The following is a 42,948-nucleotide window of genomic DNA, read 5'->3' as shown; positions in this document are numbered from 1 at the left end:
AATCTCCGGCCTTTCCGCGTCGCGAGGCGGCGTAGACGCCCACCGGCAGCGCCACCCCGACCGAAATCGCCATGGAGAGCAGCGCCAGAGGCAGGGTCACCATGACGCGCGGCCCCAGCAATTCGCTGATCGGCACGGAATAGGTGTAGCTGACGCCGAAATCTCCGGAGGGAAAGCCGCCGATCCAGTCCAGATAGCGCGTCCAGAGCGGAGCGTCGAGGCCGAGCTTCGTCCTCAGGGCGGCGAGGGTCTCCGGCTGGGCGTTCACCCCGAGCATCACCGCCGCCGGATCTCCCGGCAGCACCTGCATCAGCAGGAAGACGATCAGCGAGGCGGCCAGCGTCGTCAGGAGCAGCGAGACGAGACGCCCCAGCACATAGCTCGTCATGCGGGACTCCTTCTGCGCGGCCTTGCAGGCTGCGCGGCCTTGCAGGAAAGCCGGAGCGCCGCGCCTCGGGAGGCGGGCGCTCCGGCCGGGATTCAGAGGGGGCGCGCGGCGGCGCTCACTCGGCCCAACGGACCCTGGTCAGATCGTTGACCGGCAGCGGGAGATTGCTCCAGACGCCCTGGAGCTTCCCGTTGCGCACGCTGATCTTGGGCAGGGCGTAGAGATAGACGTTGGGCTCGTCCGCGGCGAGCTTGCGCTGAAGCTCTCCGAGAAGCTCCAGACGGGCGGCCTCGTCCACGGTTCCGGCGTAATCCCGGTAGAGCGCCTTGTATTCCGGGTCATCATAGTTGTAGTAGTAGAAATCGCGGGCGTAGACGTCGAGGTCCCGGGCTTCGGTGTGGGCGATGATGGTCGCGTCGTAATCGGCGCGCGCGAAGACCTGATCCAGCCATTGCGCGAACTCCACCGGGACGAGATCGACCTGAATCCCCACCTCGGCGAGATAGGCGGCGATCACCTCTCCGCCCCGACGCGCGTAGGCGGGCGGCGGCAGGACGAGCGTGAAGCGCGTTCCGGGCTTCACCCCGGCCTCGGCGAGCAGCGCGCGGGCCTTGTCGGGATCATAGGGGTAGGTTTCGCTGAGGTCCACGTAGCCCGGTTCGGCGGGAGTCTGGTGCGAGCCGATGGGCAATCCGTAGCCCGAGTTCACCGCCTCGACGAAGCTCGGCCGGTCGATGGCGTGGGCCAGAGCCCGACGCACCCGGAGGTCGTCGAAGGGCGCGCGGGCGTTGTTCAGCGACATCATGACCTTGCCGGTCGTCGAGCCGATGTCGACCTGAAGGTCCGGATCCGCCCGCAGCCTTTCGAGAAGCTCGGCGGCCTCGAATTGCCCGAAGTAGTCCACTTCGCCGGAGAGGACCGCCGCCGCCGCCGCCGAAGGATCGCTGATGAACTTGAAGGTCACGGAGGCGAGCGGCGCGGGCTCGCCCCAGTAATCGGGATTGCGCTCCAGCTCGACGCGGTCGCCCTGCACCCAGCGCTTGAAGCGGAAGGGCCCCGTGCCCACCGGATTGGTCTTGTTGGTCTCGGCGGAGGCGGGCGAGATCATCACCGCGTCGCCCCAGCCCATGCCGAAGAGGAAATTCGGCGCCGCCCGCTTGAGCTTCACCACCGCCGTCAGCGGATCGGGGCATTCGGTGCTTTCGATGGGCTCGAAGAGGCCCTTCTGGGCGTTGACCGAATCCGGCGCCACGGCGCGTTCGTAGGAGAACTTCACCACCGAGCAGTCGAAGGGGGCGCCGTCATGGAACTTCACGCCTTCGCGCAGCTTGAACGTGTAAGCCAGATCCTCCGGCGACCACGCCCAGCTCTCCGCGAGGCCGGGCTGCACCGAACCATCCTCGGCGACGCGCACCAGACCCTCGTAGAGGTTGGCGTAGGTCACGCGGCGGATGGCCGAAGCCGCGTTGGCGGTGGGGTCCAGCCCCGGAGGCTCCAGCACTTCGCCTGCAGTGAGGCTGTCCCTGGCGAAGGCGCCTCCCGCCGAGGCGAGCAGAATCGCGCCCGCAAGAGAGGATGCGAAGATCCGCTGCATGTTCAATGTCCTCCTGATGGGAAACCTGCGTCCGTTCATGAGCGCGGGAGCGCCGGACGCAGAAGGCGGGCGCGAGGACAGACCTGACGGGCCCTCCCGCGCGCCGGAACGGCGAGAGCAGCGCGTCCGATCCTGCGCGGTTCCATGAGCATCCGTCGCCGCCCTCCTCAAGAGCCCAGAGGCGCGCGGTCGGGTCTTCGGGGAGGGAGAGCCCGCCGGGCTCCCTTCCTTCGTTCGACCTTCGCCGCGTCGCGCCGGTGAGGATATAGCTTCGGAGCCCGCCGCGCCAAGGAGTCTCTTGTCCTCCGGCCCCGGAAGGTCAGAGGCTCAGGACCGCGCCCGCCGCCGCGAGTCCGAGGACGACCGCCCAGGAGGGCGCCTTCCAGACCATGAGCAGCAGGAAGCCGCCGAGCGCGAGGGCGAAATCCTGCGGCGAGAGCACCGCGCTCGTCCAGACGGGATCGTGCAGCGCCGCGCCCAGCACGCCGACCACCGCGGCGTTGGCGCCGGTCAGGGCGCGCCGGGCGGCGGGTTGGGCGCGCAGCTTCTCCCAGAAGGGCGAAGCCCCGTAGACCAGCAGCAGGCCCGGCGCGAAGACCGCGATCAGCGCGATGGAGGCGCCGAGGGCGCCGTCCGGCGGCGGCCGGGTCAGGGCGCCCAGCCAGGCCGCGAAGGCGAAGAGCGGCCCCGGAACCGCCTGCGCCAGACCATAGCCCGCGAGGAAGGCTTCCTCGTCCACCCATCCCCGCGCCACGGTCTCGGCCTCCAGCAGCGGCAGCACGACATGTCCGCCGCCGAAGACCAGAGCTCCGGCGCGATAGAAGCCGTCGAACAGCGCGATCCCCTGGCTGCGGTCGGCCGCGCCCGTCAGCCCGGGCAGGATCAGCAGGATCGCGAAAAGGGCCAGAGCCGCAAGCCCCTGGCGTCGGGAGGCCGGAAAGCGCAGGCCTCCGCCGGAAGGGGCCTCTCCGGCGCCCAGGAAGAGGAATCCGGCCAGGGCGCCGCAGAGAATCGCGCCGACCTGAGCGAAAGGGCCCCCAAGGAAACTGACGATCCCGACCGCCGCCAGAGCGATCCCGGCGCGCGGGCGATCCGGCGTCAGACTCCGGGCCATGCCCCAGACGGCCTGCGCCACCACGGCCACGGCCACCAGCTTCAGGCCATGCAGCGCCCCCGCCGCCAGAGGCCCCGAGAGGACGGCGGCGCCCGTCGCGCAGGCGAGGAGGACCAGGGCGGAGGGCAGGGTGAAGCCCAGCCAGGCCGCCAGCCCTCCGGAGAGTCCCCCGCTCCGCGAGACGCCGAGCGAAAATCCCACCTGGCTGGAGGTCGGGCCGGGCAGGAACTGGCAGAGCGCGACGAGATCGGCGTAGGCCTGTTCGTCGATCCAGCGGCGTCGCCTGACGAATTCCTCGTGGAAATAGGCGAGATGCGCGACAGGCCCGCCGAAGGAGGTCAGGCCCAGCCTCAGGAAGACGAGGAAGACCTCCGCCGCAGAGCCGGATTTCACAGGCGCCTGGATCATCGCATCCCCTCCGGGCCGCCGGGGGCGGCGATTCGCAGATGAACGGCGAGATCTATCCCGGACTCCGCGTCGTTTCGACGTCAGCCGCCAAAGAGGAGGCCCCCGCTCACAGGCTGGCGGCGGAGACCATGTGGTTGTCCCAGGCGACGTCATGACGGGCCAGAGGCTCCATGGCCTCGGCGGAGAGCCGCCAGAGCGCGCCCGATCCATCCGAGGCGACGAAGCCGCCCTCCAGAGCCGCCAGACCGCAGACGTCGGCCCGGCGATGGGTCGCCAGAGGCGCGCCGCTCCGGTCGAAGATCATGACCGCGCCGCCGCGCGGCGAGGAGATGGCGATCCTCTCGCCCACCGCCGCCACCGAGCCCGCATAGCCCTTCATCGCGAAGAGATCCCCCGGCGCGGCCTCGCAGAGGAGCGGCGCCTCGCCCGGACGCCAGACTCCGAGCAGCGGGACCGCCTCGGCGGGGTCTCCCTGCCATTGCATCGCGAAGGCGACGCCCGTGCCGCCATCGATCAGCGCCAGATGGCGGATGGAGTTCTGACGAAGCTCCTCCTCAAGCTCCATGATTTCGAGGATCTCGCCCTCGGCGGAGAGCAGGGCGAGGTTCGGCTTCATGGTTTCGAGATTCAGCATGGTCCGGTCCGTGGAATCGGTCTGGATGCCGCCATTGGCGACGACGATCCGTCCATCCGCGAGGCGCTTCAGGTCGTGAGGCCCGATCCCGCCGGAGTCCCATTCGCCGATCCGCCGCCAGGTTCCGGCGTCCCAAAGACCGATCCGCCCCGCCGAGCCCTCCGCCACCACTTCGGAGGTCATCAGAAGGCGGCCGTCGGCGGAGAAGGCGCCATGGCCGTTGAACTGCCGCCCCTCGGGCGGAGTCAGACGGCTGAGGACTTCGCCCGTGAAGCAGTCGAGGACCAGCGCGAAGACTCCCGGACGCCGCGCGAAGGCCACGGCCTCGGGGCGCGTCGGATGCGCCGCCGCCGCATGGCCGCGCGCCGGAAGCGGAATCTCGAAGCGGCTGACGCCTCCGGCGCTGAGGCCGTGCAGCACGTAAGCGCCGTCGGGCTTCATCCCGGCGGTCAGCCAAGCCGGCGCCCCGACATCCGCCCATCCGAGCCTCGGCGCCGCGCCCAGACTCGCCAGGCCGACCAGAAATCCGCGCCTCGTGGTCATCGTCAGTCTCCGTCCTGCGAGTTGAACCCGGCGGTCACGCCCAGAGTGGGCGGCATCTCGTCCAGAGCCGTCCGGCGGATCTGGCGGATCAGCCTTTGCAGCTCCTCGATCTTCGGGCGCTCCTCCGCCGAGGCGACTCCGGCGAAGGTCGGATCCTCCAGAGCCTCGGCGGCTTCGATGGCCCGGTCGAAGGCGGAGGCGGTGCGGGCGGCGGTCCCGTCGAGGGTCACCGCCATCTCGCGCAGGGCCTTCAGCGCGAGGGTCAGATTGCGCAGGGAGCGTTCCGAAGCCCGCGCTTCGGCGCGTTCGGGGCGAGGGCGATCCTTCGTCCCGAGGGGGCGGCCCAGCCTCTGGTCGGCCTGGAACTCGATCCCCGCCACGAGCTGCGTGAAGAGCGCCTGAACCGCCTCGCCTGGCGCCAGATAGCGCGTGTTGCCCGGTTCTCCCGCCGTGAGCAGGTTTTGCGCGAAGCCCTCCGGACCCTCCCAGCCCGCGACGAGCTCCTGCGCCAGGCGCGCGAGATCCTGCGTCGTGGCGCGGATCAGCGGGCAGGCGTCGGCCTCCGGCGGGCTGGAGGGATAGAGCAGCCGCTCCAGCCCCGCGAGGCCGCGCGCCGCCACGGATTGTCCGGCGAAGGCTTCGGGCTCCAGAGCGGCGGGATCTCCGGTCAGCAGGGCGCGCTGAGCCCTGCCGCCGAGCCCCTTCGGATCGGGCCAGAAGAGGATCGCGAGGGCGCGTCCCTTCTCCTCCGAGGGGCCGAGATGCAGATGGGACGCCTGCATCCAGGCGTCCCAGGCGGCGTTGAAGGGCGGACGCAGGGCCTCCGGATCGCAGGTCGTCCCGGCCTCCGCCGCGAGGGCCTCGGCGGCGGTCGCGAAGCCCTCGTAGGCGGGCAGGATCCGGCGGTCGACGGCCGCCCCGACATCCGCGAAGGCCGGAGCGGGAAGCCCCGCCAGCAAGAGAAAGGCGAGGATGTGGCGCATGGCTAAAGGCTTTCCAGAAAAGCGATGAGGGCTTCGCGGTCGGGCGTGGGCAGAGCGACGACGGCGTCGCGTTGAGTCTGAGCCTCGCCGCCATGCCAGAGGATCGCCTCCAGCAGGTTGCGGGCGCGGCCGTCATGCAGAAAATAACTATGGCCGGAAACCTGTTGCGTCAGCCCGATCCCCCAGAGCGGCGCGGTGCGCCATTCGCGCCCCGAGGCGCGGCCTTCCGGGCGGTCGTCGGCGAGGCCCTCGCCCATGTCGTGGAGCAGCAGATCCGTATGGGGCCAGATGAGCTGGAAGCTCTGCTCCGGCTGATCCTTCAGGCGATGGGTGACGAATTTCGGGTTATGGCAGCCCGTGCAGTTCAGGCCGTAGAAGATCTCCTTCCCGCGCAGAACCTGCGGATCCTCCACCTTGCGACGCTGGGGAACCGCCAGATTGCGGGCGTAGAAGGTCACGAGATCGAGGCTCGGGCCGTCCACCTCCAGCCCCTCGCGGACCTCCGGCTCCTGACCGTGAGGCGCGGCGCGGCAAGCGGACTGGGCCTCCGTGCATTCGCCCCAAGGATCGGGAAACAGCGGCGTCGAGAGTCCCATGTCGCCCGAGAAGGCGGAGGCCGATTGCTCGCGCACGGTGGCGATCCCCGCCTTGTGCCCGAAGCGCCCGAGCATGGGCTTGCCGAACTCCCCCCCGAACTCCAGGGAGGGAACGATGGAGGCGCGTCCGGAGATCCCGTCGCCGTCTGCGTCCTCGGGATCGGCCAGCGCGAGGATGTCCGCCGCCGGAATCGCCTCCAGAAGCCCGAGTCCGATCATCTGCGGCGCCACGCGCGGCGACAGCTGAAGCTCCGCATGAGGCGGGCCGTAGCCCGGATCGCCCAGAGCGTAGGTCGGCTTGCGCAGCGAGACCACGGTCCCGTCCGCGAGGGTCACGGGGATTTCCTCATAAGAAATCTCCATTCGCCCTTCCGCCGCGAGGCCGGAGGCGGCGAAATCCTGCAACTGATGGCCGTAGGTCGGGTCCGGCGAGGTCGCCAGCCATTCCTGAATCTCCATGGGCGTCGGTCCGCCGGGGATCGAGAGCCGCAGGAACATCGAGACCGCCGAATCCTCGGGGCTCTCCGGGGGATGGCCGCGCCCGTCCTTGAGGTGGCAATCCTGACAGCCCCGCGCGTTGTAGAGCGGCCCGAGCCCGTCCGAGGCCCTGGTGGAGGAGGGGGCCGCCACCCAGGTCTTGCGGAACAGCGCGTTGCCGAGCTTGAAATCCATCTCGCGGGCGAAGGGCATGTTCGCCGAGGAGAGCGAAAAGGCGTCGGCGTTCTCGCGGGCGCGCACGGTCGCGGCGCCGCCCTGCATGGCCTCGAAGGCTTCGGCCCTGGAGAAATCCTGCGTCGGGGCCTGAATGGTCTCGATCCGCGTCCGCTCCGCAGGCGTGCGGGGGACGACGGGAAGATGCGGATCCTCCAGACCTTGCGCGGCGGCCCAGCCCCCTGCGAGGCTTGAGGCGAGAAGGAGGGCGGCCGCCTTCCTTCTCCGTGATGTCGTCATGGCGGCTTCGCCTCCTCGGTCCCTTCGCCTCCGGGTTCCGGGACGCCTTTCAGCGCCCCGGAGCCTTCTCCGCTTACTGGAAGACGGCGTTGGGATTGTCGAGGCTGTCGGAGCCCTCGAATTCGACCTTCGTCAGGCCGAGGACGTTCATGGCGCGCTCGATGGAGGCGGTCTGCGTCACGAGGGCGTCGACGGCGCCCATGATCAGAGCCTCGCCCTCGGCGTTGCCCGGCGCGAGCATCTGGTCATAGGCCATTTCGCCGGAATCGGCCCTGGCCTTGAGCGCCGCGAGCTTCTCCACGCTGGCGTCGAGCTCGGCCTTGAGCTGGGCGTCCACGGCGGGATCGGCGGCCGCGACCAGCTCCGAGAGCGAGGGGCCGGAAAGAACCGAGCCGTCCACGCGGGCGTAGCTGCCGAGATAGACGTTCCGGATGCCGAGGCCGTCGTAGTAATGGCTGTTGTGGGTGTTGTCGGAGAAGCAGTCATGCTCCTCCTCGGGATCATGGAGCATCAGGCCGAGCTTCATGCGCTCGCCCGCCTGCTCGCCATAGGAGAGCGAGCCCATGCCGGTCAGCATGGCGGTCAGACCCGCCTGAGGATCTTCGGTCACGGCCTTGCGGGCCTCGCCGTCCTCGGCCCATTGCGCGACGATATATTCCAGATCCGAGATGAGCAGATCCGTCGCGGCGGTCAGATAGGCGGCGCGACGGTCGCAATTCCCGTTGGTGCAGGCTTCGCCCTGGGCGTAGTCGGTCCAGGGGCGGTCTCCGGAGCCGGCCTCGACGCCGTTCAGGTCCTGACCCCAGAGCAGGAATTCGACGGCGTGATAGCCCGAAGCCACGTTGGCCTCGATTCCGTCGGCCTCATGCAGGGTTTCGCCGATGAGCGCGGGCGTGATCTCGGCCGCGTCGATCTCGGTCCCGGCGATGGAGAATTCCGGATGGGCGATCACGTTCAGCGTATAGAGCGGGTTCTCCTCGCTCTCTCCGTAAGAGGCGTCGACGTAGTCGATCAGGCCCTCGTCGAGGGGCCAGGCGTTCACCTTGCCCTCCCAGTCGTCGACGATGGGGTTGCCGAAGCGCCAGGCCTCCGACTGCTGATAGGGGACGCGCGCGGCCAGCCAGGCGGCGCGGGCGGCGGCGAGCGTCTCGGCGGAAGGCGATGCGGTCAGAGCCCCCACCGCCTCGCGCAGGCTCCGCGCCGTGGAGAGGCTGTCGGAATAGACGGCTTCCGCGAGGTCGGCGTAGGTCTTGACGACGGCCGCGGGCTCGGCCGCCAGAGCGGGCGCGGTCAGGGAGGAGCAGGCGAAGAGCGCGCCGAGCAGGCGAATGGATTTCACGATGGGTCTCCGGGTTCTGTCGGGTCAGGCCGCCGTCATGGCGTGAGGGCTGTCCTGGGCGTCCGATCCGCAGGCCGGAGGACGTTCGGAGGGGCTGTCGCGTCAGAGGCTCGATGATCGACAATAGCCCTCGGGAATTCAGGGGGCAATCTCCGGTTCGCGCGCGCCTCGTCTTCGCCCGTCCGCAACAGGGGCTCCTGCTCTCCGGTCTGCTCCCGAAGGCGCGCGGATGGAGTCCCGCATGTCGGCGGCCGCCGGGGATCCAGGACGTCTCCGGACAAGCCCATCCCCTCAAGCGGCCCGCCTCTTACGGCGCGGAGCCTTCCTCCCCTTCGTGATGTTGAACTCCGCAGCGGTGTCGCGAGGCGCCGCCGATGCCCGGATTGAAGCTGTTGGTCGGATCCAGCGCCGCGTAATGCGCGGCCAGAGCGGGTTTCGCCTTGTAGATATGCCCGACGTTATGCTCCGCCGGATATTCCGCCCCGCGCGCGTCGAGGAGCTTCAGCATGGCCGCCTTCAACGCCTTGGGATCCGCTCCCTTCTTCACCACGTAATCCTGATGCAGCACGTGGCACAGGAAATGCCCGTAATAAAGCCGATGGCTGAACTGCCCTGCGATCTCGGGGGGCAATTGCTCGAACCACTCGGCGTCGTTGCGGCGCAGGGCGATGTCCAGCGCCAGAATCTCCTCGACCTCCCGCGCATGCACCGCCCCGTAGCGCACGGCCGCCCCCGCCGCCGCGAAACGATGCAGCATGGCCTTCTTCGCCTCGGCGGCGTCGCAGAGGAACCAGCCCTCGCCGACCGTCGCCCGCAGCAGAGCTTCGGTCCGGGTCGCGCTGGGCCCCGTCACCTTCAGGATCAGATGATGCTCGTAGGCCTCGCGAAAGGCGAGCATGCGTTTCGGCAGAGCCTCGGGAACCAGCCGGGACAAGCCCTGCATCACGCGGTCCGCCAGATTGCGCGGCAGGAAACGCAGCTTGTTCAGCCGTGCGTCGACCGCCCCCTTCAGCGCGAAGAACATCGGCAGACGATCCGTGCCCAGCCAATGGATCATCAGCAGCACGTCCTTGCCATAGCGGCGCGCGACGTCGAAGCAATCGCGATGCATGTATTCGCCGCTGACGGGAAGTTCAGGCAGCTCGGTGAGCAGGCCCCGCCTCAGGCGCGCCAGAGCGGCGGCGTCGTTGGAGCCGACGTAATAGACCCTGGTCGCGGCGTCGGTCGGGAAGCTGTCCAGCCGCACGGCGAAGACCGCGACCTTGCCCGCCGAACCCGAAGCCTCGTAAAGCCCGCGCGGATCGGCGTTGAAACGCGCGGGCGTCTCGGCGTCGACCTCGCGCACCCGGGCGGCGTATCCGTCGTCCGAGGCGCGGCCCGCGTCATGGCGCAGGGCGGCTGCGGGGATCTCGCCGCGATCCAGCCGGCCGAGGATCTCCTCCGGCGTCTCGCCCAGATAGATCCCCAGATGATTGACCAGACGCAAGGCCCCGTCGGCGCCCCTTTGCGCGTAGAGCGCAAGTTCGGTGTAGACCGGTCCGTGCCGAACCAGAGATCCGCCCGAATTGTTGCAGACTCCGCCCACGATCGAGGCGCCGATGCAGGAGGAGCCGATCACCGAATGGGCTTGCCGTCCGACGCCCGCGAGCAGCTTCTCCAGCCGGAACAGGGTTCCGCCGGGCAGACTCAGCACCTGTCGTCCGCCGTCGAGCAGGTGGATGGCGTCCAGCCGCAGGGTGGAGATGATCGCGACCGGGCGGTCATATTCGCCCTTCGGCGTGGATCCTTCGGTCAATCCGGTGTTGGCGGCCTGCATGATGACGATCAGGTCCGCAGCCACGAGGACTTGCAGCACGCGCCACATCTCGATCAGGCTGCCGGGGATCGCCACGAGCGCGGCCTCGCCCTCGCCCGAGCGGAAACCCTTGCGGAAACGCTCGGTCGCGCGCGCGCCGGTCAGGCAATGGCGCGGCCCGACGATCGCCGTCACTTCACGGATCAGAGGCGCAAGCTCCATGGTTCCTCCCCCCTCATCCGCCGCCATGGACCGACGAGACAATTTCACTCTTCTGGTTCTGCGGAGAATAGGCGTCTGCGGCGCCGAGAGGTAGCACCCCGATAATACAGGACGCGATTTTCCCCCTCCCGCTGTCCGGGTCTGCGTGCGGAGCGCGCCGGGTCTGGCGCGGGCCTCGTCACCCGAAGGTGCGCCGGATGCCGAGGGCCTTGAGCTTGCGGTAAAGCGTGGGGCGCGACACGCCCAGCACGGCGGCGACCCGCGTCAGGTTGCCTTCCTCGCTGACCAGCGCCCGGCGGATCGCCCGCGCCTCGACGTCGTTCAGGCTTTCCGGCTCCGAGGGGGCCTTGTGTCCGGCGCTTGCGGCCAGAGCGGCGGGGCCGCCCTCGGTTCCGCGCGTCAGGATGGCGGGGAGATCGGATTCGACGATGGCCGTCCCCTGCGCCATCAGATAGATGCGCTCGAAGACGTTGCGCATCTCGCGCACGTTGCCCGGCCAGGAATAGGCCAGCAGCCGGTCGAGGATCGAATCCGGCAGATCCAGCGGATCCCGGCTCAGGCGTTCGGCGGCCATCCTGTTGAAATGATCCGCCAGAAGGGGGATGTCGCCGCGCCGCTCGCGCAGCGGCGGGACTTCGATGGTGACGGTCCCGATGCGGAAATACAGATCGCGGCGGAAGCGGCCGAGCTCGACCTCCTGCCCGAGATCGCGGTTGGTCATGGCCACCAGCTGCACGTCCACCTGACGCCTGCGCGAACAGCCGATGCGATAGACCGCGCGCTGCTCCAGCACCCGCAGGAGATAAGGCTGAAGATCGAGCGGCATCTCGCCGATTTCGTCGAGGCAGAGAAGGCCGCCGTCGGCCTGCTCCAGCTTGCCCGCCTTGCCTTCGCGCGTGGCGCCGGTGAAGGCTCCGGCGACATGGCCGAAGAGCTCGGAGCCGAAGAGCTCCGAGGAGATCGCGCCGCAGTTCAGCGTGATGAAGGGCCCCTGGCCGCGGCGCTTGCCGCCGGAATGCACGAGGCGGGCGAACAGCTCCTTGCCGACGCCGGTTTCGCCCTGGATCAGCACCGAGGCCCCCGCGCCCGCCGCGCGACGGGCCAGCTCGATGGCCTCGACGAAGGCCTGGTCATGGCCGATCATCGTCAGGGCGTCGGCGCCGACTCCGGCCCGCGCGGGGATGACCAGAGGAGCGGATTTCGGAGGCTGCGGCCGCGCCGTCCGGCGCGAGGAGACGATCAGCGCGGCGCCGCCGAATTCGCCGCCGAGCAGCAGCCGCTGGATCCGGCTGGGCTGCAGATGCGGGGGCATGGCCTTCGCGATCTCGTGGTCGCTCATGGAGTCCGAGAGGGCGATCAGTTGCCGCCCCTGCGCCAGATCGCCGAATTTCGCGCCGCCGCGCTGATACATCGCCCGCCCCATCTGGTCGAGGATGACCACCGCGTCGTCCTGTTCGGGGATGATCCCGGAATCGAAGAAGGCTTCGAGCAGGCGGGCCCGGCGCGCCTGATAGCGCTCGGCGAGGCTGGTCTCGATCTTCTGCGCCACCGCGGCGATCATCGCGACGTTATGGGGGCGGAAGATGCTCGGCGAGCCCGACAGATCGACCAGACCCGCCGTCGCGCCGTCCACCGGATCGCGGATCGGAGCGGCCGCGCAGGTCCAGGTCTTGATGCCCTGACAGAAATGCTCCGAGGCGTGGACGATGGTCGGACGCCCCGTCCGCAAGGCGGTGCCGATGGCGTTGGTGCCGATCACGGCTTCGTCCCAGTTGCCGCCGTTCACCAGATGTATGCTGCGCGCGGCTTCGCGCGTGCGGGTGTCGCCGACCTGTTCGAGCACCAGGCCTTCGGCGTCGGTCAGCATGACCAGAGCCTCGGCTTCGGCCAGAAGCGGGCCGATCTTGGCGAAGGGGCCTTCGGCGGCGCTTCTCAGTTCGGCGTTGCGCTTGCGCGCTTCTTCAAGGCGGTCGTGGCTTTCGTCCAGCGGAGCCAGCTTCGCGTTGGCGTCGATCCCCAGAGCGAGGCTGCGGGACCAGGATTCGAGGATCTCGCGCCGGACGCCCGAGATCTGGCTGCGCTCCAGATCCCGGTAGGTGAGGAAATCCTCCCATGCGCGCATGGTCGCGCGCTGGTCGAGCCAGTCGTCGAACATGCCCGTCCGGGTGTGAAAACCCGTCGCCAGATCAATCATTCAGCCCTCCCATTGGCTGAGGCGCATGACGTCGCCCTTGCGGTCGGGCTCTCATTCGAGCGTAGCGAGAGCTTCTACGGGAGAGGGAGAGGCCGGAGCCTGCTCCTGCGTGGTCTCCGTCTGACCGGGCCCGATCTTCGGGGCCCGGTCCCGGAGCCCGATCTCAGAGATAGCCCAGGCGTCGGGCGATCTCCTCGGCCAGGAGGCTTTCGGGACAGGCCTCGTCGATGATCTGCCCGTCCAGCTCCTCGATGGGGGCCAGGACGTCGGGGGGCAGCCCCGAGAGGAAGCCGTTGAGCGTGGTGGCGAGGGCGAAGTAGCGCAGGCCGTCGCGCCAGCGGATCTCGCCCAGCAGATGCGCTTGCCGCCCGGTGTCGCCGTCATAGGCGATCACGCGGTTGTTGACGCTGACCTTCACCCGCAGATCGGCGCCTTCGTCGGGCTTCCCCGGGCCATAGGCGCCGAAATGGCGGATGATCTTGCCCTCGGGCTCGGGCTGGGCCGGGCCGGCGGCGCGCGCCGCCTTGTTGGCGCTGTAGCCGCCCTGGGTCAACTGATCCGCGAGTCGGGTGATGGTCGCGCGATTCTTGCCGATCAGATGGCGCGCACGCTCATCCTCGCGACGGGGCCCGTCGCGCTTGGAAATGATCTCGATCATGGCACCTCCCTTGCCAGTGATCTATGTGGCGGACCCCGATGGACCAAGCTTATGGCGCAGATCTTCATCGCTGCAGTTCAACAGCCCACAAGGACGCATGACCGAAACTCGACGATCATGAGCGCCGCATAAGGTGACACCAACCGATCCCCTTTTCAAGCCACTTCGCGAGATCCGGCCTCCGGGGGAGCGGGAGGCCTCCGGGGGGACGGGGCGCAAGGCCTTGTCCGGGGCTCGAAAAATCTCCGCGCTCCCAGGCGCGGACAGGGCCTGGACCGCGCGCGGAGCCGCCTCCCGCGCAGGTTCCCGCGCAGGAGCCGCGGCCTGTCCGGGGGGTGGGGAGGGCTCGCTCCGCCGGGGCTGCGGCGGCTCTCCGAAGGGTCTCCGGCGCGGGGCGGAAGTCCGCCGCGTCCGCCTTCGTCCCGGGCCTCGCCGCTGCGTTCCGGGGGCGGGAGGCCGTCGGAGCCGCCGCTTTCGCCCTCTGCGGCGAGGGGGCGATTCGCGGTCGGGGAAGGTCTCGCCTCCGCGGGCAAATCACGCGGCGGCGCAGCATGTAAATCATCCGCGAAGATGCAATAGAACGATGATACGAAACATTACGTTTGTAACGAAAAAGGCCCGTTTTCATCTTTCGAATCTTCGATCCGGGCGTCCATAATCTGTTTTGCGCCGATTCTTTTCTGTTATGATCGAAGAAGACGCCTCGCCAGAAGGCGCGATCACGGCAAGGGAGGCCGAATTGCTTTCATCACCCGATCTCCAGCGGCGCAGAGTCTGACATGCGGACTCCGCCGCCTCTCCTGACCGGCGGCCCTGTCGTCAGGAGGCGACCCTCCGGCCGCAGGCTCCCGTCGAGCCCGCCGGAAGGGTCGCGGGCCGCGCTCCGCCCGCGCGGAGCCTCAATGCTTGCGGTCCGACTGCGCCGGGCCGGGCAGGAAGGACCAGACCGCCCCGAGATCCTCGCGCATCAGCCGGTGCGCGGCGGCCAGAAGCCGGTCGCGCTCCGCGTCGGACAGGCCGTCCAGCGCGGCCTGCAGCCCGTCTCCGCCCTCCTCCGCCGCGAGCGCGACGGGGTGAGCCTCGCCCAGTTGATCGGCGGCGGCGCGGGCGAGAGCGGCCTTCAGCCGGACGCGGGGGTCTTCGATCACAGCGCATCCTCATGCAGGGGGCTTCATTCAGAGCCGGACAGGAGGACAGGATGACGGCGCCGCTCCGCACGAAGCAAGAGATTCTCGAAGACCAGTTCCGGCTGACCGCCCGGCTCTCCGGCATGACCGGGGAATATCACCGGCGGCTGCAGAAACTTTCCGCCGCGGGCTTCGCCCGCCAGCTCGCCGAACACCAGGGCGACGCCGCCGCCTTCGAACAGGCCGGGCGCGACGAGGCCGAGGCTCAGGCCGAAGCCGACCGGATCGACGAGACGATCCGGTCTCTGGAACAGGAACTCAACGCGCTGGCCCGGGAGCTTGCGGCGCAACGCTGAAGGATCGCATCATGGCTCAGACGCTTTCTCCGCCTCCCCCGGCTCCGGCCCCGACCGCGAACACGGCTCTGTTCGACCTGCTGGCGCGCAGCTGGACGCTGGAGGCGCCGGTCTCCTCGATCGTGATGGACCGCGCAGGCAAGACCGCCGCCTTCGTCCTCGCGGACGGGCGCGTGGCTCTGGCGCCGCTGGACGAGGAGGAATCGTCGATCTCCCGCCTGCACATCGAGGGAGACACCGGACGCAGCGCCATCAGGCCGCGCAAGAATCCGCCCGCGCGCCCGACGCTGACTCCGCCCCTCTGCGAGGGCGCGCCTTTCCTCGTTCCTTCGGCGGGGCTCGGCTTCATCGCGGGCACGCCCGCCGGCGAGATCCTCCGCGTGACGCCGCGTGGACAGACGATCCCTCTGGCGAAGGGCGGAGAGCCCCTGACCGCCCTCGCCTCCGACGGGCGAGGCCGCCTGGGGCTGGCGCATGAGGGCTCCGTCCGGCTGGTCGAGGAGGAGGGGCTCGCGAAGCTGCGCAGCCTGCTGACTCCCGGAGCGGCCAGGGCGCTGGCCTTCGCGCCCGGTCCGGCGGGCGACGGATCGCGCCTCGCCATCCAGCTTGAAGGGCGGCTTCTGCTCTGGTCGCCGGACGGCGAAGTCGAGGATCTGCCGCTGGGCGGGGTCGGGCCTCTGGCCTTTTCGCCCGGAGGGGCCTGGCTCGCGGGCGCCGACGAGGCCGAAGGATTCTGGCTGCGGCGCATGGCCGACGGCGCCAGCGGAAGGCTTGGTCCTTTCCGCGCCCGGCCCGCCGCCCTGACCTTCACCGCGCGGGATCGCGAGGTCTTCGCCTCGGGCGCCTTCCGGGCGGCCGGATGGTCTCTGGAGACGCCGCCGCTTGAGGATCCGGGCCTCGGCGCGCTGCGCAGCGGCCGCGCGTCTCTGGTTCTGGTCGAGCGGGTCGCGGCTCATCCGAAGCTTCATCTCCTCGCCTGCGGCGCGGCGGATGGAACCGTGACGCTGACGCGGCCCGGTCAGGCCGACGAACTGACGCTGCGGCTCGGCGAGGGCGAGGCGGTCGGCGCCCTGGCCTGGTCGCCCTGCGGCCTGCATCTGGCCATCGGCGCCGGAGCCGGCTTCGCCGCTCTGGCGACCCTGCCGCCCCAGATGTTCAAATGACGATCAAGGAGGACAAGCCCATGAAACAGCCCGAAACGGCCGCCCCGCCCGCAGAGACCGGCGAAGACGCCAGCAAGGATCAGTTCTTCGCCCGCGTGGCCGAGCTCTCGGAAGAGATGATCCTGGCGCATGGCAAGGACTTCGCCATGGGGACGCTGGTTCTCGCCGCCCGCTGGATCGCCGCCGACCGCATCAAGGGCGCTCCGGGCCGCCACTGAGCGGAGGACCGGCGAGGAGGTCGGCGCCTGCGGGGTCTTCGCGTCCCCTCAGGCTCCAGCGCAGCTGATCCAGCAGGATGTCGCGCGACAGGACCGCATAGCGCAGGAGCCTCGCCTCCCGGGCGGCGGGGCCTGCGGCGGCCGCGATCCGCGTCAGATCCTCCGTCAGGCGCAGCTCCAGAAGATGCGCCCAGGCGCAGAGTTCGTGCAGCCGGTAGGTCACGAATTCGAGGCAGTCCCGGGCCATCGGATCTTCGGTCCAGCCGCCTCGCCCGGCTCCCCGGCTCCGGCCCAGGGGAGAGCTGTGGATCGCGCTGCCCAGAAGGGTCAGCACCTCGCGCCGCCAGCGACCGTAATGGGTGCCGTCGGTGTGGTCGAGGCCGATGGCGTAGAGCTTTTCGGCCACGAAGCGGAAGGCCCGTCCGCCCGCGATGTGGCGGCGCCAGAAGTCGTTGGCCTCGTCGCTCGTGCGGCAGGCGACGAAATCCGCCGCCAGCCGGGGCCGAAGCAACAGCGCCAGAGTCATGTCCACGTCTTCCGAAACCGAACGGGCCAGTTGCAGGGCGGGGGTGGTGTAGCCTTCCAGAACCAGCAGGCGCAGGGCGCCCAGAGTCTCCTGCATCCGCCCGCTCAGGGCCGCGATGGCGCTCAGCTGGGTTTGAGTCAGGGCCAGCCCCTCGACTCCCTGTCCGGCCTGACAGATCCGGTTCAGCCCGATCAGCCAGATCAGCGCCTGATCGAAGAGGCAAAGTCCGTCATGGCTCCGCATGGCCTGCGCGGAGGCGCCGTCGGACTGCGTCGCGAGTCCCGGCAGGCCGCCGACGCATTCGCCCCAGATCCGGTCGAGATCCAGCCCGCGCGACGACCATAACTGCCGGATCCGCGCCGCCAGCGGCGGCGAGATCCGGACGTAAAACCGCTCGGGACCGGAAAAGGGATTGGACGCCATGGTCAAGCCGGGGGCTCCGTCGCAAGAGGGACCCGGCGAGCTTAACCTCGGGAGGAAGCGCAATCCGAAAAATCTGCGGGATGTCCGGAGGAATCGCGCATGTCCCGCAAGACGCAGCAGGCCCGCAGGCCTCCGCGCGGGAGGGCCTCAGGCCGCGTCTTCGCGCGCCCTGTCGGGCGCCGCCTGCAGATCGGCGAAGCGCAGACAGCAGACCCGCAGGAAAGAGGCGAAATTCTCCAGGTCATGGCCTTCGTCCATGGCCTCGTCGGAGAGCCGCCGCAGCAGTTGCGGCAGGTTCAGGGCCTCGCCGGCGGCGATCTCCTCCAGCTTCATCCAGAAGAGGCTCTCCAGCCTCAGGCTGGTGACCATCCCGTCCATGCGGATGGAGCGGGTGCGGCTTGCCCAGAGCTCCGGGTCCGCCCCGGCGAAGAGCTTGCACATCGGGGGCCCTCTCTGGCGGGAGAAATCCGCGCGGGGCGGAAAAAAGGGAGGGAGCCGCGAGGTCGTCGCGGCTCCCCCCGAGTTCTCGTCAGAGTTCGCCCGCCTTCAGCTTCGCGGCCAGATGATCCGCCTGCCGGATCGCCAGAGCGACGATGGTCAGCGTCGGATTCGCCGCTCCGCCCGTGGTCATGACCGAACCATCCGAGATGAAGAGGTTCGACACGTCATGAGCGCGGCCCCATTTGTCGCAGACGCCGTCTTCGGGACGTTCGCTCATCCGGCAGGTGCCGAGATTATGGGTCGAGGGATAGGGCGGCGTGCGATGCGAAGCCACGGCGCCGACGGCGTCGTACAGCTTCTGCGCATGGTCGTAGGCGTAATCGCGCATCGCGACGTCGTTGGCGTGGTCGTCGAAATGGACGTTCGCCGCCGCGAGGCCCCACTGATCGCGCGCCGTATCCGAGAGCGTGATGCGGTTGGTCGCCTGAGGCATGTCCTCGCCCACGATCCACATGCCTGCGGTGTTGGCGTAGGCCTCCATGATCTCGGTGAAGTCCGGACCCCAGGCGCCGGGCTCGACGAAGGAGGCCAGGAAGGACGGCCCGAGCGAAAGCGTCTCCATGTAATAGCCGCCGACGAAGCCGCGCGCGGGATCGTTCCCCGCCTCGTCGGCGATGATCCCGGCCATGGTCTCGCCGCGGAACATGCGCACGGGCTTGTCGAAGCGGGCGTAGACCGATCCGGTCATGTGGCGCATGTAGTTGCGGCCGACCTGATCCGAACTGTTGGCGAGGCCCTTCGGGAAGCGGTTGCTGTCAGAGAGCAGCAGCAGGCGCGCGCTCTCGATGGAGTTGCCCGCGACGCAGACCACCCGGGCCGCCTGACGATGCAGATTGCCTTCCTTGTCGACGTAGAGCACGGCGTCGGCCTTGCCGTCGGCGCCATGGGTGATGCGCACCACATGGCTGTCGGGGCGCAGGTCGAGGAGGCCGGTCTCCAGCGCGCGCGGGATCTCGCGCACGAGGGTCGACCACTTCGACTTGTTCTTGTCGCCCTGGAAGTTGAAGCCGTCCTGGATCGAGGCCGGACGCCCGTCATAGGGCTCGGCGTTGGTGGCGTAGGGGCCGGTGGCGTAGAGCTTGTAGCCCACCCGCTCGGCGCCGTTGGCGAAGACCTTGTAGTTGTTGTTCGCGGGCAGCGCGGGGCGGCCATGGCGATGGGTCGAGCCCATGGCGATCTCGGCGCGGTCGTAATAGGGTTCGAGATCGGCCAGCGTGATCGGCCAGTCCAGCAGCGAGGCGCCGGGAACGTCGCCGTAGGTGGTCTTCGTCTTGAACTCGTAGTCCTTGAAGCGGGGCGTCGCGCCGGACCAGTGGGTCGTCGAGCCGCCCACCGCCTTCACGATCCAGGCGGGCAGGCCGGGGAAGTCCTTCGCCACGCGCCAGGAGCCGCTGGTGGTCCGGGCGTCGAGCCAGGCCATCTGCTTGAAGGCCTCCCACTCGTTGTTGTGGTAGTCCTCGCTCTTGAGGAAGGGTCCGGCCTCCAGCACCACGCAGGGAATCCCGGCGGCGGTCAGCTCATAGGCGAGCGTGCCTCCGCCCGCGCCCGAGCCGATGATGACGACAGCGGCTTCGTCGTTTGCGATCTTCTTCATTTGCCCGCCTCATATTCCTCGATCCGCACTTCCGGCAGCCAGTCGAGATCGTTGAATCCCCGGTTGATGTAGCCGCCCTTGTCGAAGCTCGGGCCTTCGTAGCCGAGCAGGGCCCAGACCTCGGGGTCGTCGTAGAGCGCCACGAGCGCGGTGGCGCGGGTGAAGGCGAAGAAGGGCGTGTTCTCGATGCTCTTCAGATGCGCCAGAGCCGCCGCTTCGTCGTTGAGCCCGCCGAAGCCCGACTGGGCCAGCTCATGCAGCGCCGCAGCGAAGCCGAGCTTCTGCGCAGGCGTGCCGCTCGCCGCAGCCAGCACGGCGTCGGCGCTGCGCTGATAGACGGCGTCGGGGAAAGTCTTGTGCGGGAAAGCCGTCCTGACCACCTTGGCCAGCAGGCGGCGGCTGGCTTCGTCCTTGCCGGGGTCCAGCGCAAAGGCGTCGCGTTTCGTCGTCATGTTTTTTATCCTCCCATGAATTCCGGCCAAAGGCGGGCCAGGCGCCGTTCAGACGAAGCGCCCCCCTTTCTGGATCACCTCGATCTGGTAGCCGTCCGGGTCCTGCACGAAGAAGAACCGGGTCAGCTTGCGGCCCTGATGCTGGAAGTCGACCAGCTTGCGCGGGGCGAGGCCTTCCTTTTCGAAGCGGGCGTGTTCGGCGTCGACGTCGTCGACGACGAAGGCCGCATGGCCGTAGCCCTTGCCCAGGTCATAGGCTTCGGTCTGATCCTTGTTCACCGTCAGCTCCAGCTCGAAGCTGTTTTCGGCGTTGGACAGATAGATCAGCGTGAAGCCGTCGAAATCGAGCCGCTCCGCCACGGACAGCCCGAAGGCCCGGGCGTAGAAATCCACGGACCGGGCCTCGTCGAGCACCCGGATCATGCTGTGCACCAGTTTCGCCATTCGGCCTCCCTTTCCTCTTGCGCATGGATCTTCAGCCCCGATCCATGACCCTCCTCCAGATCCCTGCGACGAAGCGCCGGACGCCCGTCGCCGAGCCTCGCCGTCTGCGGGCGTCTTCCCCTCCGGCCGGGGAGAAGCGGAAGCGATCAGTGCGAAAGCTTCCGCCTCTCCGCCGGGCCCGGGGGAGGACGCTTACTGACGGCCCAGCTTCTCCGCGCCGCCGCCCAGAGCCGGGCCTGCGGTCGGATCGACGTATTCCTCCTGATGCCCGATCAGCGTCTCGGTGGTCAGGATCAGGGTCGCCACCGAAGCGGCGTTGGCCAGAGCCGAGCAGGTGACGAGCACGGGGTCGACGATTCCGGCCTCGATCATGTCGCGGAAGGTTCCGTTCGAGGCGTCGAAGCCCTGACCGTCGCCCGCCTTGACCACCGCCGCGATGACCGCGTTGGGGTCGCGCCCGGCGTTGATCGCGATCCGCGCCAGAGGCCGGGTCAGGATCGAACGCACGAGATCGACGCCGGCCTGCACGTCGCCGCTGATCGACTCGGAGAGGGCTTCGAGCGCGGGAGAGGCGTGGGCCAGAGCCGAACCGCCGCCCGCGACCACGCCCCCCTCGACGGCCGCGCGGATGGCGTGAAGCGCATCCTCGATCAGCTGGATCTTGCGCTTCTGCTCCACCGGGGTGAGGCCGCCCGCATGGATGACCGCCGTGCCGCCGGAAAGCTTGGCGAGACGCTCGCGCAGCTTGTCCTGCTCGATGTTCGGCGGGGCGATGTCGTATTGGCGCTGCACCTGCAGCCGACGCGCCAGGATGGCGCCGGGATCGCCTTCGCCCTTGATGACCGTGGTCTGGCTGGCCGAGGCCCGCACCTGGCGCGCGCCGCCGAGCTGCTCGCGGGTGACGTTCTCGAGCTTCTTGCCGAGATCGCGCGCGAGAACCTCGCCGCCGGTCAGGATGGCGAGATCGTCCATCTGGGCCTTGCGCCAATGGCCGTACTCGGGCGGATGCACGATCAGATAGCGGCCGGGCTTGGCCGCCTCCAGCAGCGTGACCACCACTTCGGGCGCGATCTCCTCGGCGACGACCAGCAGCGGACGCCCTTCGGCGTCGGCGATCCTGCGGGCGGCGTCCAGCTCCGAGGGCTTGAGGATCTTCTGGTCGGTCAGCAGGATCAGGGGGCGTTCGAGCGCCGCCTCCATCTCGTCCTGATTGGTGACCATGTGATGCGAGATGTAGCCGCGTTCGAAGGACATGCCTTCGATCACTTCGAGGGTGGTCTCCACCGTCACCGAGAAATCGGCGGTGATGATGCCGTTCTCGCCGATGCGGGAATAGGCCTCGGCGACGATGGCGCCCAGCTTGGGGTCGGTGGCGGCGATGTTGGCCACCGCCGAGAGCAGACGGGGATTGTCCTTGACCGGAACCGCCTGCCGACGCAAGGCCTCGACCACCGACCCCACGGCCAGATCGATGCCGCGGCAAAGGTCGATGGCGCGGGCGCCGCGCTCGGACTGGGAGACTCCCTGCTGGATCAGCGCGTTCGCAAGGACGATGGCGGTGGTGGTGCCGTCTCCGGCGACGTCGTTGGTCTGCATCGAGACCTCGCGCACCACCTGGGCGCCCATGTTCTCGAAGCGGTCGGGCAACTCGATCTCGGTGGCGATGGAGACGCCGTCGCGGGTGATCAGCGGCGTGCCGACCGGGCGGTCGATCATCGCGTTCAGGCCCTTCGGGCCCAGAGTGGGCTCGACCGCGGCGGCCAGCTTCGCGACGCCGCGCGCCAGGGCCCGTTGAGCCTCCCTGCTGTGAAGCAGCATGTTCGGCATGAAATCCTCCCTTTATGACCGGGCGCGTTGAACCGCGCCGGCTTCCCTTCATGGTGGCGAGATGGCTGGGTCAGCCTCGGCTGACGGGGCTCTCCTGGCTCGGACGGGGCGAAACGCGCCCCAGGATGAAATCGATCAGTTCGGGCTCTCCCCCCGACCGGTCCACCTCCTTGTAGCGGGTGGAGGCGAGGCCGCGGCACAGGGCGCCGTTGAACTCCATGTTGATGCGCAACGTGCGCAGCCGCATCAGATGTTCGCCCAGACCCCCGGCCGTCAGGGGTTCTCCGGACCAGGTGGTGAAGACCGGATCCTCCGGAGCGCAGGCCAGCCCCTCCGCGCGCAGCAGCTCGCGATAGCGCGGCTTCTGGGCGGCGGCCTCGGGCTGTCCGCCGAGGTCCAGGGCGTCGAAGCCCCTGAAGGTCAGCCCGGCGATGCGGGCCGGACTCCAGCCCATCGCGATCAGGCCGCGGATCACCGATTCCTGACGGCGCAGGAAGGCCTTCTCGCGAAAGATCTGGCGGATCTCGGAGAGATCGGCGCCTTCCGTCAGCTCGGCGAAGACCGCCTCGAAGGACCGGCCGCCGTTGACGGCGTCGTTGACCCGGTCGGCGAAGCAGTGATCCTTGAGCTCCACCCGGACCCGGCTGACCCAGCTCGGTTCGGAGGCGGCGCAATGGATGCCGTCGGCCATCAGGAAGGCGAAATTCGGCGAACACCAGTAGGAGGGCAGACGGAAGTCGACCTCGACCTCTCCGGCCTGCGAGACCTCCAGCCTTTCGACGAAGCCCATCTCCGTGATGGGTTCGTCCAGCTCGGGATCGGTGACGGCGGCCAGCCGCCTCCAGACTTCCCTCGCCCTGATGTCGTAGACGTGCGGCGCGTTCATGGGCTCACTCCGCCGCGATGCGAATGGGGGAACCGGCGAGCTCGGCCTTCTTCTTCTCCACGTCGATGCCGTAGAGACGGGCCGCGTTCAGGCCGAGGATCTTCTCCTTGATCTCGTCGGTCAGCCGCACGCCGCGTTCGGCGGCGACGTCCTCGGGGATCTGATAGGCCCAGAAGTCCTCGACCAGCCATTTCGGCGTCCAGATCGCGTAATCCGATCCGAAGAGGATCTTCTCGGGCCCGAGCCAGAACAGCAGCTCGGCGATGACCTCGCCGAAATAGCGCGGCCGGGGGTGGATGAAGGGCAGGGCCAGCGACAGGCCGGCGTAGACGTTGGTCTCCTGGGTGGCGATCCAGCAGAAGTCGTCCAGCCTGGGCAGGCCGCAATGCTCGACGATCCAGTTGAGGCCCTGGAAGTCGGTCGCCGCGTGATCGACGTCATGGACGTCGAAGGCGTCCTTCGAGAGCGGCAGGATGGTCGGGCCCTTGTGGACGTGGATGTTGACGATCCCCAGCTTCTCGCAGAGCTCGAAGCATTTGTAGGCGGCGGGATCGTTCAGCTTCCAGCCCTTGGAGGCCCCGTTCCATTCCGCCGTGTAGAGCTTCACGCCCGTGACGCCGAAGACCTCCTTCATGTAGTGGATGTACTCCAGCGCCCTTTCCCCGTCGCGCGGGTCGAAGGAGCCGTTGACGATGAAGCGTCCCGGATTGACCGCCGCCAGCTGGCTGGAGCGCTCGATGGAGCTGAAGCCTTCCTTGTAGAAGTCGCGCAGATAGGTCGACTGGATGATCGCCATGTCGTCGGGGCCTTCGACGAAGAGGTCGTTGTAGACCTGCTCCACCGGCTGCTTCTCGAACTTCGCCTTCTCCCAGAGCTCTTTCCTGGGCGAAAGATGGGCGTGATAGGCGTAGAGGCAGTCGATGAACTGCTTGCCGTGGATGTTGCGCTGGTTTTCCGGGCTTCCGTTCCAGAAATGCGTGTGGCAGTCCAGAACGAAGACTTCCCTGCCGTCAGGCGCACGGTACATGGCTCTTCCCCCTGATGTCGGCGTCTTGCGGTCTGCGGGCCGCGCGGGGCGGCCCGCATCCCTCTTCCGGGGCGGTTCAGATGTAGTCCATGACCTCATCCATGTCCCCGAAGAGGATCACGGTGTTGTCGTCGATGCGGACCATGCGGCCGTAGTGGGTGGAGGTGTTGACCTCGAAGATCTCGGCGGTCATCTCGCGGCCGAGATATTCGCTGATGTCGTCCATCTTGAAGATCAGCTTGCCTTCGCCGTCGATGCGGATGAGGGCGGGGTTGTAGGTGACCGTCACCTTCGGGTCCTGGTCCATGTATTCGGCGATGGCGCGGGCCTCGACCGAGTCGTTCATGGTGACGCCGCATTGATGCGAGATCGTCTGTTCGAAGGTGATGTCCTTCATGGACTTGAAGATGTTGCTCTTGGTGCTGTCTCGCGAGGTGCTGGACATGGGTTCTCTTTCCTCTCTCAGCGGCTCAGACCGACTTCGCCAAGGATCCGCGCGAGCCGCTCCTGAGAGACGGCCTGAGCGTCCGCGAAGGACACAGGCTTGGAATGCGGCTGCGACCAGATCGGCTGCAGCGCCTGAGCGGCCTTCGCCGCCAGATCGCCATGCTTCATCACCCAGGACTGGAAGAGCGCGCGGTTGTGGACGGCGTGCTTCTCGTCGTTGGCCAGGATGTGGATCAGGTCGATGGTGTTGGCGAGGTTGCGCTCGTAATCGGCCTCGGCGGCCGAGATCACCGGCGGGGTGATGAAGTCGCTGTTCGCCGCCGCCGCCTGCATCAGGAAGCCGGAGCGGAAGAGCTCGCCCACCATCGGCTCGAAGATCATGTTGATGGCGAAATACTGCTCCAGATAATCTTCGGCGCCCATGATCGCCTCGATGGCGTGGCGGGTGGGCTGCCAGATGGGATCCTCCATCCAGGCCCGCTTGCCGAGCTCGTCGTCCCAGCCCTCGATGTCCATGCCGATCTCGGCCAGATAGAGGGTGATGTCCTGAGCCAGACGCATCTTGTAGGAGGAGTTGGTCAGGGTGGCGTTGTTGATCATCTGGGTGTAGCCGTAGCGCTGGGCCTGCATCAGCGAGGTGCCCAGACCGAATTCGGCGTGTTTCCAGGCGCCCAGATGCGTCTGCAGCACGCGCTGCCACACCTTGTCGAAGACGAGATGCGCGCCGGCCTTGCGGGCGTTGGCGATCACCGCCTGGACCATGATCTCGATCTTGGACTGACGCTGGTAATGCGTGCGCTCCCACTCCTGATCGGGGGCGCGGAAGGCGTGCCAGTTCGAGGAGAGCGCTCTGGTGTTGTCCTTTTCGTAGGCGCCCTGGCCGTCGCCGAAGCTGATGATCCAGTTCTGGATCAGATAGCGCTCGGGATCGGGCTGCACGTCGACGGTGACGTCTTCGTAATGGGTGGCTCGCTTCCCGCGCGGCTCGAAGTAGTTGTAGCGGCGGCTGGCGGAGCCGACGAAAACCGCGGCGCCTGCGGCGCCCGAGCCCACGGAGCTTGAAGTGGCTGCCATAGATTTCTCCCTGGATGACGTTGTTCCTGGACGAGCGGTCGGGCCGGTCTCAGTGGCCCGACGAACCGGACGTCATGGTGAACTTGTCGTAGAAGACGCGCTCGCTGTCGTAATCGAGCATGAACAGCGCCGGAGCGAGGGCGTCGATCATCGGCGGAGGGCCGCAGGCGTAGACGTCGCCCTGGCCGTCGAGTCCCAGCTCCCGGAGCTTGCGCGACACCGCCTCGTGGACGAAGCCCCGCTCGCCCTTCCAGTCGCCGTCCTCGGGGACATGCGAGAGCACCGGCACGAAATGCACGTCCGGATGGGCGGCCATGATCTGCTCCAGCCTGTCGAGGTGGAAGAGGTCGGCCTCGGTGCGCGCGCCGTAGAAGAACCAGACCGGACGATCCTCGCCGCTCTGCAGATGGTCGTGCAGGATGGACCACACCGGCGACATCCCCGAACCCGCGCCGACCAGCACCACCGGCCCGTCCCGGCCTTCGCGCCGGAAGCACATGCCGTAAGGCCCGGTGACCGTCACTTGCGCTCCGGCCCGGATTCCTCCGTTGTCGAGTTCGTTGGAGAACTTTCCTTCGGGGTATTTTTTGATGATGAAGGAGAGTTTTTGGGTTTCGCTCGGCGGATTTGCCATGGAGAACGAACGCGTGATCGTCTCCCCTTCTTCGGTTGTGACGGTGATGTCGACATACTGACCCGCCCAGAATTTGATCGGCGCGTCGATCTCGATCTGAACGCCGCGGATGTCATGCGTCAGTTTCTGGAAATCGGTGATCCGGCCCTGGAAGGTCTTGAGCGGAATGGCCTTCGACAGGACCTCTTCGTCGAAGTTCATCAGTTCGACGGTCACGTCGTCCAGCGCCTTGGAGCGGCACATCAGGATGATGCCGCCTTCCTTGTCGGCGTCGTTGAGCGCGAAGGTGGAGTAGTTCTTGAGATCGACCTCGCCCTCGAGCAGCTGGCACCGGCAGGAGGAGCAGATCCCCTTCTTGCAGCCATGCGGCAGAGCTATGCCGTTGCGGAAAGCCGCGTCGAGGATGTACTCGCCTTCCTCGGCTTCGAACTCAAGCCCGACCGGCTCCAGCTTTATAGTGAAAACGTCTCCCATCCTGTCCGGCCTCCTCACCGTCAGTCACGTATTTTTTCACGTATTTTTTCGGTTGGGTTCGGGGGTGGCGGAGGCCGGGGCCGGCCTCCGCTCCTCCTCTGCGTCAGGTGCAGGGATTGATGGTGAAGCCCCGCTGGTACTCGGCGACATGGGCCGCGCGAGCTTCGGGGGTCATCTCGCGCAGGAGAGTCAGCGGCGAGAGGAGGGTGTGGCCGCGCACGTCGTCGAGCGTCCACATGTCCTTGTCGTCGAAGCGCAGGTGAGGCTGCGGAACCAGGGTCTTGCCGTCGTCGCGGACGAAGTTCAGGTCCTTGACCGCATCGGCGAGATCCCAGCCGTGATAGAGGGTCTCCCACTCGCGCTTGCCCGAGAACTTGCCCATGGCCGGGGTCGGACGGCCCTGATACTCGTTCGCGAAGGCCTCGACGGCGGTCCAGCGGTCCAGCTCATGAGCGAAGGTGTGGATCTGGCCGTCGATCTCGTCGGTCACCATGTCCTCGCGGATGAGGCAGGGAACCAGGCAGGACCAGCAGCGATGCGGATAGACGTAGCCGGTCTCCTCGTTGAAGGTGATGATCTTCTGACCGGGCTTCGAGAGCTTGGCGTACCACTTCCAGAAATCGCCGAACTTGGCGTACCAGCCGGGATACTTGTGCTCGAACCACTCGAAGTCCTTTTCGGTCTGGGCTTCGATGCGCCAGAAGTTCACCGGCCAGCCCACGGCGAAGAACTGCGCCGTCGCGTGGACGTAGTGCTTCTTGGTGATGCGGTTCCAGGCTTCGTGGACGTCGTCGTGGTGCACCTTGATGCCGTATTTCTCGAGGGGCAGCATGTAGGTGCGGTAGTAGTCCTCGAAGATCCAGCGGTGCCACATCTCCGCGTAGGATTCCTTGGCCTTGTCGCGGTTGGTGGTGCCGTATTCGATGAAGGTGCCGATGGCGGCGTCCACGATGGCGTGGTTCTGCCAGAAGGCGTAGCGCAGGTCGCGCTCGAGGAGGAGATGGTTCTCCGGCTCCTTCAGCGCGGCCATGAGCATCGAGTGGCCGTTGCCGATGTGGCGGCTCTCGTCCGACTGCACCGAGAGGAACACGGTGGGCAGCGCGTAGTCGCCGTTGCGGGCGGCTTCCGAGGGCATGGCCACGAAGAGCGTGTTGGTGAAGGCGGTCTCGGCCACGACGGTCAGATACATGCAGGCGGAGGTCATCACGTCGCCGGTGATGAAGCCCTCGCCGAACTGACGCCCGATGGTGGTGGCGTAGCACTTGCCGAAGGCTTCCTCGGTGATGTCGAAGCCGGCGGGGTCGATGTAGTTCTCCATGTACCACTTCTTCAGGTTCATCTGAATCGTGGAGTGACGGAATTCATCGACCATCTGCATGGTGAAGCCGGTGCGCAGGTCCTCGCCGGGCGCCAGACGGGCGACCATCGCCATGGAGCGCGCCGCCGAGATCTCGGGGAAGGGGATGATCGCCAGGAACAGCTTCATCCACTCGACCCAGCGGGGCTCGACGTTGCGGAACATGTCTCCGCGCAGGGCGGCGTCCAGCGCGCCGTAGACGCGGTTGTCCTTTTCCTCCTGCATGGGGAAGTAGGACCGCAGGACCTGCTTCATCGGGTCGCGCGGGGCCTTGGTGATCTTGTAGTCGGTGGGGAAGGTGGCGGCTTCCTGGACGTAGCTGGGGTTCCAGCCGAGGTCGGAAATCCGCTTTGTGGCCTCGCCCACGGCGATCCCGCGCTGGGCGGTGATCTTGTTGAGCGTCAGTTGGTTCATGCCATGATACTCCTGAGTCGACCGCTCCGGATCGAGGATCCGGCCGCGGCGGATGGTTGGCCCATCCGGATTGGCCCGGCGCAAGCGCCAGCTGTCAGGTCACGGCAAAGGTCACGGGCTGCGCGGCCGGAGGCTGGAAACAGCTGACGATCCACGTCGGCTGGCCCCCGGGTCCGCACGATAGTCCTCCCATTCCTTCGTTCTTGCGGGGCGCCGTTCTCCGGTCGCCGCCTTATTATGCGAGGGGACAATGCAGGTTGCGGGCCACATGGCCTGACGGAGAACGAAAATCCGCGATTTTTCCGTCAGGATCTTGTCAAGATATTGAAATGAAAAGTAAATAATTTTCATATTTCCGGCGTTCAGGCCCGACGCCGCGCGGCTTCCGGAGCCGCTGTCCGTCACATAACTTTACACCTGTAACATGGGGCGTCGATTTGTCGCGCAGAACTGTAAAGCAGAGCGTCGATTCGCCGCAAAGGGCCCGAGGCGCCGCGTCCGGCGCGTCTTGCGGCCGCGCGGGATCCTCCGGACGCTCCGGATCCTCCTGCGGCCGCCCGGTCGCGACGCGCCGCCGGAAAATGCTCAAGGCATGAAAAAAAGGGGCGGAACCTGCGTCCCGCCCCCTCTTCCTGTTCGTTCGGCTCCGGCTCAGAGGTTGTTCTTCGCCAGTTCGCCCGCGATGAAGTCAGCCTGACGGATCGCCAGAGCGACGATGGTCAGGGTCGGGTTTTCGGCGGCGCCGCTGGTGAACTGGCTGCCGTCCGAGACGAAGAGGTTCGGCACGTCATGGCTCTGGCCATGCCGGTTGACCACGCCGTCGCGCGCCTTCTCCGACATCCGGTTGGTGCCGAGGTTGTGCGTCGAGGGATAGGGCGGCGTCGGGAAGGTCCGGGTGGCTCCCGCCGCGCGATAGATCGCCTCGCCCCGCGCATAGGCGTGGTTGCGCATGGCGACGTCGTTGGGGTGATCGTCGAAATGGACGTTCGGCGCGGGCAGGCCGAACTGGTCCTTCTCGGTGGCGGAGAGCGCGACGCGGTTCGTCTCCTGCGGCATGTCCTCGCCGACGATCCACATGCCGGCCATGTTCTCGTAGCCGTCCATCGCCGAGGTGAAGCTGCGGCCCCAGCCGCCCGGATCGAGGAAGGCCGCCATGAAGGGAAGCCCCAGAGACAGCGTCTCCAGCTCGTAGCCCCCGACGAAGCCGCGCGAGGGATCGAGCCGGGCCTCGTCCTGGACGATTCCGGCCATGGTGGTGCCGCGCCACATCTTCACCGGCTTCTCGAAGACGCCGTAGACCGAGCCCGTGACATGGCGCAGGTAGTTGCGTCCGACCTGGCCGGAGGAGTTCGCCAGACCGTCGGGGAACATCGACGAGGCCGAGTTCAGCAGGATCCGGGGGCTCTCGATGGAGTTGCCCGCGACGCAGACCACGCGCGCCTTCTGGAGATGCTGCACGCCGTCCTTGTCGGCGTAGAGCACGCCCGTGACGCGGCCCTTGTCGTCATGCTCGATCTTCAGGGCGTGGCAGCGGTCGCGGACCTCCAGATTGCCGGTGGCCTCGCCTGCGGGAATGTCGGTGTAGGCCGACGACCATTTCGCGCCCCATTTGCAGCCCTGAAAGCAGAAGCCCGTCTGCTGACAGGCGATCTGCTCCTCGGAATCCACCGAACGGATCGCCATGCGGCCGGTGTGGACCTCCTTGTAGCCGAGCGCCAGGGCGCCCTTCTCCAGGATCTTGTAGTTGTTGTTCCCCGGCAGACCGGGCCTTCCGCCGGTGCGGGTCACGCCGAGCTTGGCCTCGGCCTTTTCATACCAGGGCTCCATTTCGGCGGCGTCGATGGGCCAGTCGAGCAGATTGGCGCCCGTGACATGGCCGTAGGAGCTGCGGGCCTTCCACTCATGCGGCTGAAAGCGCAGCGAGGCCCCCGCCCAGTGGATCGAGGTGCCGCCCACCGCCTTGACGATCCAGGCCGGAAGGCCCGCGAAATCCTTCGCCACGCGCCAGTCGCCCGAGGTCGTGCGCGCGTCGAGCCAGGCGAGCTGGGCGAAGCTGTCCCATTCGTCGTTGAGGTAGTCGTCGGGCAGATAGCGCCCTCCGGCCTCCAGCGAGACCACCTTGACGCCCTTTTGCGCCAGTTCGTTCGCCAGGACGCCGCCGCCCGAGCCGGTGCCGATGATCAGAACGACGGAATCGTCGTCGAGTTCGTATTTCGCAACCATGGTCCGCCCTCCCTCAGAGCCAGTTGATGTCGTCGAAGCCGCGATGCAGATAGCCGCCCTTGCTGAAGGACTCGCCCTCATAGCCGAAGATCGGCCAGACGGCCTTCTGGTTGTAGAGGCCGGTCACGAGGCCGCCGCGGATCTTCTGGAAGAAGGCGGAGTTCTCCATGGCGCGCAGCAGCGCGACGCGGTCGTCCTCCCAGCCGATGGAGAGGTAATCGGCGTGGCCCGCGCCCTGAGCGGCGGCGTTCAGCGCGGAGATCCCGGCCTCGATTTCGGGCGCGGCCTCGGGCGCGTCGTAGCCCTTGACGGCGATGACGTAGAATTCATCGGGGATGCGGTCGTGGGGGTAGATGTCGCGGGCCATGCGGACCAGGGTCGCCATGGTCTCCGGCTTGAGGGCGGCCGCCTCATAGGCCCAGGCGGCGTCGGAAGCGGCGATGAAGCCGCCGCCGATGATCATGCCTGCGGTCGCGGCCAGACCTCGGGACATCAGCTGGCGTCGGCTGAGGCCGCGCCTCTCGGTCGATGGGGTCATGCTGTCCTCCTTGCTGAGTTTCTTGCTGGGAGTCTTCCCCGCGGCGCCTCCGCTTCTCGAGAGCGGGAGGAGCCGTCGGATTCCGGAGCCTTCTCCGACCTGATCGGTCGGTTCGGAGGCTCCAGCATCTCTTGATCGCCGCGCAGTCCGGAAATCCCGGGTTGCGCCTCGAAGAGGGCGGGCTTGCGCCTGCTTGCGGATTTGGGTAACGGAAGCGCGCGATAAATTCTAATTACATTTTCCAAAGATCGAGATATGAAAAACTTATGACCAAGCTTTCCATGAAACATCTGCGCTATTTCGAGGCGCTCGCGCGGATCGGCCACTTCGGTCGAGCCGCCGAAGACCGCATGGTGTCGCAGCCGGCGCTCTCGTTGCAGATCAAGGAGCTTGAAACGTTGATCGGCGCGCCGCTCGTGGAGCGGGGGTCGCGCGGGATCCGGCTGACGCGGCTCGGCGAGGAGTTCGCCCGCCGCGCGCGCGAGATCCTGCAGGCCGCCCGCGATCTGGAGGAGATCGGCCGCGCGGCCCGGGGCCGCCTGATCAGCCCTCTGCGGATCGGAGTCATTCCGACCATCGCGCCCTATCTCCTGCCGGAGACGGTTCAGGAGCTGTCGCGTCGCCATCCCGATCTCGAGATCAGGCCGCGCGAGGCCGTGACGCACAAGCTCATCGCCGATCTTCTGAAGGCGCAGCTGGATCTGGTCGTGGCGGCGCTGCCGATCTCCGAACCTCTGCTGGCCGAAACCGAGCTCTTCACCGAGGAGTTCGTGCTCGTGCGCCCTCTGAAGGACGCCGGCGAGCCTCCGCCCGATCCTCAGACGCTGCGCGAAATGCGGCTGCTCCTGCTGGAGGAGGGCCATTGCTTCCGCGATCAGGCGTTGTCCTTCTGCGGGCTTTCCTCCTCGCCGCCCCGGGATCTGATGGAGGGCAGTTCGCTGTCGACTCTGGTGCGGATGGTCGGGGCGGGGATCGGCGTGACGCTGATTCCGGAGATCGCCGCTTCGGTCGAGACCCGCGCCGCCGCGGTCTCCCTGACGCGCCTGCCGCCGCCGAGGCCCTTGCGGCGGATCGGGATGCTCTGGCGCAAGAGCGATCCGCTCGTGGAGCATTTCGCGCAGGTGGCGGAAGTCGTGCGCCAGATCGGGGCCCGCTCGGCCGCCAGAGCCTTCCCCGGCAGCGGTGCGATCCAGGAGTGAGGCAGGGCGTCAGGATCGGGCTTCGGCCAGGATCCCGGCGGCTTCTTCGGCCTTCTCGGCGAGATATTCCTCAAGCTGGGCGATCAGATCGGCGTCGGCGCCTTCGGGAACGTAAGCCTGGAGATAACGCCAGGCGACGACGGCCGTCGCGTAATCGCGGATGCGGCGCGCTTCGCCTTCCGGAAAGAGCTTGTCCAGGATCGGCTCCAGCGTCTCGCGTCGCCAGGCGGCGCGGCTGGCTTCGGCCTCTGCGCGATCCTCTTCGTCCTCCTCGGCTTCGGCCTGTCCGCCGCGCCGCGCGTCCTCGCGGGCGAAGGCCTCCTGAGCTTCAAGCCAGAAGAGGGGCCCTCCGGCGCGGGGCTCCAGATCGAAGGCTTCGCCCTCGCCGGCCACCGCCATGAAGCGCCAGAGCATGTAGGACATCATGCTGGCGTGGGTTTCGGGCCCCTGCGGCGGAAAGATGGTTTTCAGGACCTGCTGGGATGCGAAAGGCGTCATGGCGGGACTCCGGAGAGGGGGGAGGGGGCGTCTTCAAGGACTCGACTATGGCCGGGAACAGCCGCGCGGGAAACAGGGGCGCCGCCTGGCGAGACGGTTTTGCGGCCTGACCAGACCGGATCCCTGGTTTCTGCGCCGCCAGATGGCATGGACTTCGTCAGGCGTTCCGCCGTCGAAGGTCGGGCATGGGCGCCGCCGGTTGGAGCGGTCGATCCGGGAACCGGCCTCGGCTGCGCCGCAGGGGTCAATGAGGCCATTATTCATCCAGAGGCCGCGCCCGTCCACGGAAATGCGGGCGCCGACCCGCCTTGATGGGTCGGTCCGGGCGACCTGGACGCCCTTTTCGATATGCAAGTCCTACTGGCCTGCCCCTATAGGGGCCAGTTTCAATCTTAATGCATGATCGGCTTTTGGGCCATCGCCTGAGCAGATGGCGGCGCTGATCCGCACGCTGGCGCAGCCCAGACGATAGCCTCTGGTCCAGGCGGTCCATATCCGAGTGATGAGTGCGGCCGTTCGGTGTTGGAGGAGCGCCGCCACGCATTGATGATGACCTTGGTCTCGGCGAGGCTGTGGAAGATCTCGCCGTCGAACAGCTCGTCGCGGAGCTTCGAGTTGAAGCTCTCGCAATAGCCGTTCTCCCAAGGGCTGCCCGGCTCGATGAATGCGGTCTTTGCGCCAACGGCCAGGGTCCCCTCTCCGCGGGACCTTGGCGATGAACTCCGGGCCATTGTCGGAACGAACATGGCCAGGCGCACCGCGCAGGATGAAAAGGTCCGACAGAGGCGTCGCTGAAGTCCTGAAGATGTCGCCGCAACTGATCATGGGCGTCGGAGTGGAAGCGGTTGAGGTCGCCTCCTTGATGGTGCGGTTCATCGGCTCGGCTCGGCTCGGCCTGGGCCTTGGTCCAAGGATGATTGATCCTGGTGAAGCGTCGCTCGACGCCATTCTCGCGGCGGCGCATTTCAAACATGTGGGTCATGATCAATAGGGCAACAGCCGATCGGAGCGCTCTTGAACTTTCTCTTCGCCTGTTTGCGCCTTCCATCTCAGGCGGACGGGAGGCGCCGTGCCGCTGCAGACAGCGATGCAGGGAAGACCGCGTTCAGGCGAGGGATCGTCGCCTGAAGCGCAGAGAGGCGGTCATCGAGCGCCAGCAGCCTGTGTTTGCGGACAGCGACGACGAGCGCCTCTTCTTCCAGCGACAACACCGTGGAATGCGGCTCTTTCGGCCCAGTCGGCAGATCTGCCGCTGAGCTCCGCTTCCTCCACTTCGCCACCGTCTTCTGGTTGATCCCGGTGCGGCTGGCCGGAGACCTCAGGCTCTCTTGACTCTGCTGGATCGCTCGACGGACCGCCGCTGTCGTCGTGGCGCTCCCATCGGGAACCTGACTGGAGTGCTCCCCGTTTGAGCTGACAGCTGGCTATGTGTTTTTCTCTCTGATGAACTCCCTCGGGGAGCGCATCTTGAGGGCGGAATGGGGATGGACCTCGTTGTAATCCTCGATCCATCCGGGAATTTGGCCGAGCGCCGTTTTTGCGTCTGGCATAGGGTTCACGCGCAGATAATCCCGCTTGAAGGTCTTCACGAAGGCCTCGGTCCTGCCGTTGGACTGCGGGCTCATGACCGGCGTGAAGCAGGGGACGAGGTTGAGGGCCGCTGCGAAGGCTTGGGTCTCCCTGGCGACATAGGGGCGCCGTTGTCAGAGAGATGCTTGACAGGCTTTGGCGCTTTGACGGCTCCGAAGCGGGTCTCGACGGCCTCCAGCATGAGATCGCGGATATCGGACCCGCTGACCTCCGATCCGCTGAGAACGGTGAAGGCAATGATCTCGCGGTTGAAGGCGTCGATGATGAAGACCATGCGATGACCTCGCCATTCCAGCAGGCGAACTCCAGAGCGTCCGAGCACCAGCGCAAGTTCGAGGCCTCGACCATGATCTTGCCGTCATGGTCGCGCCCTTTGACGGCGGCCGACCCAGAGCTTCAGCCGCACGCTTCATCGGGAAGCGCCCTGAGCCGACGACAGCGACCGCAAGATCGGTTGTTTTGACCCGCTTCCGGCCAGAGCTTCCCGAAGGATCTCCACCTCCATCGTCTTGCGGCCTGGAAGCCACTCAAGATCGCGGGCCCGATCCTCAAGACGCCGAAGGTCCGAAGCGCCCACGACAGGTTCATCAGAAGCCACAGCCGCGATCCCCCCTCGCTCGACAACCGACGCCAGCGATTTAGAAGGTTCGCCGCCACCCCGTTGCGCCGCGCGACGGAGGAAACCGTCGCACCGGGCTCGAAACTCTCCTCGATGATCCGAAGCTTCGCCTCCGTCGGCCAGGACCGCCGACGGGCCGTTCCCGTGATCACTTCAACCCGTCCATATTCGTCAGAACCTGTCCGGTAAAATCATGATTTTTCAAACGTCTTAGCGTGATCTTGCTCATGGTGAGGATGACGAAGGCCTCTGCCATTCTCGCGAGATTTTCGAGGTCGTTAGCGAGGCGGCGGTTGCGCCGGATCCAAGAGAGGGTGCGTTCGACGATCCAGCGCTTGGGGAGCAGGGCGAACCCCTTTGGGCCTGGGTCGGGTCGGACGATCTCCAGTTTCCAGTCGCCGATCCTGGCGATGGCTGCTTCAGCCTTCGGCCCCTGATATCCCTGATCGGCGAAGACGGTCTTGATGAAGGGAAATCGTCGTCTCGTCCAGCGGTTCAGCACGAGCGCCGCTCCGTCGCGATCCTGCACTGAGGCGGGATGGACGACGATCCACAGCATCAGACCAAGCGTATCGACCAGGATGTGGCGCTCGATTCCTTGGGTCTTCTTGCCGGCGTCATAGCCGACCGGATCGCGCCGAGGCCCCACTTTTCCGCCGATTTCACGCTTTGACTGTCAAGGATCGTGGCGCTGGGGCTGGCTTCCCGGCCCGCAGCCTCATGCAAAGCCAGATAGAGCGCCTCATGGATCCGCGCCAGGGTTCCGTCATAACCCCACAGGTCCAGACACCCCCAGACCGTGCTGCGCGGCGGAAAATCCTTGGGAAGATGGCGCCATTGGCAACCCGTCTCCAGAACGTAGAGCAGACCCTCGAGCACTCGTCTCAGGTCCACGCTCCGACGACGACCGCCCCGACGCGCTGCAGGAAGAAGCGGACAGATCAGAGCCCACTCCCCATCCGTCAAGTCGCTCGGATAGCGCAGGTCTCGGCGAGCGTGACGCTGGCGATCTGCAGGCTTTCACATCCCATCCTCCGTGAGCAAACACGGAAAATCTAAAAATCATAAACCATTATAAATCATAAAGGACTTCGAAGACAGTCTCTCAGAAATAAGTCTGTCCTCAAGGATATCCTTGAGGCTTTCATGCTCAGGCCACGTGTCCGGTCAAAACGGGGGCGATCTACTGAGCTTGCCTTCGGCGATCTGGATCTGTTGATTCCCTTGCAGTTCATCCCGAGGCAGCTGCAATATGTCTCCGTCGTCAGAGAAGAGAAGGTGGTTCAGGGTCGCCGCCAGATTCTGCGTACGTTCATCCCCGTCATTTCAGAAATGGGTTAGATCCCGGACCAGCCGATTACGGTTGTGCATAACTGAGAATGTGACTCTGGCGGGTCTGCGACGCCGCCGCAAATCTTTTAGACTCCATGTGCTCAGCAGCATGATGAACAAGCAGATCGCTGGAAAACTCGGGCTCAGCGAGATCGCTGTCAAAATCCATAGCCGCGTCATAATGAGGAAGATGGGCGCACATATGGTCGCCGAGCTCATGCGTCGGGCTGAGGGCTCAGGTCTTTTCGCAACGGCAAGCTGACGGATTCGAAGCAGCGAAGCCAGCATGAAGGGATCTCCAGCGAAAAGGTTCAAGCGAAGTGAAATTGACCCCCCCCCATGGCGATCTGGCCATGCAGGTCGAGGCACTTGGCCTCGGCGCCCCCGGTTTCGTGTTCTCTCATCCAACAACAGCGACTGACCGGGCGCAACGCTTTCTGGCCTCGGCGGATCCTGAAGAGCTTGCGGTCAATCCTTGGGTGACGACCGAATTTTCTGCGGCGCTGTCCATCAAGATGATGGCTGGGTCAGATCGGTCTGGAGGAGCCCAACGCCGCGCTGGCGGGGTTTCGGCGTCTGATCCTGAAGGCTTTTGAAAGTGCTACCGGTGGAGACGGCCGGCTTCGCCGCCGCCGCCCGGTTCTCTGACCAATATGCTCTGGGTTTGAGGGCGGGAGAGGCGCTGCATCTGGCGATCGCTGCGGAGACTGGCGCCACGCTCGTCAGTCTGGACAAGCGCCTTGTCGAGTTTGCTTGAGCGCTCTCGAATTGGCTCGCCAAGCCGGGCGAGGGTCTCACGTTTCAGGCTTCGGCAGATTGGGAATGCTGGGTGGTTCCTGCATGTCGATGCTTAAGAGCCTGGTCCATAATTCTATGAGCAGCTGCAATACCTTGCGAGACGTCTTGTCGTGAAGCGAATGTGGGCGACGTCGATCCAGGCCTCATCGGATGCTGTGGAGGCTTCCCAAGATTTTGCGAGGCGCCTGCATCTGCCGAGCCATGCGAAGATCCTTTCGACCACCCATCGCTTTGGGACGACCTCGAAGCCCTCGGCGACGTCGGAGCGCCTGACGATCTGCAAAACCCAGTCGCCGATCTTCTGGATAGCTTCCTCAGCTTTGGGCCAGCATAGCCGCTGTCGGCGAAGACATGGCGCAGCCATGGACAGAGATGGCGGACGGATCTGAGGAGGAAAGACACGCCGTCCCGATCCTGAAGATCGGCGGAGTGGACCCTGCGGCCAAAGACCAGACCCAGCATATCGACCAGGATATGGCGCTTGCGGCCCTTGACCTTCTTGCCCGCGTCGTAGCCGCAACTCCCTCCGGCTTCTGTGGTTTTCATGCTCTGGCTGTCGATGATTCCCGCCGTCGGCTGGGCTTGTCGCCCTTCCAGCCCCCGCGTCGCCATCGCCAGATGAAACCGCAGCACCATAAGCACGCCCCTATCGCGCCAGTCGTCAAAATACCGTTTCACCGTCGTGCGCGGCGGGAAATCCTTCGGGAGCATCCGCCACGGACAGCCGCTGCTCGCCACATGGAGGATCGCGTTCATCACCTCCCGAAGGTCCGCCTCACGGGGGCGGCCGATCCGCCAAGGTCTGGGGAGACAGGGCGCGACCAAGGCCCATTCCTGGTCGGTCAGATCGCTTGCATAACGCGCAGCGTCCCACCGATAATCCCGGCGGGCGGCTTCAGTCCAGGTCATCAGAGGCTCCGTTCAGTCACGCAACCGAACAGAACCACAACCTCCTGAAACCGCTCAATCCTTTATAGCCTTTATAGGCCAGGCTCTCAGCCTGATAAAGTATTTCAGATCGGGATCCTGGACGAGAAATCACCCACTGCGCAAAAATTGACGCCCACCATAAACGTGAGCACGCACTGGATCAGGCGGCTGTCAGCCTTCCCTACGTTCGCGGAACTCCTCGGCGCGGATGCCGTGACGCGCCAGCTTGTCGTAAAAGGTCTTGCGCGGCAGATTCAGCCGCTCCATGGCGCGGGCGGCGTGGCCTCCCGTGGCCCGCAGAGCCTCCCGCAGGAGGCTCGCCTCATAGCGCGCCACCATCCCCGCGAGATCCGTCGGACCCTCCTCGGCCGTCTCGACGGGCTCGTCCTCCAGCGGCGCCCCCAGAGCCTGAACCTCGGCGAATTGCCGCAACTCCCGGGCGTTGCCCGGCCAGCCGTGAGCCGTCAGCCGCGCCTGAGCCTGAGGCGTGATCCTCGGGACGGGAAGATTCAGCCGCTTGCAGGCCGCCAGAAGGAAATAACGGAAAAGGATCGGCGTATCCTCGCGCCGCTCCGCCAGAGCGGGAACCTGCAAGGTCACCCCCGCGAGCCGGTGATGCAGATCGGCGCGGAAGCGCCCCTCGGCGGCCAGAAGCTCCAGATTCTCCCGCGTCGAGGCCAGGACGCGCATCTCCAGAGGACGGGGCGTCGCCGCGCCCACGGGCCAGAACTCCCGCGCCTCGATCACATGCAGAAGACGCGCCTGCAAGCCGGGCGGCAGCCTGTCCGCCTGATCGAGGAACAGAGTCCCGCGATGGGCCTTCTCGATGCGCCCCCCGAGCCGCGCATGGCGAGGCGCCCCCGCATGGCCCGGCTCGGCGCCGAAGAATTCGAGGTCGAAGCGGGATTCGTCCAGCGCGTCGCAGGCGACGTGCAGGAAGCCCCGCCCTCGCCCCTCGGCGTGGATCGCGCGCGCGACCGCCTCCTTGCCCGCTCCGGCGGGGCCGGTGATCAGGGCGTCCACGCCCGCCTCGCCGATGCGCGCCACGGCCTCGCGCAGACGCGCCGTCGCCGGGCTCGCCCCGAGCAGCTGATGCGGCGCGACGGAATCCGCCCTCATGGCCCGCAGCCGACGGTTCTCCATCACCAGAGACCGCGCCTGAGCCGCGCGCCTCAGGGCGGCCGCGAGCTGATCCAGCCCCACCGGCTTGGTGAGGAAATCCCAGGCCCCCGCGCGGATCGCCTCCACCGCCATGGCGATGTCGCCGTGGCCGGTCATGAGGATCACCGGCAGATCCTCGTCGATGGCCTGCACGCGCCGGAAGAGCTCCAGCCCGTCGAGCCCCGGCATCCGCACGTCGGTCAGGATCACGCCGGGATAATCGGCGGTCAGGCCCTTGAGGGCCTCGGCGCCGTCGGAGAAGCCTTCGGCCCGGAAGCCCGCGATGCGCAGGGCCTGCATCTGGGCCGCGAGAAGGTCGGCGTCGTCGTCCGCCAGCCGGACGAGAGGGCGTTCGGTCCTGTCGGTCATGCGCGCGGAAGCCTCAGGCGGAAGGTCGCCCCCGCGCCGGAGCGCGGCGGATCGGCGGTCAGGTCTCCGCCGAGATCGCGCGCGATGTCCCGCGAGATCACCAGCCCGAGCCCGAGCCCGTCGCTCTTGCTGGTGGCGAAGGGCGTGAAGATCTGCGCGGCCATGGCGGGGCTCAGGCCCGGCCCGTCGTCCGAGACCGCGATCTCGACCTCCTCGGGCGCGGCCGCCACCGTGATCCGGATCCCGGGATCGGGAAGGCCCGAGACGGCGTCCTGAGCGTTCTGGAGCAGATTCACCAGAATCTGCTCCAGCCGCACGGCCTCGGCCCGCACGCGCAGATCCGGCGCGAGCCCCTCGACGCCGATCCGACCCCCCTCGGCCCTCCGGCGCGAGGCCGTCAGCAGGAGGGAGGCCTCCACCGCCTCCTTGACCGAAACCGGCCCGACGCCGCCCGTGGCCTTGCGGGCGAAGCCGCGCAGATGGGCGATGATCTCGGCGATGCGGTCGGACATGCGCGCCACGCCCCTGAGGTTCTCGCGGGCCTCCTCGGGGTCGGCGGGCAGAAGCGCCATGCCGTTGTCCGCGAGGAGCCGGATGGTCGCAAGGGGCTGGTTCACCTCATGGGCGATGCCCGCCGTGACCTGACCCAGAGTCGCGAGCTTGTTGGCCTGCTCCAGATCGGCCTGCATCCGCTCCAGACGCTCCTCCGCGCGGCGGCGCTCGCGCATTTCGGCGGTGAGGTCGCGGGTGCGCTCCTCCACCGCCCGCTCCAGAGCCTCGCGACGACGCCGCGCCCGGCCCACCCGCAGCAGCAGAGCCCCCAGCGCCAGCAGAAGCCCCGAAGCGCCCGCCGCCGTCAGCAGCCCCGCCCGCCAGGCCGGAGCCTCCGGAGCGGCGAGCGTCAGCGACCAGCCCTCCGCGCCCTGCACGGGTCGTCGCGCGAGGATGAAGCCGCGCAGATCCGGCGGCGCGCCGAAACGCGTCGAGGGATCGGAGGAGAGCGCCACCAGACCCGCCCCATCCGTGACGTAGGTTCTGTCGGAGCCCCGGGCCCAGGCCTCCTCCAGCGCGTCGAACTCCATCTTCACGACCACCACGCCGAGGATCCGCGCTCCCTCGCGCAGGTCATGCGAGAGATAGAGGCCGGGGCGTCGGCTGACCGAGCCCAGAGCGAACTCCAGCGCGAGGCCCTTCTCCATCGCCTCGGAGAAATAGGCGCGGAAGCTGTAATCCTGACCGACGAAGCTGACCTCCTCCTCCCAGTTCGAGGCGGCCACCGCCACGCCTTCCCGGTCGAGGAGATAGATCACCGTGCTGCCGGTCTCGGCGCGCAGCCTTTCGAGCTTGCGCGAGGCGGCTTCCTCGGCCTGCGGCGAGGGCCGCGCCAGAGCCTCCCGCGCCAGGCCGTCGTCGGCGAGGACGGCGGCCACGGCGCGCTGGGTGGCCATGACGCTCTCCAGAGCCTGGGCCCGAGACAGCGCCGCGATCTGCGCCTGTTCGGCGATGCGCGCCTCGGCGCCCTGACGCCCGAGGTGGAAGGCGAGCGCCAGAGCCCCGACCGTCGCGACGATCAGGAGGCGCAGGAGCGCGCGGCGCGAAGGCGGCGGCCCGGAAGGAGTCATGGAAGGGCGGCCATGGAGCGATCCCCGATGTTTCGTTTTTCACACTAGCATCCGGGAAATATGTGGAAAAGCACACATGAATCCGCGGCGATTCCAGGCGACGCGCAAGAAAATCAAGGAATTGAGGCCTGAAACCTCTTTTCTGCGTCTGGGGCGGCCCTCCTGCTTTCATGACGGAACGACGTCACCCATGGCGACGGAGAATCGCCATCCGAAATCTGGAGGAGACCTCAGTGCGGATCGATCCTGCTCAGGCGGCGCCTCACGCCGCGCGTCCGTTTTACCGGCATCTTTATGTTCAGGTCATCGTGGCCATCGTCCTCGGCGCGCTGATCGGCCATTTCTGGCCCAGCGTCGGCGAGTCCCTGAAACCCCTCGGCGACGGCTTCATCAAGCTGGTCAAGATGATCATCGCTCCGGTGATCTTCATCACCATCGTGACCGGGCTCGCGGGGATGGGCGACCTCAAGGGGGTCGGCTCGGTGGCGGGCAAGGCCTTCGGCTATTTCCTGTTCTTCTCGACGCTGGCGCTGATCGTGGGGCTGATCGTGGCCAACGTGGTGCGCCCCGGCGCCGGAATGCACATCGACCCCGCCTCGCTCGACGCCTCGGCGGTGCAGGGCTACGCCTCCCAGGCCCATCAGTCCACCCTGACGGGCTTCATGCTCGACATCATCCCCAACACCATGGTTTCGGCCTTCGCTCAGGGGAACATCCTTCAGGTGCTCTTCGTGGCGATCCTCTTCGGCGTGGGCGTGATCCTCGTCGGCGAGAAGGCGCGTCCGGTCGTCACGCTGCTGGAGGCCGCCGGAAGCGTGGTCTTCCGCGTGGTGGACGTCCTCATGCGCGCGGCGCCCATCGGGGCCTTCGGTGCCTTCGCCTTCACCATCGGCAAATACGGCGTGGGGGCCATCGTGAACCTCGCGGCGCTGGTGGGCACCTTCTATCTGACCTCGGCGCTCTTCGTGGTCGTGATCCTCGGGGCGATGAGCGCGCTCAACGGCTTCTCGATCTTCCGGCTGATCTCCTACCTCAAGACCGAGATCCTGCTGGTTCTGGGCACCTCCTCTTCCGAATCGGCGCTGCCCGCGCTGATGGAGAAGATGGAGCGCGCCGGATGCGCCCGCCCGGTGGTCGGCATGGTGGTGCCGACGGGCTATTCCTTCAACCTCGACGGCACGAACATCTACATGACCCTGGCGGCGCTCTTCATCGCGCAGGCCACCGACATCGACCTCTCGCTGGGCGATCAGATCATGCTGCTTCTGGTGGCCATGCTCTCCTCGAAGGGCGCGGCGGGCGTGACGGGCGCCGGATTCATCACCCTGGCGGCGACGCTCTCCGTCGTGCCGACGGTGCCGGTGGCGGGCATCGCGCTGATCCTCGGGGTGGACCGCTTCATGTCGGAATGCCGCTCGGTGACGAACTTCATCGGCAACGCCGTCGCGACGGTGGTGGTCAGCCGCTGGGAGGGCGCGCTCGACCGCGCAAAGCTCGACGCCGCCCTGAACGGCGCTCCTGCGCCCGCCGAGATCCCGCCGCCGCGCGATCTGCACGCCCCTGCGGGTCTGCGCCTGGGCGAGGCCAGCGCGGACTGACCTTCTCTCCCTGTCTTCTGGCGGTGCGGCTTCGGGCCCCTCAGTTCAATAAAGACTCCGGCCGAGCGTCAGGGAGCGCGGCAATCTTCATATTTTCCGTCAGTGAAG

At 67.1% G+C, this 42,948-nt stretch carries 38 protein-coding genes and 3 pseudogenes; 8 read left to right on the top strand and 33 right to left on the bottom strand.

What is annotated here, in order from left to right; translation table 11 throughout:
* From PHN62_RS15620 to PHN62_RS15570, 11 genes are all read right to left on the bottom strand, one after another.
* The coding region (locus tag PHN62_RS15620; RefSeq protein WP_300152266.1) for an ABC transporter permease at positions 1-388 on the bottom strand (388 nt) is incomplete at its 3' end.
* A gap of 115 nt (positions 389-503) precedes the next feature.
* Positions 504-1,982, bottom strand: a complete 1,479-nt coding sequence (locus PHN62_RS15615; RefSeq protein WP_300152264.1) for an ABC transporter substrate-binding protein — start codon at positions 1,980-1,982, stop codon at positions 504-506.
* Between the two features lie 319 nt (positions 1,983-2,301).
* Positions 2,302-3,504: a chromate efflux transporter gene (chrA, locus tag PHN62_RS15610; protein WP_300152262.1), complete on the bottom strand. Its 1,203-nt coding sequence runs from the start codon at positions 3,502-3,504 to the stop codon at positions 2,302-2,304.
* A 106-nt stretch (positions 3,505-3,610) separates the two neighbouring features.
* Complete coding sequence (locus PHN62_RS15605; protein WP_300152260.1) at positions 3,611-4,681, bottom strand: DUF1513 domain-containing protein; 1,071 nt, start codon at positions 4,679-4,681, stop codon at positions 3,611-3,613.
* Between the two features lie 2 nt (positions 4,682-4,683).
* The gene (locus PHN62_RS15600) at positions 4,684-5,664 is read right to left on the bottom strand and encodes an imelysin family protein (protein WP_300152259.1); all 981 of its coding nucleotides are present in this window, start codon (positions 5,662-5,664) and stop codon (positions 4,684-4,686) included.
* A gap of 2 nt (positions 5,665-5,666) precedes the next feature.
* Positions 5,667-7,211, bottom strand: a complete 1,545-nt coding sequence (locus PHN62_RS15595) for a di-heme oxidoredictase family protein (RefSeq protein ID WP_300152256.1) — start codon at positions 7,209-7,211, stop codon at positions 5,667-5,669.
* A gap of 73 nt (positions 7,212-7,284) precedes the next feature.
* The gene (locus PHN62_RS15590) at positions 7,285-8,550 is read right to left on the bottom strand and encodes an imelysin family protein (RefSeq protein ID WP_300152254.1); all 1,266 of its coding nucleotides are present in this window, start codon (positions 8,548-8,550) and stop codon (positions 7,285-7,287) included.
* A 307-nt stretch (positions 8,551-8,857) separates the two neighbouring features.
* Positions 8,858-10,567, bottom strand: a complete 1,710-nt coding sequence (dld, locus tag PHN62_RS15585) for a D-lactate dehydrogenase (RefSeq protein WP_300152252.1) — start codon at positions 10,565-10,567, stop codon at positions 8,858-8,860.
* Positions 10,568-10,745: 178 nt separating this feature from the next.
* On the bottom strand, positions 10,746-12,761 hold the full coding sequence (locus tag PHN62_RS15580) for a sigma-54-dependent Fis family transcriptional regulator (protein WP_300152250.1): 2,016 nt from the start codon (positions 12,759-12,761) through the stop codon (positions 10,746-10,748).
* A 163-nt stretch (positions 12,762-12,924) separates the two neighbouring features.
* Positions 12,925-13,419, bottom strand: coding sequence for a hypothetical protein (locus PHN62_RS15575; protein WP_300152248.1), 495 nt, complete (start codon positions 13,417-13,419; stop codon positions 12,925-12,927).
* Between the two features lie 899 nt (positions 13,420-14,318).
* Entirely contained in the window at positions 14,319-14,567 is a 249-nt protein-coding gene (locus PHN62_RS15570) for a hypothetical protein (protein WP_300152246.1), read from the bottom strand.
* A 50-nt stretch (positions 14,568-14,617) separates the two neighbouring features.
* Between PHN62_RS15570 and PHN62_RS15565 the strand changes: the two genes are divergently transcribed.
* From PHN62_RS15565 to PHN62_RS15555, 3 genes are read left to right on the top strand one after another with little or no spacing between them, the layout of a single operon-like run.
* Entirely contained in the window at positions 14,618-14,902 is a 285-nt protein-coding gene (locus tag PHN62_RS15565) for a hypothetical protein (RefSeq protein WP_300152244.1), read from the top strand.
* An 11-nt stretch (positions 14,903-14,913) separates the two neighbouring features.
* Complete coding sequence (locus tag PHN62_RS15560) at positions 14,914-16,065, top strand: hypothetical protein (RefSeq protein ID WP_300152242.1); 1,152 nt, start codon at positions 14,914-14,916, stop codon at positions 16,063-16,065.
* A gap of 20 nt (positions 16,066-16,085) precedes the next feature.
* On the top strand, positions 16,086-16,283 hold the full coding sequence (locus PHN62_RS15555) for a hypothetical protein (RefSeq protein WP_300152240.1): 198 nt from the start codon (positions 16,086-16,088) through the stop codon (positions 16,281-16,283).
* Here the strand turns inward: PHN62_RS15555 and PHN62_RS15550 are convergent.
* The 14 genes from PHN62_RS15550 to PHN62_RS15485 all read right to left on the bottom strand — a co-directional run bounded on the left by PHN62_RS15550 (position 16,258) and on the right by PHN62_RS15485 (position 31,124).
* Positions 16,258-17,238, bottom strand: a complete 981-nt coding sequence (locus tag PHN62_RS15550; protein WP_300152238.1) for a hypothetical protein — start codon at positions 17,236-17,238, stop codon at positions 16,258-16,260. The two genes, PHN62_RS15555 and PHN62_RS15550, sit on opposite strands and share 26 nt — an antisense overlap.
* 141 nt (positions 17,239-17,379) lie before the next feature.
* Positions 17,380-17,673 (bottom strand): ribbon-helix-helix domain-containing protein, encoded by a 294-nt coding sequence (locus PHN62_RS15545; RefSeq protein WP_300152236.1) that lies wholly within the window; start codon positions 17,671-17,673, stop codon positions 17,380-17,382.
* A gap of 88 nt (positions 17,674-17,761) precedes the next feature.
* On the bottom strand, positions 17,762-19,327 hold the full coding sequence (locus PHN62_RS15540; protein WP_300152234.1) for a GMC family oxidoreductase: 1,566 nt from the start codon (positions 19,325-19,327) through the stop codon (positions 17,762-17,764).
* Positions 19,324-19,779, bottom strand: a complete 456-nt coding sequence (locus PHN62_RS15535) for a hypothetical protein (protein ID WP_300152232.1) — start codon at positions 19,777-19,779, stop codon at positions 19,324-19,326. The genes PHN62_RS15540 and PHN62_RS15535 overlap by 4 nt, the downstream gene beginning before the upstream one ends.
* 48 nt (positions 19,780-19,827) lie before the next feature.
* Entirely contained in the window at positions 19,828-20,223 is a 396-nt protein-coding gene (locus tag PHN62_RS15530) for a VOC family protein (protein ID WP_300152230.1), read from the bottom strand.
* A 192-nt stretch (positions 20,224-20,415) separates the two neighbouring features.
* Entirely contained in the window at positions 20,416-22,050 is a 1,635-nt protein-coding gene (locus PHN62_RS15525) for a molecular chaperone GroEL (protein WP_300152228.1), read from the bottom strand.
* Between the two features lie 70 nt (positions 22,051-22,120).
* On the bottom strand, positions 22,121-22,936 hold the full coding sequence (locus tag PHN62_RS15520) for an iron-sulfur cluster assembly protein (protein WP_300152227.1): 816 nt from the start codon (positions 22,934-22,936) through the stop codon (positions 22,121-22,123).
* A gap of 4 nt (positions 22,937-22,940) precedes the next feature.
* Positions 22,941-23,963, bottom strand: a complete 1,023-nt coding sequence (locus PHN62_RS15515; RefSeq protein ID WP_300152225.1) for an amidohydrolase family protein — start codon at positions 23,961-23,963, stop codon at positions 22,941-22,943.
* A 76-nt stretch (positions 23,964-24,039) separates the two neighbouring features.
* The gene (locus tag PHN62_RS15510) at positions 24,040-24,408 is read right to left on the bottom strand and encodes an MmoB/DmpM family protein (protein ID WP_300152223.1); all 369 of its coding nucleotides are present in this window, start codon (positions 24,406-24,408) and stop codon (positions 24,040-24,042) included.
* Positions 24,409-24,425: 17 nt separating this feature from the next.
* Positions 24,426-25,484, bottom strand: a complete 1,059-nt coding sequence (locus tag PHN62_RS15505) for a toluene hydroxylase (RefSeq protein WP_300152221.1) — start codon at positions 25,482-25,484, stop codon at positions 24,426-24,428.
* Positions 25,485-25,533: 49 nt separating this feature from the next.
* Entirely contained in the window at positions 25,534-26,592 is a 1,059-nt protein-coding gene (locus PHN62_RS15500; protein ID WP_300152220.1) for an NADH:ubiquinone reductase (Na(+)-transporting) subunit F, read from the bottom strand.
* Between the two features lie 103 nt (positions 26,593-26,695).
* Positions 26,696-28,363 carry an aromatic/alkene/methane monooxygenase hydroxylase/oxygenase subunit alpha gene (locus tag PHN62_RS15495; RefSeq protein ID WP_300152218.1) on the bottom strand — a complete coding sequence of 556 codons (1,668 nt, stop codon included), beginning with the start codon at positions 28,361-28,363 and terminating at the stop codon, positions 26,696-26,698.
* A gap of 651 nt (positions 28,364-29,014) precedes the next feature.
* Positions 29,015-30,586: a GMC family oxidoreductase gene (locus PHN62_RS15490; protein WP_300152216.1), complete on the bottom strand. Its 1,572-nt coding sequence runs from the start codon at positions 30,584-30,586 to the stop codon at positions 29,015-29,017.
* 13 nt (positions 30,587-30,599) lie between these two features.
* Positions 30,600-31,124, bottom strand: coding sequence for a Twin-arginine translocation pathway signal (locus PHN62_RS15485; protein ID WP_300152214.1), 525 nt, complete (start codon positions 31,122-31,124; stop codon positions 30,600-30,602).
* Between the two features lie 266 nt (positions 31,125-31,390).
* On the opposite strand from PHN62_RS15485, the gene PHN62_RS15480 reads away from it, so the two are divergent.
* On the top strand, positions 31,391-32,323 hold the full coding sequence (locus tag PHN62_RS15480; protein ID WP_300152212.1) for a hydrogen peroxide-inducible genes activator: 933 nt from the start codon (positions 31,391-31,393) through the stop codon (positions 32,321-32,323).
* A 9-nt stretch (positions 32,324-32,332) separates the two neighbouring features.
* Here PHN62_RS15480 and PHN62_RS15475 read toward each other — a convergent pair whose 3' ends face one another.
* The 5 genes and pseudogenes from PHN62_RS15475 to PHN62_RS15455 form a co-directional block, all read right to left on the bottom strand.
* Positions 32,333-32,821, bottom strand: a complete 489-nt coding sequence (locus PHN62_RS15475) for a hypothetical protein (RefSeq protein WP_300152210.1) — start codon at positions 32,819-32,821, stop codon at positions 32,333-32,335.
* Positions 32,822-33,213: 392 nt separating this feature from the next.
* Positions 33,214-33,604, bottom strand: a pseudogene (locus PHN62_RS15470) (integrase core domain-containing protein); the annotation flags it as partial.
* Positions 33,605-33,614: 10 nt separating this feature from the next.
* A pseudogene (locus PHN62_RS15465) lies at positions 33,615-34,164 on the bottom strand (hypothetical protein); the annotation flags it as partial.
* 81 nt (positions 34,165-34,245) lie between these two features.
* Positions 34,246-35,182, bottom strand: a pseudogene (locus tag PHN62_RS15460) (transposase).
* Positions 35,179-36,014, bottom strand: a protein-coding gene (locus PHN62_RS15455) for an IS5 family transposase (protein WP_300152268.1) whose coding sequence is annotated in 2 segments (ribosomal slippage) — positions 35,179-35,666 and positions 35,666-36,014 — 837 coding nt in all. Because the reading frame shifts where the segments join, the coding sequence is not laid out codon by codon here. The pseudogene PHN62_RS15460 and the gene PHN62_RS15455 overlap by 4 nt, the downstream one beginning before the upstream one ends.
* A gap of 268 nt (positions 36,015-36,282) precedes the next feature.
* On the opposite strand from PHN62_RS15455, the gene PHN62_RS17465 reads away from it, so the two are divergent.
* From PHN62_RS17465 to PHN62_RS17460, 3 genes are all read left to right on the top strand, one after another.
* Complete coding sequence (locus tag PHN62_RS17465) at positions 36,283-36,624, top strand: LuxR C-terminal-related transcriptional regulator (protein WP_367187043.1); 342 nt, start codon at positions 36,283-36,285, stop codon at positions 36,622-36,624.
* Between the two features lie 91 nt (positions 36,625-36,715).
* Positions 36,716-36,958, top strand: coding sequence for a hypothetical protein (locus tag PHN62_RS15450; protein WP_300152208.1), 243 nt, complete (start codon positions 36,716-36,718; stop codon positions 36,956-36,958).
* A gap of 2 nt (positions 36,959-36,960) precedes the next feature.
* Positions 36,961-37,119: a PIN domain-containing protein gene (locus tag PHN62_RS17460; RefSeq protein ID WP_367187042.1), complete on the top strand. Its 159-nt coding sequence runs from the start codon at positions 36,961-36,963 to the stop codon at positions 37,117-37,119.
* A gap of 114 nt (positions 37,120-37,233) precedes the next feature.
* Here the strand turns inward: PHN62_RS17460 and PHN62_RS15445 are convergent.
* The 3 genes from PHN62_RS15445 to PHN62_RS15435 form a co-directional block, all read right to left on the bottom strand.
* A protein-coding gene (locus PHN62_RS15445; RefSeq protein ID WP_300152206.1) for an IS5 family transposase occupies positions 37,234-38,069 on the bottom strand; the annotation gives its coding sequence in 2 pieces (ribosomal slippage) (positions 37,234-37,472 and positions 37,472-38,069; 837 coding nt in all).
* Positions 38,070-38,261: 192 nt separating this feature from the next.
* Positions 38,262-39,620, bottom strand: coding sequence for a sigma-54 dependent transcriptional regulator (locus PHN62_RS15440; protein ID WP_300152204.1), 1,359 nt, complete (start codon positions 39,618-39,620; stop codon positions 38,262-38,264).
* Positions 39,617-41,242: an ATP-binding protein gene (locus PHN62_RS15435; protein WP_300152202.1), complete on the bottom strand. Its 1,626-nt coding sequence runs from the start codon at positions 41,240-41,242 to the stop codon at positions 39,617-39,619. The genes PHN62_RS15440 and PHN62_RS15435 overlap by 4 nt, the downstream gene beginning before the upstream one ends.
* A 233-nt stretch (positions 41,243-41,475) precedes the next feature.
* Here PHN62_RS15435 and PHN62_RS15430 point away from each other — a divergent pair, with 233 nt between their 5' ends.
* Positions 41,476-42,840 (top strand): dicarboxylate/amino acid:cation symporter, encoded by a 1,365-nt coding sequence (locus PHN62_RS15430; RefSeq protein WP_300152200.1) that lies wholly within the window; start codon positions 41,476-41,478, stop codon positions 42,838-42,840.
* Positions 42,841-42,948: the final 108 nt, after the last annotated feature.

Source organism: Neomegalonema sp. (assembly GCF_028688855.1).
Classification (GTDB): Bacteria; Pseudomonadota; Alphaproteobacteria; order Rhodobacterales; family Rhodobacteraceae; genus Neomegalonema.
Note: the sequence above shows the minus strand (reverse complement) of the source record. Positions and strands in the feature narration are given on the sequence as shown.

Coding starts and splice junctions, on each gene's coding strand:
- PHN62_RS15615 (WP_300152264.1), bottom strand. CDS start 1,982: ATGCAGCGGATCTTCGCATCCTCTCTTGCGGGCGCGATTCTGCTCGCC.
- chrA (WP_300152262.1), bottom strand. CDS start 3,504: ATGATCCAGGCGCCTGTGAAATCCGGCTCTGCGGCGGAGGTCTTCCTC.
- PHN62_RS15605 (WP_300152260.1), bottom strand. CDS start 4,681: ATGACCACGAGGCGCGGATTTCTGGTCGGCCTGGCGAGTCTGGGCGCG.
- PHN62_RS15600 (WP_300152259.1), bottom strand. CDS start 5,664: ATGCGCCACATCCTCGCCTTTCTCTTGCTGGCGGGGCTTCCCGCTCCG.
- PHN62_RS15595 (WP_300152256.1), bottom strand. CDS start 7,211: ATGACGACATCACGGAGAAGGAAGGCGGCCGCCCTCCTTCTCGCCTCA.
- dld (WP_300152252.1), bottom strand. CDS start 10,567: ATGGAGCTTGCGCCTCTGATCCGTGAAGTGACGGCGATCGTCGGGCCG.
- PHN62_RS15580 (WP_300152250.1), bottom strand. CDS start 12,761: ATGATTGATCTGGCGACGGGTTTTCACACCCGGACGGGCATGTTCGAC.
- PHN62_RS15575 (WP_300152248.1), bottom strand. CDS start 13,419: ATGATCGAGATCATTTCCAAGCGCGACGGGCCCCGTCGCGAGGATGAG.
- PHN62_RS15565 (WP_300152244.1), top strand. CDS start 14,618: ATGACGGCGCCGCTCCGCACGAAGCAAGAGATTCTCGAAGACCAGTTC.
- PHN62_RS15560 (WP_300152242.1), top strand. CDS start 14,914: ATGGCTCAGACGCTTTCTCCGCCTCCCCCGGCTCCGGCCCCGACCGCG.
- PHN62_RS15555 (WP_300152240.1), top strand. CDS start 16,086: ATGAAACAGCCCGAAACGGCCGCCCCGCCCGCAGAGACCGGCGAAGAC.
- PHN62_RS15545 (WP_300152236.1), bottom strand. CDS start 17,673: ATGTGCAAGCTCTTCGCCGGGGCGGACCCGGAGCTCTGGGCAAGCCGC.
- PHN62_RS15540 (WP_300152234.1), bottom strand. CDS start 19,327: ATGAAGAAGATCGCAAACGACGAAGCCGCTGTCGTCATCATCGGCTCG.
- PHN62_RS15535 (WP_300152232.1), bottom strand. CDS start 19,779: ATGACGACGAAACGCGACGCCTTTGCGCTGGACCCCGGCAAGGACGAA.
- PHN62_RS15530 (WP_300152230.1), bottom strand. CDS start 20,223: ATGGCGAAACTGGTGCACAGCATGATCCGGGTGCTCGACGAGGCCCGG.
- PHN62_RS15525 (WP_300152228.1), bottom strand. CDS start 22,050: ATGCCGAACATGCTGCTTCACAGCAGGGAGGCTCAACGGGCCCTGGCG.
- PHN62_RS15520 (WP_300152227.1), bottom strand. CDS start 22,936: ATGAACGCGCCGCACGTCTACGACATCAGGGCGAGGGAAGTCTGGAGG.
- PHN62_RS15515 (WP_300152225.1), bottom strand. CDS start 23,963: ATGTACCGTGCGCCTGACGGCAGGGAAGTCTTCGTTCTGGACTGCCAC.
- PHN62_RS15510 (WP_300152223.1), bottom strand. CDS start 24,408: ATGTCCAGCACCTCGCGAGACAGCACCAAGAGCAACATCTTCAAGTCC.
- PHN62_RS15505 (WP_300152221.1), bottom strand. CDS start 25,484: ATGGCAGCCACTTCAAGCTCCGTGGGCTCGGGCGCCGCAGGCGCCGCG.
- PHN62_RS15500 (WP_300152220.1), bottom strand. CDS start 26,592: ATGGGAGACGTTTTCACTATAAAGCTGGAGCCGGTCGGGCTTGAGTTC.
- PHN62_RS15495 (WP_300152218.1), bottom strand. CDS start 28,363: ATGAACCAACTGACGCTCAACAAGATCACCGCCCAGCGCGGGATCGCC.
- PHN62_RS15490 (WP_300152216.1), bottom strand. CDS start 30,586: ATGGTTGCGAAATACGAACTCGACGACGATTCCGTCGTTCTGATCATC.
- PHN62_RS15485 (WP_300152214.1), bottom strand. CDS start 31,124: ATGACCCCATCGACCGAGAGGCGCGGCCTCAGCCGACGCCAGCTGATG.
- PHN62_RS15480 (WP_300152212.1), top strand. CDS start 31,391: ATGACCAAGCTTTCCATGAAACATCTGCGCTATTTCGAGGCGCTCGCG.
- PHN62_RS15475 (WP_300152210.1), bottom strand. CDS start 32,821: ATGACGCCTTTCGCATCCCAGCAGGTCCTGAAAACCATCTTTCCGCCG.
- PHN62_RS17465 (WP_367187043.1), top strand. CDS start 36,283: ATGTCTCCGTCGTCAGAGAAGAGAAGGTGGTTCAGGGTCGCCGCCAGA.
- PHN62_RS15450 (WP_300152208.1), top strand. CDS start 36,716: ATGCAGGTCGAGGCACTTGGCCTCGGCGCCCCCGGTTTCGTGTTCTCT.
- PHN62_RS15440 (WP_300152204.1), bottom strand. CDS start 39,620: ATGACCGACAGGACCGAACGCCCTCTCGTCCGGCTGGCGGACGACGAC.
- PHN62_RS15435 (WP_300152202.1), bottom strand. CDS start 41,242: ATGACTCCTTCCGGGCCGCCGCCTTCGCGCCGCGCGCTCCTGCGCCTC.